General features: G+C 73.0%; 41 protein-coding genes and 1 pseudogene (2 of these 42 cut by a window edge). 23 read left to right on the forward strand and 19 right to left on the reverse strand.

Features of this window, described 5'->3' with window-relative positions; all coding sequences use genetic code 11:
• The 4 genes from CTZ28_RS31490 to CTZ28_RS31505 all read left to right on the forward strand — a co-directional run.
• A protein-coding gene (locus CTZ28_RS31490) for a glycoside hydrolase family 127 protein (protein WP_121893121.1) crosses the window boundary here: on the forward strand, positions 1 to 2288 show its 3' portion. Its footprint begins 289 nt before the window's first position; the window shows 2288 of its 2577 coding nt (coding positions 290-2577); its start codon lies off the left edge, out of view; it ends in the stop codon at positions 2286 to 2288.
• Positions 2289 to 2365: 77 nt separating this feature from the next.
• Positions 2366 to 5752, forward strand: coding sequence for a glycosyl hydrolase (locus CTZ28_RS31495; protein ID WP_121893122.1), 3387 nt, complete (start codon positions 2366 to 2368; stop codon positions 5750 to 5752).
• Between the two features lie 38 nt (positions 5753 to 5790).
• Positions 5791 to 9051 (forward strand): family 78 glycoside hydrolase catalytic domain, encoded by a 3261-nt coding sequence (locus CTZ28_RS31500; RefSeq protein ID WP_121893123.1) that lies wholly within the window; start codon positions 5791 to 5793, stop codon positions 9049 to 9051.
• A 164-nt stretch (positions 9052 to 9215) separates the two neighbouring features.
• Positions 9216 to 9401 (forward strand): hypothetical protein, encoded by a 186-nt coding sequence (locus CTZ28_RS31505; protein WP_121893124.1) that lies wholly within the window; start codon positions 9216 to 9218, stop codon positions 9399 to 9401.
• 103 nt (positions 9402 to 9504) lie between these two features.
• On the opposite strand, the gene CTZ28_RS31510 is transcribed toward CTZ28_RS31505, so the two are convergent.
• Positions 9505 to 10449, reverse strand: a complete 945-nt coding sequence (locus CTZ28_RS31510; RefSeq protein WP_121893125.1) for an aldo/keto reductase — start codon at positions 10447 to 10449, stop codon at positions 9505 to 9507.
• An 84-nt stretch (positions 10450 to 10533) separates the two neighbouring features.
• Between CTZ28_RS31510 and CTZ28_RS31515 the strand changes: the two genes are divergently transcribed.
• Together CTZ28_RS31515 and CTZ28_RS31520 are read left to right on the forward strand one after the other, a co-directional pair.
• Positions 10534 to 11160 carry a TetR/AcrR family transcriptional regulator gene (locus CTZ28_RS31515; RefSeq protein WP_121893126.1) on the forward strand — a complete coding sequence of 209 codons (627 nt, stop codon included), beginning with the start codon at positions 10534 to 10536 and terminating at the stop codon, positions 11158 to 11160.
• A 30-nt stretch (positions 11161 to 11190) separates the two neighbouring features.
• Entirely contained in the window at positions 11191 to 11409 is a 219-nt protein-coding gene (locus tag CTZ28_RS31520; RefSeq protein ID WP_398657123.1) for an SbtR family transcriptional regulator, read from the forward strand.
• 48 nt (positions 11410 to 11457) lie between these two features.
• Here CTZ28_RS31520 and CTZ28_RS31525 read toward each other — a convergent pair whose 3' ends face one another.
• Complete coding sequence (locus CTZ28_RS31525) at positions 11458 to 12972, reverse strand: AAA-type ATPase lid domain-containing protein (protein ID WP_121893184.1); 1515 nt, start codon at positions 12970 to 12972, stop codon at positions 11458 to 11460.
• Between the two features lie 196 nt (positions 12973 to 13168).
• Between CTZ28_RS31525 and CTZ28_RS31530 the strand changes: the two genes are divergently transcribed.
• Together CTZ28_RS31530 and CTZ28_RS31535 are read left to right on the forward strand one after the other, a co-directional pair.
• The gene (locus CTZ28_RS31530) at positions 13169 to 14167 is read left to right on the forward strand and encodes an amidohydrolase family protein (protein ID WP_121893127.1); all 999 of its coding nucleotides are present in this window, start codon (positions 13169 to 13171) and stop codon (positions 14165 to 14167) included.
• A gap of 1 nt (position 14168) precedes the next feature.
• Positions 14169 to 14912 carry an iron-sulfur cluster assembly protein gene (locus tag CTZ28_RS31535; protein WP_121893128.1) on the forward strand — a complete coding sequence of 248 codons (744 nt, stop codon included), beginning with the start codon at positions 14169 to 14171 and terminating at the stop codon, positions 14910 to 14912.
• Between the two features lie 503 nt (positions 14913 to 15415).
• Here the strand turns inward: CTZ28_RS31535 and CTZ28_RS31540 are convergent.
• Complete coding sequence (locus CTZ28_RS31540) at positions 15416 to 16204, reverse strand: HAD family hydrolase (protein ID WP_121893129.1); 789 nt, start codon at positions 16202 to 16204, stop codon at positions 15416 to 15418.
• A 538-nt stretch (positions 16205 to 16742) separates the two neighbouring features.
• Between CTZ28_RS31540 and CTZ28_RS31545 the strand changes: the two genes are divergently transcribed.
• The 3 genes from CTZ28_RS31545 to CTZ28_RS31555 all read left to right on the forward strand — a co-directional run bounded on the left by CTZ28_RS31545 (position 16743) and on the right by CTZ28_RS31555 (position 20157).
• A complete protein-coding gene (locus CTZ28_RS31545; protein WP_121893130.1) occupies positions 16743 to 17411 on the forward strand; it encodes a ScbR family autoregulator-binding transcription factor in 669 nt (222 codons plus the stop codon).
• A gap of 502 nt (positions 17412 to 17913) precedes the next feature.
• Positions 17914 to 19545 (forward strand): phosphodiester glycosidase family protein, encoded by a 1632-nt coding sequence (locus CTZ28_RS31550; RefSeq protein WP_121893131.1) that lies wholly within the window; start codon positions 17914 to 17916, stop codon positions 19543 to 19545.
• A 117-nt stretch (positions 19546 to 19662) separates the two neighbouring features.
• Complete coding sequence (locus tag CTZ28_RS31555; protein ID WP_121893132.1) at positions 19663 to 20157, forward strand: hypothetical protein; 495 nt, start codon at positions 19663 to 19665, stop codon at positions 20155 to 20157.
• Between the two features lie 21 nt (positions 20158 to 20178).
• On the opposite strand, the gene CTZ28_RS31560 is transcribed toward CTZ28_RS31555, so the two are convergent.
• Positions 20179 to 22074: a glycerophosphodiester phosphodiesterase gene (locus tag CTZ28_RS31560; protein ID WP_121893133.1), complete on the reverse strand. Its 1896-nt coding sequence runs from the start codon at positions 22072 to 22074 to the stop codon at positions 20179 to 20181.
• A 159-nt stretch (positions 22075 to 22233) separates the two neighbouring features.
• Here CTZ28_RS31560 and CTZ28_RS31565 point away from each other — a divergent pair, with 159 nt between their 5' ends.
• On the forward strand, positions 22234 to 22764 hold the full coding sequence (locus CTZ28_RS31565; RefSeq protein ID WP_259471913.1) for a DoxX family protein: 531 nt from the start codon (positions 22234 to 22236) through the stop codon (positions 22762 to 22764).
• A gap of 22 nt (positions 22765 to 22786) precedes the next feature.
• On the opposite strand, the gene CTZ28_RS31570 is transcribed toward CTZ28_RS31565, so the two are convergent.
• Together CTZ28_RS31570 and CTZ28_RS31575 are read right to left on the reverse strand one after the other, a co-directional pair.
• Positions 22787 to 24286: a N,N-dimethylformamidase beta subunit family domain-containing protein gene (locus CTZ28_RS31570; protein ID WP_259471914.1), complete on the reverse strand. Its 1500-nt coding sequence runs from the start codon at positions 24284 to 24286 to the stop codon at positions 22787 to 22789.
• Between the two features lie 339 nt (positions 24287 to 24625).
• Positions 24626 to 26500 (reverse strand): CocE/NonD family hydrolase, encoded by a 1875-nt coding sequence (locus CTZ28_RS31575; protein ID WP_121893135.1) that lies wholly within the window; start codon positions 26498 to 26500, stop codon positions 24626 to 24628.
• A gap of 356 nt (positions 26501 to 26856) precedes the next feature.
• Between CTZ28_RS31575 and CTZ28_RS31580 the strand changes: the two genes are divergently transcribed.
• Entirely contained in the window at positions 26857 to 27528 is a 672-nt protein-coding gene (locus CTZ28_RS31580; protein ID WP_121893136.1) for a ScbR family autoregulator-binding transcription factor, read from the forward strand.
• 166 nt (positions 27529 to 27694) lie between these two features.
• Here the strand turns inward: CTZ28_RS31580 and CTZ28_RS31585 are convergent, their stop codons facing one another.
• The 6 genes and pseudogenes from CTZ28_RS31585 to CTZ28_RS31610 form a co-directional block, all read right to left on the reverse strand.
• The gene (locus CTZ28_RS31585; protein WP_121893137.1) at positions 27695 to 29038 is read right to left on the reverse strand and encodes an MFS transporter; all 1344 of its coding nucleotides are present in this window, start codon (positions 29036 to 29038) and stop codon (positions 27695 to 27697) included.
• Positions 29039 to 29266: 228 nt separating this feature from the next.
• A pseudogene (locus tag CTZ28_RS31590) lies at positions 29267 to 29530 on the reverse strand (alpha/beta fold hydrolase); the annotation flags it as partial.
• A 56-nt stretch (positions 29531 to 29586) separates the two neighbouring features.
• Positions 29587 to 30873 (reverse strand): hypothetical protein, encoded by a 1287-nt coding sequence (locus CTZ28_RS31595; protein ID WP_259471907.1) that lies wholly within the window; start codon positions 30871 to 30873, stop codon positions 29587 to 29589.
• 85 nt (positions 30874 to 30958) lie between these two features.
• Complete coding sequence (locus tag CTZ28_RS31600; RefSeq protein ID WP_121893138.1) at positions 30959 to 31537, reverse strand: TetR/AcrR family transcriptional regulator; 579 nt, start codon at positions 31535 to 31537, stop codon at positions 30959 to 30961.
• A 67-nt stretch (positions 31538 to 31604) separates the two neighbouring features.
• On the reverse strand, positions 31605 to 32780 hold the full coding sequence (locus CTZ28_RS31605; protein ID WP_220795458.1) for an MFS transporter: 1176 nt from the start codon (positions 32778 to 32780) through the stop codon (positions 31605 to 31607).
• A 609-nt stretch (positions 32781 to 33389) separates the two neighbouring features.
• On the reverse strand, positions 33390 to 34361 hold the full coding sequence (locus tag CTZ28_RS31610; RefSeq protein ID WP_121893140.1) for an alpha/beta hydrolase: 972 nt from the start codon (positions 34359 to 34361) through the stop codon (positions 33390 to 33392).
• A 364-nt stretch (positions 34362 to 34725) separates the two neighbouring features.
• Here CTZ28_RS31610 and CTZ28_RS31615 point away from each other — a divergent pair, with 364 nt between their 5' ends.
• Together CTZ28_RS31615 and CTZ28_RS31620 are read left to right on the forward strand one after the other, a co-directional pair.
• Positions 34726 to 35661, forward strand: coding sequence for an NmrA family NAD(P)-binding protein (locus tag CTZ28_RS31615; protein WP_121893141.1), 936 nt, complete (start codon positions 34726 to 34728; stop codon positions 35659 to 35661).
• A gap of 392 nt (positions 35662 to 36053) precedes the next feature.
• A complete protein-coding gene (locus CTZ28_RS31620; protein WP_121893142.1) occupies positions 36054 to 36632 on the forward strand; it encodes a type 1 glutamine amidotransferase domain-containing protein in 579 nt (192 codons plus the stop codon).
• 40 nt (positions 36633 to 36672) lie between these two features.
• On the opposite strand, the gene CTZ28_RS31625 is transcribed toward CTZ28_RS31620, so the two are convergent.
• From CTZ28_RS31625 to CTZ28_RS31635, 3 genes are all read right to left on the reverse strand, one after another.
• Positions 36673 to 37749 carry a WxL protein peptidoglycan domain-containing protein gene (locus tag CTZ28_RS31625; protein WP_121893143.1) on the reverse strand — a complete coding sequence of 359 codons (1077 nt, stop codon included), beginning with the start codon at positions 37747 to 37749 and terminating at the stop codon, positions 36673 to 36675.
• A gap of 94 nt (positions 37750 to 37843) precedes the next feature.
• Positions 37844 to 39775 carry a fibronectin type III domain-containing protein gene (locus tag CTZ28_RS31630; protein ID WP_183154682.1) on the reverse strand — a complete coding sequence of 644 codons (1932 nt, stop codon included), beginning with the start codon at positions 39773 to 39775 and terminating at the stop codon, positions 37844 to 37846.
• Positions 39776 to 39959: 184 nt separating this feature from the next.
• Complete coding sequence (locus CTZ28_RS31635; protein WP_121893145.1) at positions 39960 to 41165, reverse strand: HupE/UreJ family protein; 1206 nt, start codon at positions 41163 to 41165, stop codon at positions 39960 to 39962.
• 173 nt (positions 41166 to 41338) lie between these two features.
• On the opposite strand from CTZ28_RS31635, the gene CTZ28_RS31640 reads away from it, so the two are divergent.
• Positions 41339 to 42007 carry a type 1 periplasmic-binding domain-containing protein gene (locus tag CTZ28_RS31640; protein WP_121893146.1) on the forward strand — a complete coding sequence of 223 codons (669 nt, stop codon included), beginning with the start codon at positions 41339 to 41341 and terminating at the stop codon, positions 42005 to 42007.
• Positions 42008 to 42661: 654 nt separating this feature from the next.
• On the opposite strand, the gene CTZ28_RS31645 is transcribed toward CTZ28_RS31640, so the two are convergent.
• Positions 42662 to 43441 (reverse strand): DeoR/GlpR family DNA-binding transcription regulator, encoded by a 780-nt coding sequence (locus CTZ28_RS31645; RefSeq protein ID WP_121893147.1) that lies wholly within the window; start codon positions 43439 to 43441, stop codon positions 42662 to 42664.
• Between the two features lie 349 nt (positions 43442 to 43790).
• On the opposite strand from CTZ28_RS31645, the gene CTZ28_RS31650 reads away from it, so the two are divergent.
• From CTZ28_RS31650 to CTZ28_RS31665, 4 genes are read left to right on the forward strand one after another with little or no spacing between them, the layout of a single operon-like run.
• Positions 43791 to 45317 (forward strand): APC family permease, encoded by a 1527-nt coding sequence (locus CTZ28_RS31650; protein WP_121893148.1) that lies wholly within the window; start codon positions 43791 to 43793, stop codon positions 45315 to 45317.
• Positions 45318 to 45328: 11 nt separating this feature from the next.
• Positions 45329 to 46762, forward strand: coding sequence for an FGGY family carbohydrate kinase (locus CTZ28_RS31655; protein ID WP_121893149.1), 1434 nt, complete (start codon positions 45329 to 45331; stop codon positions 46760 to 46762).
• The gene (locus tag CTZ28_RS31660; protein ID WP_121893150.1) at positions 46759 to 48195 is read left to right on the forward strand and encodes an NAD(P)/FAD-dependent oxidoreductase; all 1437 of its coding nucleotides are present in this window, start codon (positions 46759 to 46761) and stop codon (positions 48193 to 48195) included. The genes CTZ28_RS31655 and CTZ28_RS31660 overlap by 4 nt, the downstream gene beginning before the upstream one ends.
• Entirely contained in the window at positions 48192 to 49442 is a 1251-nt protein-coding gene (locus CTZ28_RS31665) for an NAD(P)/FAD-dependent oxidoreductase (RefSeq protein ID WP_183154683.1), read from the forward strand. The genes CTZ28_RS31660 and CTZ28_RS31665 overlap by 4 nt, the downstream gene beginning before the upstream one ends.
• A 217-nt stretch (positions 49443 to 49659) precedes the next feature.
• Here the strand turns inward: CTZ28_RS31665 and CTZ28_RS31670 are convergent, their stop codons facing one another.
• Positions 49660 to 50688 carry a helix-turn-helix transcriptional regulator gene (locus CTZ28_RS31670; protein ID WP_183154684.1) on the reverse strand — a complete coding sequence of 343 codons (1029 nt, stop codon included), beginning with the start codon at positions 50686 to 50688 and terminating at the stop codon, positions 49660 to 49662.
• Between the two features lie 108 nt (positions 50689 to 50796).
• Here CTZ28_RS31670 and CTZ28_RS31675 point away from each other — a divergent pair, with 108 nt between their 5' ends.
• On the forward strand, positions 50797 to 51366 hold the full coding sequence (locus tag CTZ28_RS31675; RefSeq protein WP_121893187.1) for a DinB family protein: 570 nt from the start codon (positions 50797 to 50799) through the stop codon (positions 51364 to 51366).
• A gap of 50 nt (positions 51367 to 51416) precedes the next feature.
• On the opposite strand, the gene CTZ28_RS31680 is transcribed toward CTZ28_RS31675, so the two are convergent.
• Entirely contained in the window at positions 51417 to 52376 is a 960-nt protein-coding gene (locus tag CTZ28_RS31680) for a GlxA family transcriptional regulator (RefSeq protein ID WP_121893152.1), read from the reverse strand.
• Positions 52377 to 52619: 243 nt separating this feature from the next.
• Between CTZ28_RS31680 and CTZ28_RS31685 the strand changes: the two genes are divergently transcribed.
• A complete protein-coding gene (locus CTZ28_RS31685) occupies positions 52620 to 55130 on the forward strand; it encodes an NB-ARC domain-containing protein (protein ID WP_147481223.1) in 2511 nt (836 codons plus the stop codon).
• 78 nt (positions 55131 to 55208) lie between these two features.
• Here CTZ28_RS31685 and CTZ28_RS31690 read toward each other — a convergent pair whose 3' ends face one another.
• Positions 55209 to 56834, reverse strand: coding sequence for a hypothetical protein (locus CTZ28_RS31690; protein WP_259471915.1), 1626 nt, complete (start codon positions 56832 to 56834; stop codon positions 55209 to 55211).
• A gap of 670 nt (positions 56835 to 57504) precedes the next feature.
• Here CTZ28_RS31690 and CTZ28_RS31700 point away from each other — a divergent pair.
• On the forward strand, positions 57505 to 57671 hold the beginning of the coding sequence (locus tag CTZ28_RS31700) for a WD40 repeat domain-containing serine/threonine protein kinase (protein ID WP_183154685.1). 3505 nt of this gene lie beyond the right edge of the window; the window shows 167 of its 3672 coding nt (coding positions 1-167); the start codon lies at positions 57505 to 57507; its stop codon lies beyond the right edge, outside the window.

Genomic DNA, 57671 nt, shown 5'->3' on the forward strand with positions numbered 1-57671 from the left:
TGGGGCTGCCGTCCGCGGCGGAGCCCTGCGGAGGGTGGGAGGCCCCGAACGTCCAACTGCGCGGTCACACCACCGGTCATCTGCTCAGCGCTCTGGCCCAGGCCCATGCCAACACCGGTGACCGGGCCTACGCGGACAAGGCCGACAGCCTGGTGTCCGCGCTGGCCGAGTGTCAGCAGGCCGCCGAGGCGGCCGGATTCCACCGCGGCTATCTCTCCGCCTTCCCCGAGTCGGTCCTCGACCAGCTGGAGGCGGGCGGCAAGCCCTGGGCGCCGTACTACACCCTGCACAAGATCATGGCCGGGCTGCTCGACCAGTACGAACTCGGTGGCAGCCGACAGGCGTTGACGGTCCTGCTGGAGATGGCGGCCTGGCTGGACGCACGTACCGCGCCGCTGTCCCACGAGCGGATGCAGACGGTGCTCAAGGTGGAGTTCGGCGGGATGAACGACATCCTCGACCGGCTCCACCTGGTCACCGGCGACCCGGCGCATCTGCGCACCGCGCGGCGCTTCGACCACGAGGAACTGTACGCACCACTGGCGGCCGGCCGTGACGAACTCGCCGGGCGGCACGCCAACACCGAGATCGCCAAGGTGGTCGGCGCGGTGCCGGCCTTCGAGACCACCGGGGACCGGCGCTACCTGGACATCGCCGACACCTTCTGGACGGTGGTCGTACGGGATCATTCGTACGCCATCGGCGGCAACTCCAACCAGGAACTCTTCGGCCCGCCCGGCGAGATCGTCAGCCGGCTGTCGGAGGTGACCTGCGAGAACTGCAACAGCTACAACATGCTCAAGCTGGGCCGGCAACTGTTCCTGCACCGGCCGTCGCGCGCCGCCTACATGGACCACTACGAGTGGACGCTCTACAACCAGTTGCTCGGCGAGCAGGACCCCGACTCCGAGCACGGCTTCGTGACCTACTACACCGGGCTGTGGGCCGGTGCACGGCGGCAGCCCAAGGGCGGGCTCGGCGCGGCCCCGGGGAGCTACAGCGGGGACTACGACAACTTCTCCTGCGACCACGGAACCGGCCTGGAGACACACACCAAGTTCGCCGACAGCATCTACTTCCGCTCCCGGGACACCCGCGACGCCGAGCTGTACGTCAATCTGTTCATCCCGTCCGAAGTGCGCTGGCCCGAAACAGGAGTGACACTCCGCCAGGATACCGGGTACCCGGACACGGACCGGGTCCGGCTCTCCGTCACCCGGGGAGCGGCCCGCTTCGCGCTGAAGATCCGCATCCCCGCCTGGGTCGCGGACACCGGCAGACCCGCCGAGCTGACGGTCAACCACCGGCGCGTCGACGCACCTGTGCGGCCGGGGACATACGCGACCGTCGAGCGGCACTGGCGCACCGGGGACAGCGTCGAACTCGTGCTGCCACGCACCCCCGTGTGGCGCCCGGCCCCCGACAACCCCCAGGTGAAGTCGGTGTCGTACGGGCCGCTCGTGCTGGCGGGCGAGTACGGCGACACCCCGCTGGCCGTCCCGCCCACCATCCGCCCGGACACGCTGCGCCGCGCGCCCGGCGACCCCACCGCGTTCACCGCCGTCGCCGACGGCCGGCCGGTGTCCCTGCGGGCGTTCCACAAGGTGCACCACCAGCGCTACAACGTGTACTGGTCGGTGACGCCGAGGCCGGGCCGCGAACGCGATGTCGCCCGGTACCCGTTCGACGAGGCGACGGGAGTCTCGGCCGCCGACCGGACCGGGGCGTTCGCCGACGCCCTGCTCGTCGGGGGCGCCTCCTGGATCCGGGACGGCGCCGCCGACGCCGTGGCGCTCGACGGGGTGAACGGCCATGTCGCCCTGCCGAAGGGCCTGCTCACGGGCCTGACGGAGCTGACGGTCAGCGTGCGCGTACGCGTCGACGCGCTCGCCGCCTCGGCCCGCGTCTTCGACTTCGGATTCCACAAGGAGACGTATCTGTTCCTCGCCGCGACCACCGGCGCCGGGCGCGCCCGCGGCGCGCTGAAGATCGCCGGCATGGCCGCGGAGGACGTCGTCGACGCGGCAGGACCCCTGCCCGTCGGCCGCTGGACCCATGTGGCCCTCACGCTCGGCGGCGGCACGGGTGTCCTCTATCTCGACGGCGCCGAGGCCGGCCGCAACCCGGCCATGGCCGCCGGCCCGCTGCTGCTCGGCGCGACCAGCCGCAACTTCCTCGGCCGTTCGCAGAACACCATCCACCCCTACCTCCGGGGTGCGGTGCGCGATCTCCGGCTGCACAACCGGGCCCTGACCGCCGCCGAGGTGGCCCGACTCGCCGCCGGCTGACCGGCCTTCAGCGCAGAAACCCGCCCATGCCACCGGCACGCGTCGCCGTGTCCGCCGTACCCCGCAGGAGTTCACGCATGTCCGAACACGACCTGTCCAGACGCCGTTTCGTCGTCGCCGCCTCCGCCGGCACCGTGCTCGCGACGGGGCTGCCCGGCCTTGCCCACGGCGCCGAGGCCGGCCGGCCCTGGGACGGCGACGGTCACCCCGGGGACGCGGCACGGCACTTCGCCGATCCCCCCAAGGACAGCCGGCCCACCGTCTACTGGTACTGGAACGGGCCCGTCACCCCCGACCTGGTCGACCGCCAACTCGCCGACCTGCGGTCCAAAGGCATGTACGAAGTCATCCTGTTCTCCTTCGACAACGCCGAGATGCAGCCCGCGTTCTTCACCGAGGAGTGGTTCGACATCGTCGGACACGTCCTGCGCACCGCGGAGCGCACCGGCATGCGGGTGTGGCTGTTCAACGACGACCACTTCCCGAGCGGCCGGGCCGGCGAGTACGTCGTCAAGGGCGGAACCGTCGGGTCCCGCACCTATGAGCCACGCCCCGAGCTGCGGTTGAAGGCACTGTGGCGGTCGACCACCGTGGTGACCGGACCCGCCCGCGTCGATCTGCGCCGCACCACGGGCGTGGGCGTGGACACGGGCCGCCTGGTCGCCGACGCCGCTCTCCTCGACGGCGCCACCGTGCTGCGCGACAGCGAGCGCTGGACCGACTACACGCTCACCGCGAACGGCAAGGCCGACCACACGGCCGCCGGGGTCGTGGTGCGGGCCGCGCAGGACGGCCTCGACGGCTACGCGGTCACCTTCGACCAGACCGGCGTCATCACCGTGCTCCGGCTCGCCCGCGACGCCGAGCCCGTCGAACTGCTCCGCAGCAGCAGGACCGACGGCTTCAACAAGACCAAGTTCCACACCCTCGCCGTCACCGTCCGCGGATCACGGCTGTCCGTCACCCTGGACGGCAAGGACAAGGGCGGTGTCGACGACGGCCGTTACCCCGCCGGAGGCGCGGGCGTGCGGGCGGTCGAGGACCAGCGGGGCCTGTGGGACACCTTCGCCGTCACGGCGGACGACGGCACCACGCTGTACACGTCGGCCTTCGACGACCCGGCCGCCGCCGGTGACTTCCCCGAGCGTGCCGCCCTCGCCACCCCGGCCGTCGCCGCCGCGGCCCGCCCCGCAGGAGCCACGGACGCCGCCGCGTCCGTCGACCTGACGGCACAGCTCGCCGACGGCCACACCTGGCAGGCACCCGCGGGCCGTTGGCAGCTCGACCTGTTCGGCGGGGTGCCCCTCGTCGACGACTCCCAGGGCTACAGCCGCAGTTACCTCGACCTGCTCGACGACGAACCCGTGGAGCTGTTCCTGGACATCGTGCCGGGCGAGTACCACCGCCGGTTCGGCCGCTACTTCGGCACCGTCGTCCCCGGCTTCTGGGACGACGAGCCGTTCTTCGGCTCTGCCGAGGCCCACTTCAAGCGGCTGCCGTGGTCACCCACCCTGGACCGGGCGCTCCGGGCCGTGGGCGTGGAACCCGGCACGGCCTACGCCAGCGCCTTCGACGACCTGGGCCGCTCGGGCCGGATCGCCCGAGGCCGCTACTGGGAGGCCGTCTCCAACCGGTTCGCCCAGTACTTCAGGAAGCAGGCGCAGTGGTACGAGCGGCGCGGCGTCGCCCTCATCACCAACCCGCTGTACGACGAGACGGCCCCCGCCAAGCGCATTCCGTCCACCGGCGATCTGCACAAGGTCAACCAGTGGGCGCATGTGCCCGGCGGCGACATCATCACCGCCGAGTACGTCGCCGGGCAGCCCACGATGATCCCGCGCAACCCGGCATCCGCCGCCCACCAGGGGGGCCGCGAACGGGCGTTGCTGGAGATGTTCGGCAACATGGGCTGGCAGGTCACACCCGGCTTCGTGCACGCGACCGTCGGGGCACAGGCCGCCCGTGGCATCAACCTGACGGTGCTGCACGCCCTGTGGACCGACGAGAAGCGGGTGTACTTCCCGCCGCCGTTCGGCCCGCGCGCCCCCTGGTGGTGGGCCATGCGCCCGCTCGCCGAGTGGATCGGCCGGGTCATGGAGGCCGGGCGTGGCACGTCCGGCGCGCGCACCGCCCTGCTGCAACCGCAGCGCGCCGCCGAGCAGTGGACCGGCACGGCCCGGCAGGGCGAGGTGGACGGCCCGCTCGCCGACGCCGCCTACGCGCTGGAGCGCGCCCAGGTCGACTTCGACCTGCTGCACGAGGGAGCCCTGGGCGGGGACCCGGAGCTGCGCCACCGGGCCGATGTCCGCGGCGGCCGGCTGGCCGTGGGCGCGGCGCGCTACGACCTCGTGGTCGTCCCGCGGTCCCCGACCCTGGACGCGGCCGGGGTGCGCGTGCTGCGGGAGTTCGTGCGCTCCGGCGGCACCGCCGTCGCCGTGGGCCCGTTCGACGCGGACGACGCGGACGGCAACGACCGCTCCCTCGCCCGCTCCCTGGCCGACCTGTTCGGCGACGCGCTGCCGGGCACCCGCGTCCTGGGCGCCGGGCGCGCGGTACGCGTGGCCGACGTCTCCGGTCTGCGTGCTGCAGCCCATGAGGCCGGGGCGGCGGCGGCCGTGCTCGACCCCGCGCGCGATGCGATCCGGGTGCTGCGTGTGCACCGCGGCACGGACACCGCGTTCCTCCTCAACAACGAGAGCGGTGACGCCGTCGAGACCGTGGCGACCCTCCCGGTGACCGGGGTGCCCGAGCTGTGGGACCCGGCGACGGGCGACACCGGGCCCGCGCCGGTGTACCGGAGCACCAAGCGCGGTCTGCGTGTGCCGCTCGGCTTCGAGCCGTACCAGACCCGGATCGTCGTGGTCCGCCGCACCGGCCCCACCCCGCCGCACCTGACGGAGGCCGCGCTTCCTGTGCTCGGCGTCGAGCCGGACGGCCGCACCCTGCGGGTGACCGCGGAGGCCGCCGCGCCCGGCGTCCACCTGCTCACCGGCACCGACGGCGGCCACACCTACCGGGGCACGGTCCGCGTCGACGACCCGCTCGCGCCGGTCACCCTCGACAACGACTGGACCCTCACCCTGGAGCGCGACGGCGCCACCCCCGTCACCGGCCCCCTCGGCAGCTGGACCGACGTCGACCGGCTGTTCTCCGGCAGCGGCACCTACAGCACGACCGTCGATGCCACGCCCGCCCTGCTCGCCGGGCGGCGGGTGCTGCTCGACCTCGGCGACGTACGCGACGTGGCGGCCGTGACCGTCAACGGCACGGAACTCGGTGCGCTGCTGTGGGCGCCCTTCGTCGTCGACGTCACCGGACTGCTCACCCCGGGACGCAACCGGCTCGACGTGCGTGTCGCCAACACGCTGTCCAACGAGCGCAACAAGCCGCTGCCGTCCGGGCTGCTCGGCCCCGTCACGCTGCGCTTCCGACGCCGCGTCACCGCCCGGCTCACCCGCGTCTGACCCGTCCTGGCCCCGACGCCTCCACCCGTAGGAGCACCATGCACAGATCCCGCTTCCCCGGCGGCCGCCGGCGCCGCGTCCCCCTGCTGGCCGCCGGGCTCACGGCCTTCGCGACCGTGCTGGCCGGTGCCGTCGGCGCCGACGCCACGACGACCGCCGGCGCCCTCGTGCCGACCCAGCTGCGCACCCAGCACCTCGACCGGGCCCTCGGCATCGACGACACCACCCCCTCGCTCAGCTGGCGGACCGCCGCCCGCGCCGCCGGCGTCCTCCAGTCCGGCTACCGGGTCCAGGCCGCCACCAGCCCGGAGCGGCTGCGCGCCGGCCGGCCCGACCTGTGGGACTCCGGCAAGGTCCGCTCGGCCACCCCGGAGACGACCTACGCCGGCCGGGCGGTCGGCTCCCGCACCCGCGTGTACTGGCGGGTCATGCTCTGGTCGCAGCACGGGGCCCGGGGGTCCGCCTGGAGCGCCCCCGCCGTCTTCGAGACCGGACTGACCCGGCAGTCCGACTGGAACGCGGACTGGATCACCCACCCCGACTGGCGGCTCGGCGAGCGCGCCGTGCAGCCGGTCGTCGTCAGCGTGCCGCGCACCACCGCCCGTTACCTGCGGCTGGACGTCACCCGGCTCGGCCTGCCGCTCGCGGAGGACTTCCCCGCCCGCACCTGGCGGGTGCAGCTCGGCGAGATCGACGTCCGCGACTCCGTCACCTCCACCACGGGCCTCGCCAAGGGCGCCGCGGTCACCGCGTCGGAGAGCAACACCGTCCGCAAGACCTGGGAACCCGCCCTCGCCGTAGACGGGTTGCCCAACAGCGCGCTGCAGACCGCGGCCGGGTACTCCAGCGCCGCGCACTCCGGACCCGACGCCGCCGACACCCCGGTCACCCTCACCCTGGACCTGAAGACGGCGAAGACGTTCGACCAGGTGGCGCTCTACCCGCGCGCCGACGTCCTGACCGACGACGGCCGCGTCCCCGGCTTCCCGGTCGACTACGCGCTCGCCGGCGCGGACCAGGCGTCCGGACCCTTCACCCCGCTCGCCCAGGTCACCGGCCAGCGCCCGCCCGAGCCCTATCTGCCCTCCGGACTGCCGCTGCTCGCCGACGACTTCACCTTGCCGCGCGCGGTGCGCAGCGCCCGCCTGTACATCGCCGGCCTCGGCATCTACGACGCCACGATCAACGGCGAACCGGTCGGCGACGCCGTCCTGGAACCCGCCAACACCGACTACGCCGAACGCGTCCAGTACGCCACCTACGACGTCACCGACCGGCTGCGGACCGGTGCCAACACCATCGGCGTGGCCCTCGGCAACGGCATGTCCAACGTCGTCAGCACCGCCGACCGCTACCGCAAGCTGTACGGCAACCTCAGCGACCCGAAGCTGATCGCCCGGCTCGACGTGACCCTGGCCGACGGCAGTGTCCGCACCGTCACCAGCGGCGACGACTGGCGTACCACGCTCGGGCCCACCACCTCGTCCAACTGGTACGGCGGCGAGGACTACGACGCGCGCCGGGAGATCCCGCACTGGGACGAGCCGCGCGGCGACCGGCACGACTGGCGCCGGGCCGTGACCGTGTCAGGGCCCGGCAGCACGGAGCGGCCGGCCCTGCTCAGCGCCCGGGAGACCGAGCCGATCCGGGTCATGGAGACCCTCACGGGCAAGGAGGTCGACGGCGCGGCCGGCAGCCGCGTCTTCGACCTCGGGCGCAACATCGCCGGCTGGCCGGAGATCACCGTCACCGCACCCGCCGGAACCGAGATCCGCGCCTACCCCGCCGAGAGCCTCAAGGCCGGACACGCCTTCCAGTCCATCAGCAACGTCGGCGCCCCGCTGTGGGACAGCTACACCGCACGCGGGTCCGGCGCCGAGACCTGGCATCCGCGGTTCAGCTACCACGGCTTCCGCTACCTGGAACTCAAGGGCGTCCCCGAGGGTGCCACGGTGCGCGTACGGGGCAAGGTCCTGCACACCGACAACACCTCCGCCGGCACCTTCACCACCTCCGATCCGCTCGTCAACGACATCCACGGACTGATCCGGGGAGCGATCGAAGGCAACATGATGAGCGTCCTCACGGACTGCCCGAGCCGGGAGAAGCTCGGCTGGCTGGAACAGGACCAGCTGGTCTTCCCCGCGCTCGCCGGGAACTACGACATGCAGGCCCACCTGCGCAAGATCGTCCGGGACATGGCCGACGCGCAGACCGCGGACGGGCTGGTGCCGAGCACCGTACCGGAGTACACGAACCTGCCCGGCGCCTACCGCAACGACGCCAACTGGGGCGGCGCCTTCGTCCTGGTGCCCTGGCAGCTGTACACCACCTACGGCGACCGGTCCACGCTGAGCACCTACTACCCGCGCATGCGGCAGTATGCCGCCTTCCTGGAGAACCAGGTCTCCGGCGGCATCCTGGACTACGGCCTCGGCGACTGGTTCACCCCCGACCGGACCTTCCCGCGCGCGGTGGCCGGCACCTACGGCTACTGGCGGGTCGTCGACACCCTCGGCCGGATCGCCGACGTCCTCGGCGACCGGGCCGCGGCCGCGGAGTACCGGGCGAAGGCCGACGCGAGCGCGAAGGCGCTCGCCGCCAAGTACTACGACACCGCCACCGGCAGCTTCGGGGGCGGCGGACAGGGCGCCGAGGCCCTGGCACTCGACATGGGCGCCTACCCGGCGGGGGAGCGGGACCGCCTGCTCGCCCACTTCACGACGTCCGTCGAGAACGCGGGACACCATCTGGTGCTCGGTGAGATCTCGCTGCCGGCCGCCTTCCGTGTGCTGTCCGCGGCGGGCCGGGACGACATCGTGCTGCGCATCGCCACACAGACGACGAGCCCCAGCTACGGCTACCAAGTCCGGGCCGGGAACACGACGTTGGGCGAATCCTGGGACGGCGGCCCCGGCCAGTCGCAGAACCACTTCATGCTCGGCGCCATCGACGGGTGGTTCATCGGCCGGGTCGCGGGCATCGCGCAGACGGCCGACTCGGTCGGGTACGCGAAGCTGCTCATCGACCCCGCCGTCGAGGGCGACATGACGTCCGCCTCCGGCTCGTACACCACCCCGTACGGTGTGGCACACACGGAGTGGCGGCGGGAATCCGGCCGCTTCCGGCTGACCGTGGACGTGCCCGCGGGCAGCACGGCGGAGGTCCATGTCCCGGCGGACGCGGGTCACGCCGAGGCCCCCGCCGGCGCACACCTGCTGCGCACCGAGGGCTCGGACGCGGTGTACGAGGTGGGCTCCGGCCACTGGACCTTCCGCTCGGCACTGAACCGGCCGTGACCTTCCCACCAGGGCCGGCGCCCGCACCTGCCGCGGCGCGGAGCACGGGTCGCCGAGCGCCGCGCGCGGACCTAGCGTGTGAGGCGTACGGACGCTCTCCCATGACCGGGAAGCCCGCTGGTCCCGTGGGCCGTGGCGGCGCCGGCCCCAGGAGGAGGAGAACCATGGCCAAGCGTGACGACATCAACATGGAGAAGACGGTCCAGGAGTGGGCGGACCGCCTCGTCAGCGAACAAGGCACGGCGATGGACAAGGACCACGCCCGCCAGTTCGTCCGCGGCGTCTACCGCTCGGCCCAGGACGACCTGCTCGACCGCAACGCACAGGCGGAGTACGAGCGGGAGGAGTGACGCCCGGGCCTCACGGGGGCGGTTCCAGGTGCTTTCCGGCACCCGGAACCGCCCCGCGCCGTGTCCCCGGCCGGTGTTCCGCGCGGGGCACGCCGGGGGCGGCTCAGTCGAGCGGAATCGGGGCCGACCGGGAGGGCACGGCGTCGAGGGCGGTGCGTGTCGCCTCGTCGAGTGCGACCGTGCCCGCCGCGATGTTCTCCTCCAGGTGGCCGGTGTCCGCGGTGCCGGGGATGAGGAGGACGTGCTCGGCGTGCCGCAGCAGCCAGGCCAGGCCGACCTGGGACGGAGTGCGGCCGAGGGACCGTGCCGCGGCGAGCACGGCCGGTTCCTCGGTCACCTTCGGCCTGCCCGGGAAGGCGCCGCCGAGCGGGAAGAACGGAACCCAGGCGATGCCCTCGGCGGCGCACAGCCGGAGCAGCTCCTCGTCGGCGCGGCTCACCAGGCTGTAGGCGTTCTGGACGCAGACGATGCCGGCCGGGAGGGCCCGGTGCAGCACGTCGTACGTGACGCCGCTCAGGCCGATCGCGCCGATCTTGCCCTCGTCGCGCAGCCCGGTCAGCACCGCGAGCTGGTCGTCCAGGTCGACCACCTGATCGCCCTCGGCCCGCAGCCCCGGGCCGGCGTCCAGGCGCCGCAGGTTCACGACCGGGACCCGGTCGACGCCGAGGGCGGTGAGGTTGGCCTCGACGCTCGCCCGCAGCTGCTCGGGCCGCTGTGCGGGGCGCAGCGGCAGGGGTCCGTCCGGATCGGGGTCGGCGCCGACCTTGCTCACGACGAGGACGTCGTCCTGCGGGCGGATCGCCTCGCGGATCAGGTCGTTGACGAATCCGTCGCCGTAGAACTGCGCGGTGTCGATGTGGTCGACGCCCAGTTCGACCGCGCGGCGCAGCAGCGCGACGCCGGCCTTGCGGTCGTCGTGCAGCCGCGACAGCTGCATGGCTCCGTAGCCGATACGGGACACGGTGCGGCCGGCCAGCGGGCCGGGGCCGCCTGGGCGCGGTGCGCCGGCGGCCGTGACGTCGGTGGAAGGGGTGTCGGCAGAGGTCATGGGAGAACCGTCCCCGTGAGATGATGGGAGAAGCGGAGGTTCCTCCGCTTGCCTGACCGTAACACAACCGGAGGTTCCTCCGCTTTGACTCCGCCGGATCAGGCGCCCACGGGCGCCCCAGCCGACCCGCCCGCTGGTCCCGACCGCCCGGTCCGCGCCGACGCGCGCCGCAACCGCGACAAGCTCGTCGCCGCCGCCAGGTCCGCCTTCGCGGCCAGTGACGACACCGTCGCGCTTGAGGCGATCGCACGTTCGGCCGACGTCGGCATCGGCACGCTCTACCGCCACTTCCCCACCCGTGAGGCCCTCGTCGAGGCCGTCTACGCCGCCGAACTCGACGACGTGGCCACGAGCGCGCCCGCCCTGCTCGACGCGTTCCCGCCCGAAGTCGCCCTGCGCGCCTGGATGGACCGCTACGCGGCGTTCGTCGCGACGAAGCGTGGCATGCTCGACACGCTCCGCGCGGGCTGGGCCTCGGGACGCATCGCGACCGCCACCACGCGGGAGCGCATCACCGCCGCGCTCGGCGCGATCCTCGCGGCCGGTGCGCGTGCGGGTTCCCTTCGGGCGGATGTGGCCCCGGAGGACGCGACCGTGATGGTGCTCGGTGTGTTCGTGGCCACGGCGGGTGACGATACGCCCGAGCGGACCGCCCGGCTGCTGGACCTCGTCGTCGACGCCCTGCGCCCGCGACCCGAGCCGGAGAGCTGACGGGGCCGGGCGGACTGGCCGCGGCGGCGGGTGTCGTGCGGACGTGGGCAAGGCTCCCGGCTGGGGGTGATCCTCGCGGCCGGTGCGCGTGCGGGTTCCCTTCGGGCGGATGTGGCTCCGGAGGACGCGACCGTGATGGTGCTCGGTGTGTTCGTGGCCACGGCGGGTGACGATACGCCCGAGCGGACCGCCCGGCTGCTGGACCTCGTCGTCGACGCCCTGCGCCCGCGACCCGAGCCGGAGAGCTGACGGGACCGGGCGTCGGTCGGGCTTCCCGGCGCGGGCTTCGGCAGCCGTTCACGAACCTGCGCGCGGTGCCCGGTCGGGGATCTGGATACCGTAGTGGGCGATCTTGCGGTACACGGTCGCGCGGCTCATGCCGAGCCGCTCCGCCGCCTGGGCCACGGTGATCGTGGGATCGGTCAGACAGCGCACTATCTCGTCCCGCTCCAGCCGCTCCAGGAGGCTGAGCCGGCGGCCCGGGTCGGCGAACACCTCGGCGGGCAGGTGCTGGACGTCGATGGTGTCCGTGCGGGACGCGGCCTCACGCACCGCGCGCCGCAACTGCCGTGCGTTCTCCGGCCACTGATGGTCCGTCAGGGCCCGGCCCGCGGCGGACGTGAACCCGATGGCCCGGCCGCGGTGGCGGCGCGCGAAGAGGTGCGCCAGCGGGAGGATGTCGTCCGGACGGAAACGCAGCGCCGGCACTTCCACCACGGCACCCACCAGGGACCGCACGGCTTCGGGGATCAGGTCGTACGCCTCGGCGGTGAGCACGAACGGCTGCGGCCGGGGCAGCGGTGTCGCGGCGGCCGGGCGACGAGCCGCCGCCAGCACCTCGGCGAGCCGGTCGGCCGCCCGTGCCGGGAGCGAGTCCACCGCCTCCAGCACCACACAGGTGTCGTCCTTGGCCAGCTCCGGAGCCCACAGGCTCAGCCACGGCTCGACGTCGGCGTCGCTCGGCGGCCGGACGCCGAGCAGCCGCTCCCGGGGCAGTGCCGCCCGCCGCGCGAGGCAGGCCAGCGCGGTCTTGCCCGCCCCCGGCTCGCCCACGACGGCGACCACGTCACCCGCGACCATGGCGGCCTCGGCCCGGTCGACCGCCTGCGTCCAGCACACCGACAGCGGCTCCGCCGCCTCCTGCTCCGCCGGGCCCGCGGACTGCACCCGGAACACCTCGCCGCGCGGCACGGAACGCTCCGGGCGCCCGCCTCCGCGCCCCCGGGCCTGCATGAGCGCCGCCGTGTTGCCCGCCGCGGCCTGCGCCAGCGCCAGCAGCAGCGCCGACGAGGCGTCGGACCAGGTGGTCAGATTGACGCTGCCTGCCACGTCACCCGTGGCCGGATCCAGTACCGGCACGGCGGCACAGGTGAATCCGCGCAGATCGGAGCAGTAGTGCTCGTCGGCCCGCACGAGGGAGGGCGCCCGGTCGGCCAGCGCGAGCCCGAGCCCGTTGGTGCCCACGTTCTGCTCGGCGTAGTAGAAACCGGGGGCCAGATGGACACGGTCCAGGGCACGGTCGAACGAGAGGTCGTCCGACATCCGGCACAGCACCAGCCCGTCACCGCCGGTGATCATCAGGCTCACCGGTTCGTCGGCCAGGGTCGCCCGCAGCCCCCGCAGCACCTCACGGCCGCACTCGAACAGCAGCGACTCCGTGTCGACGGAACCCGTGAACACGGGCTGTACATGGTCGGCCGCCACACCGTAGCGCCGGCTGCGCTGCCAGGACGCGCGCAACCGCGGAGCCAGGGCGTCGGTCCCGCCGTCGTCTCCCGGCGGGCCGGCGTGGAGGATCCGCGGCCCGCTCATCGCGCCGTCCACCGAAACTCGTCCATGGGAACCTCCACAGGCCGCGGCATTGCGTCTGCCCGATCAGCCTAGATCCGCCGGCCCGGAAGGGCACAGGACCGGGTGTCTCAAAGTGAGACACGCACCGTCTCCCCGCGCCGCGCCGCGCTGCCTAGCGTCCAGAACAGACCCGCCGGCACGGACATGGAGGCCGCACATGTATGCCAAGGACGGCGAAACCTACTTCATCGTGGACGCACACATAGCGCTCTGGGACGCCCGCCCGGAGAACCGGCTCAACATCCACGGCAAGCAGTTCATCGACTGCTTCTACGACTACCACCGCAACCTCAGCCCGGACTCCGAGCTGTGGTCGTACGAGGAGTTCCTGTACTACGGCGGCGAACGCCTGATGAAGGACCTGTTCACCGACGGCCACGTCGACCACGCCATCTTCCAGCCCGCCCGGCTCGGCGCCTTCTACCGCAACGGCTTCGGACAGACGGAGGAGGCGTTCGCCCTCGCCTCCCGGCACCCCGGCAAACTCACCTACAACCACTGCTGGGACCCCCGTTTCGCCGAGGACGGACTCGCCCGGCTGCGCCGCGACGCCGAACGTTTCCAGCTGAAGGGCGCCAAGCTGTACACCGCCGAGTGGTTCGGCGACTCCCGCGGCTACCGGCTCGACGACCCCTGGTCCTACCGCTGTCTGGAGGCCGCCCAGGAACTGGGCATCAGAAACATCCACATCCACAAGGGCCCCACCATCCGACCGCTGGACCGCGACGCGTTCGACGTGGCCGACGTCGACAAGGCGGCCACGGACTTCCCCGAACTGAACTTCGTCGTCGAGCACTGCGGGCTGCCCCGCCTCGAGGACTTCTGCTGGATCGCCACCCAGGAGCCGAACGTGCACGCCGGGCTGGCCGTCGCGATGCCGTTCATCCACTCCCGGCCCCGCTACTTCGCCCAGATCATCGGCGAGTTGCTGTACTGGCTGGACGAGAACCGCATCCAGTTCTCCAGCGACTACGCGCTCTGGACGCCCCGCTGGCTGGTGGAGCGGTTCGTCGACTTCCAGATCCCCGCGGACATGACCGAGTACCCGCCGCTCACCGTGGCGCAGAAGAAGAAGATCCTCGGCCTGAACGCCGCTGCCATGTACGACATCCCGGTGCCCGCCCAGTGCGCACTCGCCGAACCGGCGGGGGTGTGAGATGACACCCGACACCCTGGAACACCGGGCGCACCGGGCCCTGGACCGGGTCGTCGACCCGGAACTCGACGAGCCCGTCACCGACCTCGGCTTCGTCCGGTCGCTGACCGTGGACGGCGCGGGGCGGCTGACCCTCCACCTCCGGCTGCCCACCTCCTTCTGCGCGCCCAACTTCGCCTACCTCATGGCCTCCGACGCCAAGGACGCCCTGACCGCGCTGCCCGGTGTCACGGCGGTCACGGTGCTCCTCGACGACCACCACGACTCCGAGACCATCAACCGCGGTCTGGCCGCGGACGCCGGCTACCGCGTCACCTTCGGGCCCGAGGCCGAACAGGACCTGGCGGACCTGCGCCGCACCTTCCGGCGCAAGGCACACGCCGCGGCGATGGAACGGGCCCTGACCCGGCTGCTGCGCGCCCGCCCCGGCCTGTCCGAACAGGCGCTGTACGACATCGTGCTCGGCGACCTGCCCGACGACGACGTCACCCGCGCCCTGCTGCGCCGGCGCGCGGCGACCGGGCTCGGTGTCGCCCCCACCGACGCCGTCCTCGTGGACGACGCCGGACGCCGCCCGGCACCCGCGGACATCCCGCTGCGCCTGCGCCGCGCCCGGTCCACCCGGATCTCCATCGACGGCAACGCCCACTTCTGCCGCGGACTGCTGCGCACCCGCTACCCGGACGCGACGGCCGACCGGACACCCGGCGCCCGGGACGCCACCCGCCGCCGGCACGTCTCGTGAAGGCAGTACAGGTCGGCGGTGCCGTGGATCGAGGGGGAGACACCCGGGCTCGCCCACACGTACCAGGCGGTCAGGCCGACGCCGACTGCTCAGGGACGTAGTCCTCCGGTGGTGGCTCGGGAGGCTCAGGAGGCGGAGGGAAGAGCAGGTCCTCCAGTGCCTGCATCGCGAACATGAGAAGCAGCAGTGCTACAGGGACGAGCAGGGCTAGCAGGATCACGTGGCCTCCCAGAGGAGTAGTGATCAGGCCGGTGGCGTGTGCATGGATTCAGCCTGCGCCCGGACGGGTGACCGCGCACATCAGCGCGGCGGAACCCTAAGCCGTTCGGGTGAATGCCGGCTGTCCGGGTTCGTCCTCCGGTGCGTCGGGCGACCCTGACGCCCTTGGGACGGCGGGTCCGTCACCCGGATGCGCGGGCTAGCGCCGACGTACTCCGCCGACGACCGGAACACACGCCATGCCGCTCGGTGATCGCCGCGCCGGCCCGGCCGGCCGGGCGGTCTCAGCCGTGCTGCTCGTGTCCCCGCTGCTCGCCGATGCGGTCCGCCGGCCCGGCGGGGCGCGGTACCCGGTCCCGGACCCATGACTTCAGCAGCGGGGAGTGCAGGGCCGGCACCCACAGGTCGGCCCGCCCGGCGTGTGCCTGGGCCGGCTGCGGTCCCACCCCGAGCACCCGGAGCCCGGCCCGCCACGCGGACTCGACCCCCGTCAGGGAGTCCTCGACCGCCAGCGCGCGGTGCGGCCGGGCGCCGCACAGCCGTGCCGCCGTCGCGTACACGTCGGGCCAGGGCTTGGGCCGTACGACCCCTGGCGTGACCGCCGCCGGATCCGCGCCGGGCGCGTCGGGAGGCATCCCGGAGGGTACGACGATGTGCCGGAAGTGCCGGCGCAGTCTCGCTCGGGAGAGGCTTTCCTCCACGACCTCCAGGGGGCAGTTGCTGGCCACCGCGAGCGGCAGCCGGCCGGACAGCGACCGTACGAACTCGGCGGCCCCCGGCATGGTCACGGGATCGTCGGCGACGAGTTCCATGAAGTGTTCCAGCAGCGCCGTCGTCAGATCGCCGGTCAGCTCGGGCTTGTGCGCCTCCTCGGCCATCAGCCGGCCGCAGTCGATGTAGTGCACGCCCTTGGCCCGCTCCGCGAACCCGGGCGCGGGCCTCAGGCCGAAGGCGCGTAAGGCCCTGGTCCGGGCCTCCTGCCAGTGCCGTTCGGTGTCCATCAGGGTGCCGTCGCAGTCGAAGACGACGGCGTCGGGGGACCAGTCGAGTAGGGGAGATGCCTGGGTGGTCACAGTGGCTCCTGCGGGAGGGGCGGCCCTGCTCGTGGCGGACCGCGGTTCGGGCGAGTGCTGCGGTTCCCCGTGCCGGACGCGCGCCGACCGCGTGCGTCCGTCGGTGTCGTCGTACGGACGGAACAGCCCGGACTCATGTCATTCCGTCGCAAAGGGGAAACATCGCGGTCGCTACGCTATTTTCGGTTCGGAGCCCGAGGCAATCACTACTTCGAGTGCTCGACAATTGCCGCAGTCAGGGTGTAAGTGTGATCGAATGCGTGGTGCTCGGTCGCCGTTCCGCTGGTCCGTCAACCCTGCATATATGCGGCCGAGTTGAGGCATATGCGGGAGGCAAGGCGCAAGGGGCGTGACCGGGTGGCGAAAAGTCGTGCCGCCGCCAGGAACCGCGCCGGACCGGGCCCGGAATCACCCGTAAGTATTCAGCTTCGAAAGAATTGAGCAATTACCGCGCACGATAGGCATGAATTGCCCCCGGCGTGCGCGGGCGCACTACATTCTCCATCATCACGGGAATGTTGAGCGAAAGTGGACAGCATTGCAGGAACGGGCCAGGGCAACCCGCAGATCACTCCTGGAGGCAGCGGCCTGCCTCTTCGCCGAACAGGGATACACCGGTACCAGCGTCAACGACATAAGTGCCAGGTCCGGTCGGACCAGCGGCTCCGTCTATTTCCACTACGCCAGCAAGGAGGGGATCGCCCTCGCCGTCGTCCGGGACCGGTTCGCCACCTGGCCGGGGCTCGCCGCGCGGTACACGGACCGCGCCGTACCGCCCCTCGAACGCCTCGTCACCCTCAGCTATGAGATCGCCCGGGCCCTGGCCGAGGACCCGCTCACGCGCGCGGGCGCACGCCTGTGGGCCGAGCGTGACACCATCGACGCCCCGCTGCCCGACCCCTTCGCCCTGTGGACCGCCGCCGCCACGCGCCTCCTCGCCCAGGCCCGGTCCGCCGGCCAGCTCGCGCAGCACGTACGCCCCGCCGCCACCGCACGCACCCTGGTCCGGGCCTTCTTCGGCCTCTGCACCCTCACCGAGGCCCTGGAGGGCCCGCACACCGTCACCGACCGCCTCACCGACTGGTGGCATCTGACCCTGCTCTCCCTCCAGGGGGACGCGGATCCGACGGGAGTGGTCGGCAAGGCACGCGCGGAGGCGGCACGGAAGCCGCCGGCTCCGCCGGATGTGCCGGAGCCGATGGAGTGAGGCCCCGGAAGCCGCCGGTCCGGCCGTCGGCCGTACCCGCCGGTGCGGCAGTGCCCGGTCACCCGCTGCCCGTGCCGGCGCGTGGCCGGCGGGCCTGCCTGCTCGATTCGCCGCCGGGCGGCTCCGGCCTGCCGCTGGGCGCAGTGCGCGGGGAGCCCCGCACGGCGGCCGAGACCTTCCTCTGCCCGGGTGATGGGGCGACGGCAGCCCGCCCGGCCGCGGCAGACGAGGATCGGTCAGGTCGTGGTGGTCACCGGCTGATTCATGTCGACGTCGTCGACCATCCGCCGCACGAACTGACGGCTGAGCGCCCGGGCTCGCCCCCGTGGGGGCACCGTCATGGCCCTCGGCCGCGCGGCGGTGATCGGGTGCGGATGTCACCGAGGGTTCCCCGGTAAGTTCCTGGCGCTTGACGCCACCGTCCCCGCACGGAACTGGGATGTGGCCGAGCGCGGCGCCGGCTTGACGTGCGGCACCGCAGGCGCCGTACGTCAGGAGAAGCATGTCTGTCACAGCCGAGACGCCGAGACGCGCAACGCGTCGCGGAAAGCAGGGAGTCGGACGAGGCATCGCGCTCGGGACCGCGCTGGCCCTGATCGCCCTCGTCCCGCCGGCCGCCGCGAGCGCGCGGGCCGCCGCCCCGGCCACCAGCACGATCGCCTGGACCACGCAGAACGTGGCTCCCGGCGTCCAGGTCCGCACCGGGGTGCTGCACAACCCCGACGCCGCCGGCGTCTGGACGGTCACCGTCCAGGCACCGGCCGTCAACCGCCTCACCGGCGCCGCCACTTGGGCACCTCTCGGCGACCGCGACTGGGCCGACGCCACCGCCGGACGGCTGCGGGCCGCCGGATTCGAACCGCGGCTCGAGCGCGTGGAGTGGGACCGGTACGCCGACACCCCGCGCGGCACGATGGGCTGGCAGGTCAGGATCGGCCGGTACGCCACCCAGGCCGAGGCCGGCACGCTCAACTCGACGGTGTCGGCGGCCGGTTTCCGTACGTCCGTCGAGTGGACGGGCTACGACGGACGGCAGAGCGCCGACGCGGAACGCATCCACGTCGCCGTCGTCGACCCGGCCCGGCTGCGGGGCACGATCGAGGTCAGCGACGGCGGTGACGTCGCCGACCGCGAGAAGACCTCCACGGTGGCCGCCCGGCTCGGCTCCCTGGTCGGCGTCAACGGCGGATTCTTCATCACCTCCGACGCGGACGGCGTCCAGGGCACGATGGCCGGCCTGTCCGCGGTGGACGGCCGACTGGAGTCGATGGCCGTCGGCTCCCGCGCGGCACTGATCCTCGGCGACGGCGGACGGCGCCCGCGCGTCGCGGACCTGTCCACCACCGTCACCGTGCGTGCCGGCGCCGCCGACCACGCGGTGCAGGGCATCAACCGGGTCCCGGGCAAGCTGCGCAACTGCGGCCGTCCCGGTGCCGTGCCCACCGAGCTGCCCCGGCACGACACCACCTGCACGCTCGCGAACGACCTGGTGAAGTTCACCCCGTCCTTCCACGCGCCCCTGCCCACCGGCGCGGGCGTCCAGGTGGTCCTGGACAAGCGCGGTGTCGTCGTCTCCCGTGGCGACCGGGGCGGCGCCGTGCCCGCGGAAGGCTCCGTCCTGCAGGGCACCGGGCAGGCGGCGGCCTGGCTGACCGAGCACGCCGACGCCGGCCGGCGGCTGACGCTGCGCGAGGTCGTCAGGGACGCCTCGGGGCGCCAGGTCAGGCTCGGCCCCGACGACAGCATCGTCAGCGCGGCGCCCACCCTGGTCGAGGACGGCCGCGTGCACATCGACGCCGCCACCGAGGGCACCCTGGACCCGCTGGACCTCTCCTTCGGGTTCGCCTGGTCCAATGTGCGCCAGCCCCGCACCCTGGCCGGCGTCGACCGTCGCGGACGGCTCCTGCTGGTGACCGTGGACGGCCGTCAGCCCGGCGTCAGCGAGGGCTTCACGCTCGCCGAGGCCGCCGACTTCATGCGTTCCCTCGGCGCCGTACAGGCCCTCAACCTCGACGGCGGCGGCTCCACGGCGATGGCGGTCGACGGCGCCCTCGTGAACACCACGTCCGACGCGAGCGGCGAGCGCGCCGTCGGTGACACGATCCAGGTCCTGCCGCGCACCGGCAGGGGCTGATCCCGACCGACCCGGGGCGGCACTCCGCCGGCGGCTGCGACTGAGCCGGGCCGGCGGGGTGCCGCCCCGCCGTTCTGCCGGCGGAGCCTGTCGGAGGCATGTGCTTGGATGCCCGGCATGGACGACTCACCCAGCATGTGGATCACCGCCGTTCCACCGTTCGGCCCGGAGGGGACCGGCGTGCTCCTCTCCGTCGACGTGGCGTCCGAGGACCCCGGCGAGCGCATGGTCTCCGTGCTCCTGAACCGGGGGCACGAGGGCGAGGAGGGCGTCTTCTACCTGCTGCCGTTCGATCTGTCGGCCCGCTACGTACGCAGCGGCGACCGGCTGTCGGTCAGTGTCCGGGCCTCCCGGCAGGTGCTCGCCGCCGATCTGGCCGACCGCACCGACACCCTGCACGAGCAACTCGCCGGCCTCGCCACGGACCCGGCGGACGACGACCGGGTCACCTTGCTGCGCCGGGCGCTCGTCACCGACTTCGTACCCCCCGAACGGGACGGCGTGAAACAGCCGGTGCTCCTCGTCGACCACGCCGGCCCGGCCACCCTCGCGGAACTGTTCGCCCGGTTCCACGAGGGCGAGGCCGGCTTCGCGGTCCTGTACGCCGACTGACGGCGGCCGGCCGGTGCCGTGTTACGCCGCGGCCAGGGCGGACGCCTCGGCCGCGATCAGGGCGGCGCGGTCGCCGGACAGCCCCGACCGGCCGGCGTGCCGCTCGGCCCACTTGGCGAGCTGCTTGTAGTCGGCGCGGCCGAGCATGCCGGTCAGCTTGGCGACGACCTGGTCCTTGGCGCCCGAGGTCAGGATCAGATGGGCCAGACCGGTCCGGGACGCCTCGACGGTGAAGACCGACGTGGCCGTGGTGGTGCCGCCGGGACCGGTGGCCTCGGCGCGCAGGGTGTGCTCACCGGCGGCGAGCCCGGCGAGGCCGAGGGGCTTGCCGGCGGTGACGGGGCCGCCGTCCAGGGTGAGGGTGACCTTGTCGGCACCGGTGGCCTGCACCGCGGCGACCGGGGCCTGTGCGCGGTCGAGCCGGGCGGCGGCCGCCGGGGAGGTGATGCTCACGGCCGGCGCGTCCGGGGTCTCGTTCTGCCGCTGCAGCCAGGCGGCGTTCCAGCCGGACAGCTCGGCCGGACGGTTGGTGATGATGCCGTCCACTCCGGCGGCCTCCAGCGCGCGCCAGCGGGCCGCGCTGTCCACCGTCCAGACGTTCACCGCGACCCCCGCCGCGTGCAGGTCCTGCACCACGCCGAGCCGCTTGGACAGGCCGCCGTCCGACGGGTTGTAGGCCGAGAGGTGCAGCTCCTTGGCGATGGCCACCGGGTCGGCGTCCAGGGCGTCCCGCAGCAGACCCAGCGGCAGCTCGGGAGCCAGCTCGTAGGTGTACCGCAACGCACTGACCTCGAAGCTCTGCACGAACACCCGGTCGGTCATGCCATGGTCACGGATGGTCTTGACGATCGTGGCGACCTCGTCCCGGGTGTGGGCGCCCTTGATCTCCAGCAACATGGCGCCGCCGCGGCTCTTCAGATCCTCCAACTGGGCGGCCAGCGTGGGAATGCGCGTGCCCTTGTAGACGGGCGCGAACCACGAACCGGCGTCCAGCGCGTCCAGTTGAGCGGACGTCAGGCTCCGGATGAGGCCGATGCCGTCGGTGGTCCGGTCCACCGTGCCGTCGTGCAGGACGTACGGGACGCCGTCCTTGCTCGGCTGGACGTCGTTCTCGATGTACTCGGCTCCGCCGCGCCGGGCGATCTCGTCCGAGACCAGGGTGTTCTCCGGGGCGGCCGAGGAGGCGCCGCGGTGCGCGATCACGGTCAGCGGGGAACCCGCGGGACGGAGGTGGCTCTCGGCCGGCAGCTCGGTCACCTTCAGGTCGTCGAAGGACACGGTCGCGCCGTTGACGACCAGAGCCTCCACGCCGCGCGCCGAGCGGGCGAGCTTGGTGGTCCGCATGGCCTCGGTGCCGTTGAAGTACCAGCGCGCCTTGGCGCCGTGCACCTCGACGGCCATCCGTACGTCGCGACCGGTGCCGGCGGCCGACGGCGCGGCGGCGGTGTCGGTGACGTTCCAGGTGTTGGCGGTGGTGCGCTGGGCGAACTCCAGGCCGTTGGTGGCGGTCGTGCCGCTGCGCATGGTGGCGATCTGCCAGGGCACGGCGCCGTCGGCGGGGACGTCCAGGCCCATCGCGGTCCAGCGGGCCGAGTCGTTCACGGACTCGAACCGCGCGGTCACCTCGATCCGGAAGTCGGTGAGGTGTTCGCCGAACGTGATGCGGCTCTGCTGGCCGGAGTTGGCCGAAGTGCCGTACAGCCGGCCGTTCTTGACCTGCCAGGAACCCTCCACGGCGGTGAACCCCGCGGGCAGGGCGGTGCCGGAGAAGTCCTCGGCCAGCACCGTCCGGTTCTCCGGGGTGGTGGCTTCGGACGCGGTCGGGTCGGCGCCGGCCGGGGTGACGACGACCCCGAGGACGAGGGCGGCGGAGCTGAGCAGGGCCGCCGAGAAGGTGGTGAGCGATCTGTTCGACATGAGCGGAAGGTAAGATTTCTTGCTCAACTCTTACTGAAATACAGCGGAACTCTGTCCAGCGGCAAGGGGATCACGAGGCACGCCACCGCCGTACGTGCCGAGGTGCGGGGGTGCCGGTGGTGCGGGACCATGAGAACGGTGAAGCGCAGTACCGAACTCATGCCGGATTCCGCGCGATCGGTGGCGCGGCGCCGTACGGCGCCCTGGCTGTGCGCCGACGACTGGGGACGGCTGCTGATCAGACTGACCTTCGGCGTGCTGTTGGTCGGCCACGGCTGCCAGAAACTCTTCGGGCTGTTCGGCGGGCCGGGCCTGACGGCCACCGGCACGTACTTCGACGGCCTCGGCTACCGCCCCGGCAAGGTCTTCGCCCTGATCGGCGGGCTCTCCGAGTTCTTCGGCGGCCTCGGCCTGGCCGCCGGGCTGTTCACCCCGCTCGCGGCCGCCGCCCTCGTCGGCGTGATGATCAACGCCATGGTGACCGTCAGCGGTGCCCATGGCCTGTGGGACCAGAACGGCGGGATCGAGTACGGCATCTGCGTCGCCGTCGTCGCCGTGGCCATCGCCGCCCTCGGCCCGGGACGGCTGGCCCTCGACCGGTTCTTCCCCTGGCGGGACGGCGGCTGGCCCGAAGCGGCCGTCGCCCTCGGCCTCGGTGGCATCGGGGCCGCGGTCGCGCTGAGTCTCTGAGCCGTCCCGTCGCGTTGCCGGCTCACGCGGTGGTGCTCCGGTACACGTCGTCGGTGTTCGGGCGTGGCGCGGGCCGATGCCGTGCCGCCGGGCCCTGGGCGAAGCCACGGAGGAGGTTCTCCGTGGTGCGGGTGACGAAGTCGCGGGTGCGGGTGTCCATGCCGTGGTCGCGGCCGCCGTCCGGGGTGCCCGCCATGAGCCCTTCCACCCAGCGCATGGTGCCGGTGGCGAAGACGCCCGCACCGCCGGCGGCCGTGTAGTAGGCGGAGTCGCTGTGGCTGGGGCGGCCGTTGCACACGAGCGGGGAGTGTGCCGTGATCTCCAGTGGCGCGGGCACCGACGGGTCGGGCGTGACCCGGTCGTACTCGACGCCGACGAGGTGCGCGAACCCGTCGCCTGCGCGTACGCCGGTGCCCTCGTACAGCCAGTGGTCGGCGGTGTGCACGACGTACGGCGCGTCGGTGGGGTAGCCCTCGTACAGCACTCCGGTCAGGGACGACTCGGGGTCGGGCGCCGGGGCCAGCCGGAAGTCGGTCGTCGCCAGGGCGGGGTGGGTCGCGTAGTACGGGTCGCTGCGGACCGCGGACTTGTAGCAGACCACGGTGCGGTCGGCCGCGGTGTCACCCTGTTCGAGGCGGACGCGCCGGAAGCAGGTGTTGGCGCCGAGGAAGGCGATATTGGTGCCGGAGTCGCGGGCCCGGGTGAGGTGGTCGCGCTGTTGCGGGGTCCAGTACTCGTCGTGGCCGAGGGCGACCACCGTCGTCGCGCCGCGCAGGACCCCCGGGTCGCGGTGCACGTCGGTGCCGGTGGTGTAGGCGAGCGGGATGCCGAGCCGTTCGGCCAGGACCACCGCCGCGCGCTCGTACACGAGGAACTTCTCCGCGCCGTCGCCGTCGTAGGGGCGGTCGAAGCTGACGACCAGGGAGCGGGTGGCGTACGCGCCGGAGGAGCCGTTGTAGAGGCTGTAGCCGCCCCACCGGTTGTAGGCCTGCCAGGTGGCGGGGGCGTGCATGAGGACGGTACGGCCGGTCGCGCGGGTGGAGCGGACGATCAGCGGGAGGTAGCGCTGGTGGCCGGTGTCCGCGTCCAGCCGCAGCAGGTACGCGCCTTCCGGCCAGCCGGACGTGTCACAGGTGAGGGTGCGGGGCCAGTCGGCGCGCACGGTGCGGGTGTCGGGCAGGAAACGGGGTGCGGGGCGAGCACGGCCCGGCACCCGCCCGGACGACCAGACGAGCCGGGCCTGGGCGCCGCCGTACCAGCCGATCCGGAAGGCCGAGACGCGGAAGGACGCGGCGGTCGTCGACACATGCAGTGCGCACTCCTCGCCGGGTGTCACGCTGGACCGGTCCGCGTAGCCGACGATGGCGTCGGCGGGGCCGCGCGACCGGATGCGCCACTCGGGTGTTCCGGGGCGGTCCCGCTCCGCTTCGGCCCGGTGCGCGGCGGGCGTGGGGCGCGGCGCGGGAGCGGACCGGGTGCACGCGGCGGCCGTCACCGAGGAGAGCCCGAGCCCCGCGCACATACCGAGGAAGCGCCGGCGGTCCGGTCCGGCCGCGGGAGGTGTCCGCTCGTCCGCGCCGTGTCTGTCGGAGTTCACATCTCCTCCCGCCGGTCGGCTCGCGTTCCCGCTCCATGGGGCCAGGCTGACACGGGATGCGCGCTCGCGCGCCCCGTCGCGGCACCGGAGACACGGCCGGACCGGTCGGGCAGCGCGGCACACACCGCTGACGGCGGCCCGGTCACGGACGTTCGTCGGTACGGTGCCCGGGTACGGGCGGGCGCCGGGGGAGGACTGAGCGGCCGGTGCCTGCCGCCGGGGCTTCCGGGCGTCCCGGAACGGCGGCCGGCACCGGCCGGGGGGTCAGCGGTGGCTGCCGGAGGGCACCGTGAACGTCGGGCGTCCCGCGGGCAGTTCCACCGTGTACTGGCGCAGATAGGTGTCCAGGAACGGGGAACGGCCGCCGCCGGTGGCGACGTCGTCGGCCGGATCGTCCAGGGCCAGCCTCAGCCGCGCGCCCTTGACCGAGATCGTCTCGCCCGAGGGTGTGTCACGCCAGGAGCCGGTCCGGATGGAGCCGATCTCCACGGCCAGGACATGCCCGGCCGCGAGGGTCCAGTCGGTCGCCTTGAGGTCGACGGTCAGCCGGCCCGAGTCCAGCAGGGAGACCTGCTCGTCGAACATGACGGCGGTGCCGTCCGGGGCGACGTCGTACAGCTTGAGCATGATGTTGCCCGCGCCCTTGGCGGTCAGCGATACCTGTGGGGTGCCGGTGACGCGTACGGCCTTGCGGACCGGCTCGGACCACACGAAGAAGCTCGATGTGACCGCACCGGACTCCTGGAGCTTCGCCGCGGTGTCGGTCAGGGCCCTCGGAGCGGCCGGCTCGATCGTGGGCGCGTTCTCCATGTCCCAGTCGCCCGACGGCTGAGCGAGCGCGTTCGCCGTCGGACCGCCGGCCGCGGCCAGCGCCGCGCGGGCGGAGGCGCCGCCGTCGTCCACGTACGAGCCGCCGCCGAGCGGCAGGGTGGCGGACCGCTCCACGACCGGCCAGGTCCGCTGGCTGCGCCAGGCGCCGGTGGAGTCCTCGACGGAGTAGGCCGGGTAGCGCACCTTCGGCTTGATGCCCTTGAGGTACTGGTCGTAGAAGGACAGCGTCTCGTCGTACCAGCCCTCGCGGCCCATCGCCAGGCGCCCGTCGCCGGTGCGGTCGCCGCCGCGCACATGGTCCCACTGGCCGAGCCAACCGCGCTCGGGGCCCACGTGGTTGTCGAGGTACTCCTGCATCTCCTCGGGCTTGGTGTTGTTCTCGATGAAGCCCTGGGTGACGAAGAGCGGGGTGTCGGAACCCCTGGCCATCCTCGCCAGATCACGGGACGTCCAGTGCTCGTCCCGCTGGTCGGCGATCCGGTACCCGGCCGAGTTCTGCGTCAGGCACTCCGGGTGGGCGTCCTCCCACCGAGCGTTGGCCCGGTAGCGGGCGTCGTCGTCCGCCAACGGGGCGATCGTGGCGATGGAGTTGTAGGCGTTCGCGGTGCCGGTCACGTTCGGGCGGGGCACGCCGTTGGAGTAGATGTACTGGTACATGTCCCACACGGGTTCCTGGGCGACGACGGCCTTGAGCGCCTTCTGGTCCAGGTTGTTGCCGATGAGGCCCGTGACGGCGTCGTAGGACTTGCCGTACATGCCGACCGCGCCGGTGGACCACGGCTGGCGCGCGGCCCAGTCGACCGCCGCCCTGACGTCGGCCTGTTCGCCGGGTCCTGCCCAGTCGAGGCAGCCGGTGGAGCCGCCGAAGCCGCGCAGGTCCACCATGACGAAGGCATAGCCGCGGGCGAACAGATCGGTCCCCTCGACGAAGTCCTGGAAGCGGGAGGAGGGACCGGCGTGTGTCCAGCCCTCGGGGCCGGTCTGCCCGGAGTGCCCGAAGTACGGGCCGATCGACAGGATCACGGGTACCTTCGCGCCCTTGCGCAGCCCCTCGGGCAGCAGGACGTCGGCGTGCAGTTCGGTGCCGGAGCGGTCCGAGGACGGGAAGTAGTGCTGCGTCCAGGCCGAGCCCTCCGGGACGCGGTCGTTCTCCGCGTGGGTGACGGGGTCGGTGGCGGTGGCCACTGCCGTCCGGGCCTGCGCCGTGGCATCGGGCGCCGCGCCGGCGGGGTGGGTGAGCGCGCCGGTCAACGCCAGGGTGGTGACGAGGGTGGAGGCGGCCCAGGCGGCCGCGCGACGTCTCTTCACATGCTCCTCCGGAGTGCTGGGCTACGGGATGGTGCAGGTGGTGCCGGTCGAGCGGCGCCCGCCGGCCCGCCGGGCCGGAGGCGATGGCCGGGAAGCCTATGATCATCACAGGAACGCGTCAACGCCCCTGTGTGTCCGCTGTGTTACCGCTTCGGCGGCGGACGGGCGGCCTGTTCGGCGCGCGCTCCCTGGCCCGCCGCGAGAGCACGTGCCGGCCCTCAGCGGCGGTGGTTTCACCGATGACTGACGGGCCGTCAGCGCCACCGGGTCCGGTCCGGATCAAGTCCGGGGCGGGGACAGCGGATTGGGGTAGGGTGCATCACATTCGGTTTGGTTCTTGCCCGAGGAGGGGTTCCGTGGCACGGCAAGAGCGTGCGGTACGGACCCGTCGTGCTGTTGTCGAGGCCGCGGCCTCGGTCTTCGCCGAGCGCGGCTACGCGGCGGCGACCATCGCGGAGATCCTGGAACGGGCCGGGGTGACGAAGGGGGCCCTGTACTTCCACTTCGACTCCAAGGAGGCCCTGGCCCGTGGAGTGATCGAGGAGCAGACCACCCGCGACCACCGCGTGCCACGCGAACCGAAGCTGCAGGAGTGGGTGGACACCGGGATGTCGCTGGCCCACCAGATTCCCCGGGACGTCATCCTGCAGGCGGGCATCCGCCTCTCCGGCGACCTACAGGGACGCGCCCTGTTCGGCAGCGCCTGGCCGGCCTGGATCGAGCGGTCGACCGCGCTGCTGGCCGAGGCCCGGGAACGGGGCGAGGTGCTGCCGCACGTCGAGCCCGCGCAGACCGCCGAGTGCTTCTTCGGGGCCTGGCTGGGCACGCAGGCGTTCTCCGAGGCGAGCTCCCGGTGGAGCGATCTGAGCGAGCGGGTCTGCGTCCTCTACGCCCATATGCTGCCGGCCATCGCCACACCCGCGGCACTGGTCAGGCTGGACACCGGGCCCGACCGCGGCGCCCGCGTCGTACGCGAGGCCGAGGCCGAACGCGCCCGCCGGGCCGCCCCGGTGACCGCCGAGGTCTGACGCCCCGCCCCCCGCACCCGCCGTGGGCGACGCCGTAGGGCATACCGCACGTGCCGTTTCTTGTCCGGGGCCGGAGGCCGGCGTTCCGGTGCCTGAGCCGTGTGCCGACCGGGGCACCGGCAGCACCACCGCGCCGCGGACGACCGGGCCGGGAGGAAGCGGTGCGTCACCGCGGCCGCGCCTCGGCCGCGCCCGGCGTCCCGGGTGTGTCCGTGCGGTCCGGTGCCAGGGGCGGGAGCGTCGTTCCGGTCGCCGCCGGTGTGCGGCCCGTCGTCAGGGTGCGGATCTGGCGGCTGCACAGGGCCGCCGCCGTGACGACGGTGACCAGGACGGCACCGGCCAGGAGCGTGCTGCCGGTGCCCAGGCGGTGGGCCAGTGGGCCGGCGGCCATCTCGCCCAGCGGGAGGGCCACGAAGGAGCCCAGCGCGTCGTAGGCGTACACCCGGGCCAGCCGGTCGTGCGGGATGTTCTCCTGCAACGAGACGTCCCAGGCCACCCCGAACTGCTCCATGGCCAGTCCGCTGGCGAACATCGCGATGCCCAGCAGCAGGGCGTGCGGTGCCTGGGCCAGGACCACCAGCGGCACCGCCTCCACCGCCGTCAGCGCCACGCCGAGCAGCAGCGCGTGGCGGACCCGGGAGCGGGCGGCGAGGACCCCGCCGACCAGGGCCCCGGCCATCTGGGCGGCCAGCACCGTGCCCCACAGCCCGCGGCCGAAGGTGTCGTCGGCGATGCCCGGGCCGAGCACCTGCACACCGCCCGCGATCACCGCGTTGACCACCATGAACTGCAGGACGACGAGCCACACCCAGCGGCGGGCGGTGAACTCCCGCCAGCCCTCCCGGAGTTCGCGCAGCGGACGGACCCGCTCGCCGGGCGCGGCCCGCCCGGTCGCCCCGGGCACCGTCACGCCCAGGAAGCACACCGCCGCGCCGCTGAACGCCACCGCGTTGCCGGCCAGGCCCCAGCCGGGACCGAAGACCGCCGCCACGATGCCGGCCAGCGACGCGCCCGCGATGGCGCCCAGGTTGGTGCCCATCCGCATCACGGCGTTGGCCGGGCGGATCAGCGTGGACGGCACGGTCTGCGGGGTCAGCGCCGCGGACGCCGGCAACGACATGGCGGCCAGGGCGCCGTTGAGGACACTGAGCAGGATGAGCAGCGGGATCGACGTCGCCTCCAGCAGCACGCTCGCGGCGATGGCCGCCTGCACCGCTGCCGCGGCCAGCGCCGAGCCCTGGAGCACCAGGGCGCGCCGCACCCGGTCCGCGACCACCCCGCCGACCAGCAGCAGCGCCACGTTGGCGAGCGAGCGCGCGCCGACCACCAGGCCCAGATCGGTCGTCGAGCCGGTGGTGTCGAGCACGGCGAAGGCGAGGGCGACCGGGGCCATCGCGTTGGCGAAGTACACCAGCAGCCGGCCGGCCGCCAGGCGGCGGAAGGGCCGGTGCGCCAACGGCGCCCACGGACCCCCTCGCGCCCGCCCGTCCCGTTCCCCCGCGTCCGCCATGCCGCCGGCCGTTCCCTTCCCTGGCGCCCCCACCGGGGGAGCGTACCGTCGATGCGGCGACGGGCGGACCGGGCCCCGGTGGGCCCTCGCCGCACGGCTGCCTCCGTGCGACGAGGAGGGGCAGCACCACGTCGGCCGGGTCGTGGCCCGCCCCGGTGTACGCCGAGGCGCTCCTCTACGGGTTCGGCTTCGAGGACCACACCGCGCTCACCCGGGAGAACGTCGCGAGTGGGCCGTCAGCGCGGCGATGTCGGCGCTCATCGTCGCGGAGTCGCATTCGTCCGCGGGCCGGGCGGAATCGCCGAGGCCGCGCAGGTCCGGGACGACGACGGTGTGCTGCGGTGTCAGCCTCGGGAGGAGGTGGCGCCAGTGGCAGCCGGTCTTGGGCAGGCCGTGCAGGAGCACGACCGCCGGCCCGGGGTGGTGCAGGTGTGTGCCGTTGACCGTGGCACGGCCCGTGCGGACGGGTTCTCCACGGTGGTCGAACATCATTGCCTTGCTGGTCCTTCCAGGTGTGCGACGGCGGGAGTCGTCGGGGCCGGGGGTGGTCACCGGGTGGTCGGCGGGTCGGCCGGACGGCCCGTGTCGTCCTGGACGCGCGCTTCGATGAACAGGCCGTCCGGCCGGTCCGGGGCCTGGCCGGGGGAGCGCAGTACGACGTGGTCCGGGTAGAGCCGGCCGAGCAGGGCCAGTACGACGAGGTCGTCCTGGCCGGTGGCGTCCACGGTGAGGCCGCCGCCCCGGGCCGACACCAGCCCGGGCGCCCGCAGGACGGCCCACGCGTCCACGGTGCCGTCGGCGGCGGGGGCTTCCGCGGCGGTTGTCCTGCGCTGGGCGAAGCGGTGGCCGCGCAGGGCCTGGCCGAGGTCGACGCGGGCGGTGGTGCCGTCGTGGGTCACCTCGATACGGGCGGTACGGGTTCCGTCGACGGCCGGGCCGGTGACGACACGGGCGGTGAGCGGCCCCGGTGCCGCGGTGGCGGGCGGCAGCTGTTCGGCCGGTGTGCGGGGCGCGGCGTAGTAGTCCCGCAGTTCGGCGACGTACGCGGCGGTGCCTGCGGCGGCGGGATCGGGGCGCCAGGTCAGCAGGTGGCCCGGGGCGGTGCGGGGCGGTCCGGCCACGACGGCGGGCAGGACGGTGCCGCCGTCGGTGTCGAACCCGTAGCCGGCGGGGCCCGGGGCGCCGGTGACGACGTGGCGGGCGAAGTCCACGATGCTGCTGTGCCGGATCCGGCGGACGAGAAGTTCGGTGAGGAAGCGGTCGCGGGCCTGCTCGGTGTGGCGCAGCCCGGCCGGAGTGACCAGGAGCGGCACCTCGCGCCAGTCGGCGAACGGCAGCAGGGCGTCGCGCAGCAGGACGATCTGGTGCAGCCACTCGTTGTAGAGCTGCATCGCCACCGTGTCGCCGGCCTGGTCCAGGAGCAGCCGGGCCGCGGGGTGGGTGAGCAGATGGCCGTAGCAGTGGCTGCGGACGACGAGGGGACCCGCGGGCGGGGGCGTGCGACGGGTGCGCAGCCGGTCGAGGGCCTCGGCCGTCCAGGAGGCCAGCTCGCCGCCGATGGACTCGGCCTGCGCGCCCAGTTCACGGGCCGCGGAGGCACTCTCGGGGCCGATGGCCAGCGGCAGGGAGGTCTCCCGGGTGCCGAGGCCGAGCGTCGCGTGGATCTGGGCACGCAGCACGTCGAAGTCGGGGTGCCGGAGGGCGTCGACGGTGCCTTGCAGCAGCGGTTCGACGCCGGTGAAGAACGTACGGGCGGTCATGCTGCCGGTCGCCGGGAAGGTGTTCCACCGGCTGCCGCCGAGAGCGGGTGCGGCCGGGGGCTGTGCGGGGAGCATGGGTCCTCCGAATTTTCTGGATCACTCGTTACAGATTGTGGGCAGGAAAAAGCCGGCTGCGGGGTCGGCCGCGGACCGGGAGAGGTCAGTCGAGGACCGTCAGCGCGACGTCCACGAGGGGTTCGAGGGCGCGGATGTCCGGGGTGATCTTCGAGGAGACCAGCAGGCCGTTGAGGAAGGTGACGAGGAAGGCGGCCAGGGTGTACGGGTCGTGCCGCGGCGCGAGTTCGCCCCGCTCGGCCGCCGTGCGCAGCGCGTCGGTGAGCGCTTCCTGACTGGCGCTGAGGACGTCACGCACGAGGCGGCCGGTCGCCCGGTCGTCCGGCAGACGTTCGCAGGCGGCGTTCACCAGCAGGCAGCCCCGGCCGCCGTGGTCGACGGCGATCCGGATCCGTTCGACGAGCATCGTGCGGATCGCCGACCGGGTGTCGGCCCCCTCGTCGAGGCTGCGCAGGGCGGCCGCCGCGAGTGTGGCCCGGTAGTGCTCGAGCGCGGCCCGGTACAGGCCGTCCTTGTCGCCGAACGCGGCATACAGGGACCCCTGTCCGATGCCCAGATGGGCTGTCAGGTCGCGCACCGAGGTCGCCTCGTAACCGCGCGTCCAGAACAGTTCCATCGCGCGGCTCACCACCGCCTCGGTGTCGAATTCCCGGGTCCGTGCCATGTGCTCACCCTAACTTATCTGGATCGCTCGCTCAAGAAAGCCTCGTGATCACGGGCATACGGGCGCTTCAGACGGTCTCCGGCGCGCTTTCGGCGGTGGTGCGGCGCTCGGTGAGCCAGTACAGGAGCGCCAGCAGCGGCAGGGCCGCGCCGAGGGCGCTCACCGCGCCCCAGCCGCCGGCGTGGTAGGCGACGGAGCCGAGCTGGGAGCCGAGGGCGCCGCCGAGGAAGAACGTGGCGATGAACGCCGAGTTCAGGCGGGCCCGGGCGTGCGGGTCGAGCTGGTAGACGGTGTGCTGGCCGAGGATCAGGCTGGTCTGCACGGCCATGTCCACGAGGACGGCGGCCAGGGCGATGAACACGATGCTGTGCTGACCGAACCCCGCGATGGCGAAGGCCGCCGCGGCGACGGCGAACGAGCCGACGGTCACGGGCCGGACAAGACCGCGGTCCGCCCAGCGCCCGGCGAGCGGCGCGATGGCCGCCCCGGCCGCTCCGACCAGCGCGAAGATGCCGATGCCGACGGCCGAGTAGTGGAACCGCGGTCCGGTCAGGAGGTAGGAGACGGTGGTCCAGAAGGCGCTGAAGGAGCCGAACATCGCCGCCTGGTACAGGCCGCGGCGCAGCAGCGCCGGATGGGTGCGCACCAGCGCGGCGGTGGAGCGCAGCACATGGTGGTACGGCACGGAGATGGTGGGCGCCTGCTGCGGCAGGGTCACCCGCAGGGCCACCGCCAGCACCGCCATCAGGGCCGCGGAGCCGAGGTAGACGACGCGCCAGCCGGCCACGTCGGAGACCAGGCTGCTCAGCGTCCGGGACAGCAGGATGCCGGTGAGCAGGCCGCTCATCACCCGGCCCACGATCCGGCCGCGCGCATGGTCGGGGGCCAGGCTCGCGGCGAACGGCACCAGTATCTGGGCGACGACGGACGTGGCACCGCTGACCAGGGAGGCGACCAGCAGCATGGGGAACCCGGTCGCGAGGCCCGCCGCCAGCAGGGCGACGGTGGTCACCGCGAGCAGCACGGTGACCAGGGTGCGCTTCTCCAGCCGGTCGCCGAGCGGGACCAGGAAGAGCATGCCGATGACGTAGCCGATCTGGGTGAGCGTGATCAGCAGGCCGGCGGTGGACTCGCTGACCTGGAACACGTCGCGCAGCTCCGAGAGCAGGGGCTGGGCGTAGTACAGGTTGGCGACGGTCATGCCGGTGGCGACGGCCAGCAGGGCGACCAGCCGGCCCGGCACGCCAAGGGAGGCGGAGGCGGTGGCGGTGCGGCGCTGCGTGGTCAGATCGGGAGACGGGGACACGGTGCCTTCTTCGCGGGGACGGGCCGGGGCCCGGCATGGATCTGGTGGTGCGGCAGCTTCGTCGATGCCCTCGGCGTTCCCAGCGCTCGGCGCCCCTCATTGCTTCCCTGCTGTCGGCGATGAATCCGGATGACGGTCATCTCATCCAGAGATGGCCTGCTGCCGGCCGTCCGATGGAAGGTGTCGACGGCGGCGGATCGAGGGGTGCGTCGCCGCTCTGCGCGGCCGGTGCCCGCGAGCAGCCAGTCGTGCGCGGACCCGGGCGTCGGCTCCGGCTGCCGGCCCCGTCCAGCGCGTCGCCGGGGTGCGGTGGCCGGCCCCGGCGCAGCTGCACGGGCCGGTCGTCGGGGCGTGCAGCCGGGCGAAGGCCGGCGTCTGCTCCGGGGCGGGGCCGGCACCGCCGCCTCCAGGAACGCCGCCACCGCCGGGGCCGGCTGCACGGCCGAGGAGTCGCGTGCGGCCGGGCGGCGGGCGGCGGGCGGTGCGCTCGATGCCGGTCCGGCTGACGGCCTGAGCCGTCCGCCACGCCTCCTCGTCCGCTCGCGGTCAGTGGCCGTGCAGGGCCTTGTGCAGGGCTCGTACGGCCAGATGGCGGGCGACGCGCGCGGCATGGGTGTCGCGCAGGCTGTCCAGCATCATGAAGTCGTGCACCATGCCGGCCACGCGGACCGCGGTGACGTCCACCCCCGCCTCGCGCAGCCTGTTGGCGTACTCCTCGCCCTCGTCCCGCAGGATGTCCGCCTCGCCGGTGATGACGAGCGTGGTGGGCAGGCCCCTGAGCTGATCGAGGCCCGCCCGGAGCGGCGCGGCGTGCGGCTCGGTCCGCTGGGCGGGCTTGGCGTACTGGTCCCAGAACCAGATCATGCTGTCGCGGGTGAGGTGGTAGCCCTCCGCGAACTGCCCGTAGGACGGCGTGTCGAAGCCGGCGTCGGTGACGGGGTACAGCAGGACCTGCGCCTTGAGGCCGAGGCCGCCGCGCTCCTTGTCCATCAGCGCGAACACGGCCGCCATGCAGCCGCCTGCCGAGTCCCCGGCCACGGCCACCCGGCCCGGGTCGAGGTCGTGCTCGGCCCCGTGCTCGGCGAGCCATCGGCCGACCGCGTAGTTCTGCTCGACCTGGGTGGGGTACTTCGCCTCGGGGGCGCGGTCGTAGACCGGGAAGACGCCCGCGGCATCCGCCCCGACGCTGAGTTCGCGGAAGAGCCGGTCGTGCGTCTGGTCGTCGCCGAGCACCCACCCGGCGCCGTGGATGAAGAAGACCACGGGCAGTGTGCCGGTGGCCTCCCGGGGCCGGATGATCCTGGTGCGCACCCGCCCCCACTTCCCGGCGTCGACGGTCACCCACTCCTCGTCGACCTCCGGCCGCCGTACACCCTCGCCGCCCTGCAGCCCGTTCAGGATGTCGCGCCCCTTCTCCGGCGGCACCTCGTGGATGCGGGGGTGCGCGTCGGCGGCCTCCGCCAGCTTCCTCGCGGCGGGTTCGAGGTACGGCGTGACGGGCGGGGTGATGGCGGACATGATTCCTCCGGTTCGGGCGGCCCCGGCGGGTACGGGTGCGGACCGCGCCCGTCGCCCCGAGCGCGCTGGATCCACTCAAGGCGCACCCGCCCCACGCGGCAACCGGGCACCGCTGCCGGCCGCGCCCGCCCTGGGCGGCGTGTCCGCCATCCGGGCGAGAGCTCCGAGGAGCGCACAGCGGGGGCATCAGACCGGTGCCTCCAGGCGGGGGCGAGGGCGGGCTCCGCCGGCGGCCGCGGTCCCGTGCGGGGGAACGTCACCGAAGGCGCCACGAGGGACCGGTCCGCCCTAGATTGGGAGCCGATGCCCCACTGTCGCTCGGCGCCCTGACCCGAAGGTCCCGGGGCCGGAAGGAGACCGGCCCATGGCTGCCGACCGTCTGGTTCTCATCGCCCACGCCGGTGACGTGGGCCGCAGGGCACTCGGGCAACTGCGCGCCCTGGATGTGCCGGTGCGTGCGCTGGTCCGCCATGACGACGAGCGTGCGGCCGGGCTGCGCGCGCTCGGCGCGGAGGTGGTCATCGGCGATCTGACCCGGCCCGAGAGCGTCGCGCCGGCGCTGGAGGGGGTCGGGCGGATGTACTTCGCCATGCCGGTGTCCCCGGACCACCTGCTGGCGGCGACCGTGGTGGCCACGGTGGCGCGTGAGTACGGCGGCCTTGACGGCCTGGTCGGCATGTCGCAGATGACGGTGTCGCAGATGACCGCCACCAGCGTCGGCGAGTCGCGGCAGCAGCGGCTGCACTGGCTGGCGGAGCAGGTGCTGAACTGGTCGGGCCTGCCGGTGGTGCACATCAGACCGACCGCGTTCCTCGACAATCCGCTGTTCACGACGCTGGCGGCGCGGTCGATCCGGGCGCGCGGCACGATCGAGCTGCCCTTCGGCACCGGGCGCACGTCACCGGTCGCCGCGGCCGACGTGGCCCGGGTGGTCGCGACCGTGCTGCGCGACCCGGCCCCGCACGTCGGGCACGTCTACGAGCTGACCGGGCCGCGCACGCTCGACATGACGCAGATCGCCGAGGAGTTCTCCCGGGCGCTGGGCCGCCCGGTCTCCTATGTGGACGTTCCGCTCGACCGGTGGCGGGCCGAGGTGCTGGCGCGGGCGGGCCTGCCGGCGCACACCGAGCAGCACATCGCCACCATGGCCCGGCTGCACCGGGAGAACCGCTACGACCGCGCGTCCGACGACGTCGCGCGCGTCACCGGCGTACCCGCCGAGACCGTGGAGGCGTTCGTGTCCGCCCGCAAGGACTTCTACCTGGGCCCGGGTCCCGCCGACCCGAACGGCCGGCCGTAGCACGGCGCCGCGGGATTCCCGGCAACCGGAACACAACAGGTCCCGTCCCCCGATGTCCGGGGGACGGGACCTGATCCGAGCGCCGGGCAGGCCTTGCACCTGCATTTCCCCGCAGGAAGCGGGACGTCTTTCCTTGGACCACCAACGCACCACGGGCGAAGCGGTGTTGACCGCCGCGCTCAAGATCGACCATACCCCACCCGCGCACCGGCGGACCACTCCGGCCGGACCGCTTGACACGTTCCCCGGACCGCTTGACACGTTTCTGTCGCTGTTGTGCATGTTTCTCGTGTGGCGGGATACCCGGAAAGGGCCCGATGTGCCGAGCGACAGCCGCGGCGGCGTGACTCCCTGCCTTCCGGGCCGCCGTGGCGTTCTGCAAGGAGCCGAACATGACCGACGAACTCCGCGGCCACAAGGTCGCCTTCCTCGCCACCGACGGGGTCGAGCGGGTCGAACTCGAACAGCCCCGCGGCGCCCTGCACGGCGTCGGGGCCGACACCGAACTACTCTCCCTCCACGACGGCGAGATCAGCGCACGTCAGATGGACATCGATCCCGCGGGCACGTTCACGGTCGACCGGAAGGTCGCCGACGCCTCCGTCGGCGACTACGACGCACTGGTCCTCCCGGGCGGCACCATGAACCCCGACCAGCTGCGCATGGACCCGGCCGCCGTGGCCTTCGTCAAGGCGTTCATGGAGAGCGGCAAACCGATCGCCACCATCTGCCACGGTCCCTGGACCCTCGCCGAGGCGAACGTGCTGCGCGGCCGGCGCGTCACCTCCTGGCCCAGCATCCGCACCGACCTGCGCAACGCCGGCGCCGAGGTCCTCGACGAGGAGGTCGTCGTCGACGGGCGGCTCATCTCCAGCCGTAGCCCCAGGGACCTGCCCGCGTTCTGCAACACGGTCATCGACGAATTCGCCAAGGCGATGCGGCCGGCCTGGGACCCGACGGTGGAACGCTGACGCCCCTCCGTGCCGTCGCCGCCGCCCCCACCGCGCCGGCTCAGGGGGTGGAGGTCTCCTGCTCGCGCAGCGCCTGCTCGACGGCGTCCCGCACCCGGGCGTCCTCGCGCTGCTTGCGCTTGGCGCGGGCGCGGCGCGCGAGCACCAGCCAGGTGGTGACGGCCGCGGCGAGCACGAGGACGATCAGCAGCAGCGTCCAGGGCACGGCCCAGCCGCCCGCGGTGGCCTCGACCTGCTTGAGCGGGCTGGTGGAGCCCGACGCGTCGGTGAGCAGCGGCGTGAGGGTCGCGGTCGCGGTCAGCCGGAACGCGGGCGCCACGTCGTGCACGGGCACCGACACCTTCCAGCTCTCGCCGGGCAGCAGCTCGGGCGGCGCGGCGATCGCGCCCGCGTCGGCGCGCAGCCAGCCGAACGGCCCGGACAGCGAGGCCGTCTGACGGGCCGACAGAATGGCGTTGCCGGTGTTGTGGATCGTGTAGCTGACGGTGGCGTCGCCCTTGGCGAACGGGTTGAGGGTGCCGTCGTAGCGCACCTGGAGGTTCTCGATCTCCAGGCGCGGCTTGAGTTCGCCGCTGACGCGCAGCTTGACCCGGATGCCCAGGCGGCGGTCCACATTGATGCCCGCGGCGTCGTCGGGCTGCTTCAGGGAGGTCAGGATGCCGCCCACGTAGTCGCCGGGGGTGGCGTTGTCGGGGACGGTGACGCTGAAGGGGACCCGGACGGTCCTGCCGGGCCGGACCACGACGCTGTCGCGGCCGGCGTGCACCCAGGCGCCGACGCCGACGGACTTCTTGTCCCTGGTGAGCAGGTCGAGCTGGCCCGCGTCGGTGGTGAAGCCGTCGGCGGCGTAGACGGTCAGGGTGAGCGGGTCCTTGCCGCGGTTGGCGACGACCATGGCGTCGTCGATCCGGCCGCCCGGGTTGACCCCGTAGCCGAAGCTGGACCGGTCGGAGCCGTAGCTGTTCGGGGCCGTGCGGACGGTCCAGGTGACGTCGCCGACGGCGGCCTGGGCGGGGACGGCGAGCGGCCCGGCGAACACGAGGGCCGCGAGCAGGGCCAGGACGGCGGTACGGAGGGCGGCGACGGTGGTCTTCCGGCGCGGGGTGGGCGCGTGCATCTGGGGTCCTCGGGCGGTCTGGGCGGGTCCGGTCGGGCGGGGGATGGGGGCGGGCACCGGACGGTGCTCGCCCCCACGGGTGGAACGGGTCCGGTCAGCTGCTCAGCGCAGTGATCGTGAGGGTGGCGCGGTAGGTGCCCTTGTTGACGCTGCCCGGGATCTTCAGGTCCAGGTCGGCGCCCAGCTTGGCCTTGCCCTTGGCGTGGCCCTGCTCGGCCGAGGCCAGGCCGCGCGAGACGGACAGACCCTGGCCGTTGTCGTCGTAGCCGGAGGCCACCGATCCGCTGGCCTTGGCGCCGGCGCCGTCCTGGAGCACGTTCGGCGTCCAGCCGAGGTAGGCGCCGGAGAACGACTTGTCGGCGTCCTTGAAGTCGGTCACGTTCGCCGAGATCGACCACGGGGCGAGCGAGCGGCGGCTGTCCGACACGAGGATCGGGTTGATCTTGCCGTTCGCCTGGAAGTACTCGCCGTCGTGTTCCTTCGCGGTGCCGAGATCCACCAGGCCGTTGTAGCCGTCGATGGTCCAGCCGAACTCGCCCGGAGCCGCCTCGGGCACGTCGACCTGAAGGTCCTGCCCGTTGCCGTGGTACGGGTGCACGGTGACCTTGTCGACGACCGAGCCCACCGGCTTGCCCTCGGGGGTGTTGGTGCAGTTGACCTGCCCCAGCTCCACCGCGGCGTTGGGCGCCTGGCAGGTGCCGCTGCGCAGGTTCTCGACGACGAGCTTGTCGTTGCGCACGCCGACCTTGACGTAGCTGCGGACGTGCTCCTGGTTCTGGGTCGAGTTGTACCAGTAGCTGTCCGGGTTCAGCGGGTCGGCGCCGTTGCCGGCACCGCTGGTGGCGCTGCTGTCCGGCTTGGTGATGTCGTAGTACTTCGAGCCGGACGCCGAGTTCGACGTCACGTACAGGACACCGCCGGGGCCGGGGTAGACGTCAGCGGCACCGGGCTGCTCGTCCGGGTTCTCCTTCTGACCGTTCTTGATCAGGTAGCTACGGGAGTAGCTGTGGTCGTGACCCTGGAGCACCAGGTCCACACCGAGCTTGGAGAACGTTGTCGGGAAGTCGGTGCGGCGCACCTTGTTGTCGTTGTCCTTGGCGTGCGCGGCCGGCGAGTAGATCGCGTGGTGGTAGACGAGTACCTTCCACTTGGCCTCGGAGCCGTGCTTGTTGATGACGTCGGTGACGTAGTTGATGTGCGCCGCGTCGCCGCCGCCGCCCTGGGAGGTGGCGTAGCTGTTGCTGTTCAGGTCGATGAACAGCGTGTCCTTGTAGATGAACCAGTAGTCACCGCCGGACGTGTTGGACGTCGGGTTCCCGTTGGAGTAGTACGGGGCCGAGCGGTCGGTGTTCGGCGTGTACAGGTGCTGCTCGTAGGCCTTGCCGCCGACGTCGTGGTTGCCGATGGTGGCCGCCCACGGGTACTGGCGCAGCTTGTCGGGCGCGAGGAAGGCGTTCCACTGGGACTCGGTGTTGGCGGTCTCCACCTGGTCGCCGCCCGACACGAGCAGTTCGGCGTCCGGGTTGGCGCCCAGCGACACGTCCAGGGTGTCCTGCCAGCCGGCCTGGTCCTTCGCGATGTTGCCGGACGAGCCGATCTGCGGGTCGCCGTAGAACAGGAAGTCGTAGTTGCCCTCGAAGTCCTGCGTCTTGAACGAGTACGTCGCCGACCAGTTGCCGTCGCCGCCGACCCGGTAGGAGTACGCCGTGTGCTCCTTCAGACCGGTGATCGTCGCGTGGCGGTTGTAGCCGCCGCTGGTGGCGATGTTCGCGCCGCCGGTGGCGTCGAAGACGGCGGCGTCGGCCGGGAACTCGCCGTTCGCGAGCTGCGCGGTCGGGACGAGCTGCACCTTCTGGGCGGTGTCGTCAGCCGAGTACCAGGTCACGGTGCGCTGCGACTCGTTGGCGCCCACACCGAGGATGATGCCGCTGAGCGTGGTGGACTCGGCGGCACTGGCGGGGGACGCCAGGCCGTTGCCGAAGGCCACGGCCACACCCAGGAATGCCGCTGCGGTCCCGGTGGCCACGCGGCGCCGCGCAGGCCCCGAAGCCTGCGTGGAGGGTCTCAATCTCTTCAATTTCGTTCCTTTGGTGCACGGAGTGCATGAATGGACGCAAAGAAGGTCTCTCCATTGGGTAAACCAGCCCTAAATGCGATCTTGGAAATTGTTGAACTTCCCGAAGACCCGAGGCTCTTCGGCCAAGGTCGGCTCAGCCGCCGAACACCCGCTGGACGAACCACACCAGGCCCAGCACGGCCACCCCCGCCGAGACCGCACCGGTCAGCCAGAGCCCGGCCACCGGTGCCCGGCCGCGCACCACGGCCAGCAGCGGGAACACCACGGCGATGATCGCCAACTGCACCGCTTCGATGCCGACGTTGAACACCAGCAGGGACCACAGCAGGGTCCATGACCACGCCTCGTGGATGCCGAGCGCGCCCGCGAAACCGAGGCCGTGTACGAGACCGAAACAGAACACGACGGCGAGCCGGATCCAGCCCGCGCGGTCCAGCCCCAGGCGCCCGAGCCCGACGGCCTCGACCTCGGCGGCGCGGCCCCGGCTCCGCCACATCCGCCACAGGTACCAGCCGGCCACCACGGCGATGGACAGTGCGATGACCGGCTCCACGATCCGACTCGGCACATCGACCGCGCCGAGCGCGGCGAGCAGGAACGTCACCGAGTGCGCCAGGGTGAAGCTGGTGGCGGCCAGTACGATCTCGCGCAGCCGCCGTGACCCGGCGATCAGCGCCAGCAGGAACAGGATGTGGTCGATGCCGCCCAGCAGATGTTCCGCCCCGAGGCGGAAGAACTCCCAGAACCGTTCGTACCAGGACTGGCCGAGCGAGAAGGAGGGATGCGCGGCGTCGAGCGCGGCGCTGCCCGAACGCCCGTCGAGGTCGTATGTGATGATCGTCTTGGTGTCGCGGACGTAGCCCTCACTGTCGGGGAACAACCCGCTGCGCACCACGGGATCGCCGTCCGCGGGGCAGGCCCAGTCGAGCGTCAGACGGGCGTACGGCACCCCTTCCTGCCGGCTCATCGTGAACGCGCCCTGCCGGGATGGGGTGCAGGTCCGGCTGCCCGAGCCGACCGAGAAACGTCGGGTGACATAGCCGACCGCCGACCGGGTGTGCGCGTTCAGCGCCGCGGCCTGCCCCTCGGTGTCACCGGCGTCGAACGCGGCGGTTCCCGCCTGGAAGAGGGGATCGTCCCGCTCGGCGTCGGCGGCGGAGACGACGAGGAGGTCGTACTCGAGCTCCAGCGTCGTCCGGATACGGCCCTCGTCGCCGGCGCCGATCCGGACGTACACGGTGGAGGTGAACCCGTGGGCGAGCGCGGGCTGTACGGCGCTCAGCAGGGCGATCACCGCCGCGATGACCCCGATGACGGCGCGGCGGGCGTGTCGTGACATGTGGCTCCTTCAGGTTGCCCGTGCACGCTCCACTTCATGGGTGAACTTGTCCCGCCCTGGTGGCGAATCATGGAAGAACAACCTTTCGACAAGCCCATTTCGGACAGGTCCGGCGGGTGTCGGCATATGAGGATGTGGAGGCACCAGCAGCCACCACCTGGAGGACGATCGCCTTGCGCACCCCGTTCAGAGCCGCCGCCCTGGCCGCGGCCGTCGCCCTGGCCGCCGGATGCAGCTCCGGCGACGACTGGTCACGGCCGCACGCGAGCCCGACCGCCGTCGGCACGCTCGGTGCGGGGTTCACCGATCCGTCCGCCCCGCCCACCCCCGAGGCGACCGTCACCCCGCGGCCCGGCTCCTGGAACGGCGTGCACCCGCCGAAGGGCTACCGCGTGGTCCTGGTCACCGCGGGAGACGACCGCCCGACCAGGACCCTGGTGGCAGCGGTGAAGGGCTGGGCCGAGACCGAGCACGTCGACCTCCGGACGGTGGTCGCCGAGCATCCGGCCGACCTGCTGCCGAGCGTCACCAAGTCCCTCGAGATGGGCCCGGATCTCGTCGTCAGCGCCGGAAACGACCTGATCGACCCGCTCGCCACCGTCACCCCCCACCACCTCTCGCAGCAGTTCCTCGTCGTGGGCGCCGAACTGGCCGAACCCACCCACAACGTCACCTCGGTCGACTGGTCCGGTGCCTCCTTCCGCGGCGAGGGCCTCGGGATGTCCTCGACCTACGACCCCGCCTCCTTCACCGAGGCACGCTGCGCCGCCGCGATCAGGGCGGGCGCCGCGGCGGTCCTGAACGACCTCACCGGCATCGTCGTCTGGCTCGACAACCACTGAACGCTCCGCTGGGAGCGCGTCAGGCGTGCGGGACGCGGGCCCGGTTCAGCGCGAAGCGCTCGGCGTGCCGGACCTGGTGAGGGACGCGAGCGGCAGCGCCGACGCCCGGATTCCGCAGGTACGGCCGGCCCGTCGACGTTTGCAGCGCGGCGCCCCTCTCGTAGGCGGCGCACAGGTGTGCCTCGCGGCCCGGGTGATCCGCCGACGCCGTCGCGTCGCGCGGCGACGGGGCGAGTGCCCCGGCCGAGGACAGCCGACCGAACGCGCTACCTACCGCTTGCGGTAACGGGCGTACCGGCGCTCCGGCAGCAGGCGCGGCGCATCGGGTCCCGCGGCAGCCGGACGGCCACCGCCCCCGAGCCGATCCCGTCACCGGCCCCGCACAGCACTCGCTGCCGCCGCGCGTCGGCAGATGCCGGCAGAACTGCTCCGGATGCCCGGTCGGCGTGTGCCGCAGCGAGGCAACGGCGCCGCCGGTGGTCGCGGCAGAGTCCCGCCACGCGTCGACAACCGATGCCACCGGCGGATGGATCACGAAGGGCCCCGACTGGAGTTCTTCTCGACGGCCGAGGGCCGCAGCCGGCACGGCCCCGGAATCCGTCGCACCCCTCCGGGACCGCGTGGGCGTGTCGCCGGTGGCGGTCGTGGGGTTCGTCAGGTGGTGGGTGATGTTTTTGCCACGATGACCGTGGTGTCGGCCCGGGTCAGGGCGGTGCGTAGTTCCGCCGGGCACGGCTCGTCGGTGATGAGGGTGTCGAAGCCGCTCAGTTCGCACACGCGGTGCGCGGCGGTGCGGCCGAACTTGCTCGCGTCGGCCAGCACATAGCGGTGCGAGGCGTTGCCCAGCATGGCCCGCTTGGTGGCGACTTCGTCGAGGTGGAAGTCGGTGAGCCCGTAGGGGGCGATGCCACCGGATCCCACGAACACGGCGTCCGCGCGCAGATTGCCGAAGAACTCCACGGCCTGGGCGTTGGAGCAGGCGAGGTCGCCTGGGCGCAGTCGGCCGCCGCTGACCAGGACCTCCACCCGGGGTCGGGTGCTGACCTCCGCGGCCACCAGCAGGGACGGCGTGGCGATGACGCCCGCATGATCGGCGGGCAGGGCGCGGGCCACTTCCAGCGCGGTGGTGCCGACGTCGATCACGACGATCTGGTCCGGCTCGATGAGCGCCGCCGCCGCCCGGCCGATGGCCTCCTTCTCGGCGGCCAGGGTCCCGCTGCGCTCGCTGAAGGACGCCTCCTCGCCGACGGGGGCCTGCGGGCTGGTCGCGCCGCCGTGCACCCGGGCGAGTTCGCCCCGCCGCTCCAGCAGCGCGAGGTCCCTGCGGACCGTTTCGTGAGAGACGCCCAGCAACGTGGTCAGATCGTCGGTGGTGACGAACTTGAGCCGGGCGATCTCGGCGACGATTCTGCGGTGGCGCTCGGCGGCGAGCACACCCCACCTCCCTGAGTGACCGTTTCTGTGGATCTGTGACTGCATTCTACGGGCCCGGCCCATGGCCCCGTCTCCCACGTCCAGAGGGTCACCTCGGATGTCCTCGCGGTTACCCGGATCCCAACCCTTGACGCCGTACGGGCAAAGGTCCACACTTCCAGTACCTTACGGTCAATAACCCACAGGATCGGTCACCGTCGCGCGCGCCGTCGCGGCCCGCCGCACCCGGCAGGCAGGCCCCCAGCAGACCCCGCACCCGGGGCCCGCCCGCAAGCCGACCGTGTTCGGTTCACCACGTCCACTGGCTCTCGCATCCACCGCGGGGCACTCTTGAGCAGGGAAACGAGTCATGGCAGACACAGACACAGGTCCCGAGGGACCGAGAGCAGACGGCCCGGGCGCCGGTGAGCGCGCACAGCACATGGCACGAGAACTCGGCTGGTACGCCTCCTTCTCCGTGGCCTTCGGCTTCGTCTCCATCGCCACCGGCATCTTCACCACGTACGGCTCGGTGCTCGCCACCTCCGGCCCGCGGGGCATCTGGGCCTGGCCGATCTCCGTGATCGGCCAGCTGTCCATCGCCCTCGTCTTCGGCGCCCTCGCGGCCCGCATCCCGATCAGCGGCTACTCGTACCAGTGGGTGTCGCGCATCGTGGGCCCGGTCTGGGGCTGGATCATGGGCTGGATCTCGTTCGCCTTCCTGGGCGTGGTCCTGATCGCCGTGGACTACACGATCGCCTCCACCATCCTCCCGGAGCTGTTCCGCTACGTCGGCACCACACAGAACGCCTGGGTCATCACGGCCGGTGTGGTCCTGCTCCAGTCCGTCCTGGTCGCCGCCTCCACGCGCACCACCCACCGGGTCAACAACACCGCCGTGACCGTGCAGCTCGTCGGCATGATCGCCCTGACCGTGCTGCTGTTCGCGGTGGGCGCCTTCACCGGCAAGCTGGACTTCGCCCACCTCTTCGACACCGGGAACGTCCCGGAGAGCGGCTACTACGCGCTGGGCGGCGCCACCCACGCCGGGCCCTTCGCCCTCGCCTTCCTGCTGGGCGCGTTCACCATCGTCGGATTCGAATCGGCCGCCAACCTGGCCGAGGAGACCAAGAACCCGGCCCGCGTCATCCCCAAGGCGATGGTCCAGGCCGTGCTCTCGCTGGGCGTGCTGGGCTTCCTGTTCCTCGTCGCGGTCACCGCCGCGGCCGGCCGGATCGACGGGGTCGGCGCCTCGGCGACGCCGGTGGCCACCGTGATCACCGCCGTACTGGGCTCGGTCGTCGGCAAGATCCTGCTGGTCCTGGTCGTCGTCTCGATCTTCTCCTGCGGCCTGGTGATCACCCTGAGCGGCACCCGCCTGGTGTACGCCATGTCACGCGACGAGCGCTTCCCCGGCTGGCAGCTGCTCAAGCGGATCGACCGGCGCACGGCCACCCCGCTGAACGCCTCCGTGTTCATGATGCTGATCGCGCAGATCATCCTCGCGGTCTTCTCCCGCTCCACCGACGCGCTGTTCCAGCTGTTCTCCGCCGGCACCCTGCTGCCCGCCCTCATCTACGCCGGCACCGTCGCCATGTACGCGGCCAAGCGGCGCTCGCTGCCCGCCTCCCAGGGGTTCTCCCTGGGCCGCTGGGAGATCCCGGTCCTCGTCGTCGCCGCCGTCTGGCTGGTGTACGAGCTGCTGATCTTCCGCGACGCCTCCTTCCGCGCCCCCTGGACCTATGTACTGGTCCTGTTCGCGATCGGCGCCGTCTACGTCGCCGGGCTGCTCGTGCGGCGCGGACGCGACGGCCTCACCATGCCCGACATGGCCGACGTCGACCGGGCACTCGACACCGCCGACACCGGGCCGAAGCCCGCCGACGCCACGGCCTGAGGGGGCGCACGATGACCGCGATCCTCGCCATCGACCAGGGCACCTCCGGTACGAAGGCCATCGTCGTCGACGACGAGGAGGGCACCGTCGCCATCGCCGAGGAGACCATCCGCCCCCGCTATCTGCCGGGCGGCGGCGTCGAACAGGACCCGCAGGAACTCCTCGACTCCGTCCTCGACGCCGGCCGCCGTGCGGTGCAGGAGGCCGGCCGCCCGATCGACTGCGTCGCCCTGGCCAACCAGGGCGAGACGGTCCTCGCCTGGGACCCGGCCACCGGAGCACCCCTGACCCAGGCGATCGTGTGGCAGGACCGGCGCGCCGAAGGCATCTGCGCCGAACTCGCCGACCACGCCACGGACCTCGCCCGGCGCACCGGCCTCGTCCTCGACCCGTACTTCTCCGCACCCAAGATGGCCTGGCTGCGCCGCAACCTCACCCGCGACGGGGTGGTGACGACCACCGACACCTGGCTGGTGCACCGGCTCACCGGCGAGTTCGTCACCGACGCGACCACCGCGAGCCGCTCGCTCCTCCTCGACCTGGACAGCGCCGCCTGGGACCCGGGGCTCGCCGACCTGTTCGGGCTCGGCGCCGAGCGGCTGCCGCGGATCGCCGCCTGCGACGAGATCGTCGGCACCACCCGCGCGTTCGGCCCACGGATTCCGGTGGCCGGACTGGTCGTGGACCAGCAGGCCGCCCTGGTCGCGGAGGGCTGCCTGGAACCGGGCACCGCCAAGTGCACCTACGGCACCGGCGCGTTCCTGCTCGCCAACACCGGGCTCAACCCCGTGCGTTCCAGCGCCGGTCTGACCACGTCGGTGGCCTGGCAGGCGGCCGGACAGACCCCGTACTGCGTGGACGGCCAGGTCTACACCGTCGCCTCCGCGGTGCGCTGGCTGCAGGACCTCGGCCTCCTCGGGGCCGCCACCGACCTGGACGCGCTGGTCGCGGCCGACGCGGAAGGCGTGCTGTGCGTGCCCGCCTTCGCCGGCCTCGCCGCACCCTGGTGGGCGCCACAGGCCACCGCGTCCTTCACCGGCATGACCCTGGCCACCCGCCGCGAACACCTCGTCCTGGCCGTGCTCCAGGGCATCGCCGCGCAGGTCGCCGCGCTGGGCGCGCTGGTCGCGGGCGACCTGGGCCGGCCCCTGACCCGGCTGCGCGCGGACGGCGGACTGACCCACTCGGCCGCCCTGATGCAGGCCCAGGCCGACATCGCCCAGATCCCCGTCGACATCTACCCGTACGCCCATGCCACCCCGCTGGGCGCGGCGGCCCTGGCCCGCTGCGCCCTCGACCCCGCGCTCACCCTCAAAGATGCCGTCGGCGACTGGCGGCCGACCACCGTCCACGAACCCCGCTGGTCCGCCGACCGGGCCGAGGAGTTCCGCACCACATGGGCGCAGGCCGCAACGGCCCGCGCCGCCAAGGGAGATCACTCATGACCGCCACCCCCCACCGTCCCCACGACGGCGTCTTCGACGTCGCGGTGATCGGCGGAGGCATCGTCGGCGCGGCGATCGCACGCGAACTGTCCGGCTGCGACGTCTCCGTCGCACTGCTCGAAGCCCGCGACGACGTGGGCGACGGAACGAGCAAGGCCAACACCGCGATCCTGCACACCGGTTTCGACGCGAAACCCGGCACACTCGAATCCCGCCTGGTGGCCCGCGGCTACCAGCTGCTGAGCGCCTACGCCAAGGCCACCGGCATCCCCGTCGAGCACACCGGAGCCGTCCTGGTGGCCTGGAACGACGAGGAACTCGCCGCGCTGCCCGCGCTGAAGGAGAAGGCCGAGGCCAACGGCTACGCGCACGGCCGCATCATCGACGCCGACGAGATCTACCGTGTCCTTCCCGACCTCGGCGAGGGCGCGCTCGGCGGACTGACCGTCCCCGACGAATCCATCATCTGCACCTGGACCACCAATCTCGCCCTGGCCACCGACGCCCGGCAACGCGGCACCACGATCCTGCTCGACCACGCCGTGACCGGAGTCGACCAGGACGACGAGACGACCGTCCTGCACACACCGGCCGGCGAGGTGCGGACCCGCTGGGTCGTCAACGCCGCCGGGCTGGGCGCCGACCACATCGACCGGCTCCTCGGCCACGACCGCTTCACCGTCACCCCCCGCCGCGGCGAGCTGTTCGTCTTCGACAAGCTCACCCGCCCCATGGTCGACAAGATCGTCCTGCCGGTGCCGACCTCCCGCGGCAAGGGCGTCCTGATCTCCCCGACCATCTACGGCAATGTGATGCTCGGCCCGACCGCCGAAGACCTCACCGACCGCACCGACACCGCCACCTCCGAGGACGGCTTCGACTTCCTGCTCAGCAAGGGCGAACGCCTCATGCCGCGACTGCTGGCCGAAGAGGTCACCGCCAGCTACGCGGGCCTGCGCGCCGCGATCGACCACCCCGACTACCTCATCGAGGCCACACCCGAGCAGCGGTACCTCCTCGTCGGCGGCATCCGCTCCACCGGTCTGACCGCCGGCATCGCCATCGCCGAACACGCCCGCACCCTCCTCGAAGCGGCCGGGCTGACCCTGCGCACCCGGAGCGACCTGCCCGACCCCCCGCGGATGCCGAACCTCGGCGAGGCATCCCCGCGCCCCTACCAGGACGCCGACCTCATCGCCCGCGACCCCGCGTACGGCACCGTCGTCTGCTTCTGCGAACGCGTCACCGAAGGCGAGATCCGCGACGCCTGCCACGCCACCCTGCCCGCCCGCAGCCTGGAGGGGCTGCGCCGGCGCACCCGCGCCATGAACGGCCGCTGCCAGGGGTTCTTCTGCGGCGCGGCCGTCGCCGCACTGCACGCACAGCACCAGACCCACGACGGCTGCGCCAGCCAGCACAAGGACCACCGATGACCGAGCCGCACCTGATCACACCCGACGTCCTCGTCATCGGCGGCGGACCCGCCGGACTGACCGCCGCGACCGAACTCGCCGACCGGGCCGCAGGACATGTCCTCGTCGTCGACCGGGAACCGGCCGCAGGCGGCATCCCCCGGCACAGCGACCACACCGGCTACGGGCTGCGCGACCTGCACCGCGTCCTGACCGGCCCCGCCTACGCCCGCCACCTCGTCCGGCAGGCGACCCGGGCCGGCGCCGAGATCCGCACCCGCACCATGGTCACCGGCTGGGCCGACGACCACACCGTCGACGTCACCAGCCCCGAAGGCCGCTACCGGATCCGCCCGCGGTCCATCGTGCTGGCCACCGGCGCCCGGGAACGCCCGCGCACCGCACGCCGCATCCCCGGCGACCGCCCGCACGGCGTCTACACCACCGGCCAACTGCAGAACCTCGTCCACCTCCACCACCGGCCCGTCGGCGAACGGGCCGTCATCGTCGGCGGGGAACTGGTCAGCTGGTCCGCGGTCGTCACCCTGCGCGAAGCGGGCTGCACCCCCGCCCTGATGATCAGCCAGTACCCGAAGGCGGAGTCCTACGCCGCCTTCAACGCGGCCGGCCGCACCCTGCTGCGGGTCCCCGTCGCCACCCGCAGCCGTGTCACCCGCATCATCGGCAAGGGCCGCTGCCAGGCCGTCGAGCTGGAACACCTCGACACCGGCCGACGGCGCACCGTCGCCTGCGACACCGTCGTCTTCACCGGCGACTGGATCCCCGACCACGAACTCGCCCGCGCGGCCGGCATCGCCCTCGACGCGGGCACCCTCGGCCCGCTCACCGACACCGCCCTGCGCACCAGCCGTCCCGGCGTGTTCGCCGCCGGCAACCTGCTGCACCCCGTCGACACCGCCGATGTCGCCGCCCTCGACGGCCGGCACGTCGCCCAGCAGGTCATCGGGCATCTGCACGGCATGCCCCGCCCGGCCGACGGGGTCCGGCTGGTCGCCGACGCCCCGTTCCGCTGGGTCGCCCCCCAGATCCTCCGACCCGGCGACCCGGCGCCCGCACGGGGCCGACTGCTGCTGTGGACCGACGAATTCGTCCGCTTCCCGCAGGTGACCGTCCGTCAGGACGGGCGGGTCCTCGCCCGCCGCACCCTCACCTGGCCGGCCGCCCCCGGCCGCGTCTTCCGCGTACCCTCCGGCCTGCTCACCGGCGTGTCGCCCACCGGCGGCCCGGTCCGCATCGGGCTCCGCTGAGCGCTCAGCCGGAAGGGCCGTGACGCGCCGTCGGCCGGCTGCGGCGGCATCGTGACCGGTCGCGTCTCAGGTGCGCGGACGTCGCTCGACCCGCTCAGGGGGAAGCGGGCCGCGCCAGGGGAGTGGAGCCACAGGTGGCGGCGGGGCCCGGCGGGCCCCGCCGCCGTCGCCGTTCGCCGATCCGGCACCGCGACGGTCGGCGGTACGGGTGTGGCGGTCACCGGTCCGGGGGCGGCGCGTCCGGACCGGCGGGCGGATCGGCCGCGGCGTCGGCGTAGCGGCGTGCCAGGAGCGCGAAGGCGTCCCGCAGTTCGGGCGGGCCGACGACCCGGACGTCGGCGTCGAACCTGCCGACGGCGGCGGCCAGCCCGGGCCACGACCACGCGCCCAGGAGGAGCCGGCAGCGGTCCGGGCCCAGTTCCTCGACTATGCCGTCGCGGCTGTATGTGGACACCACGGAGGCGGGCAGGTCGAGGATCACCTCGCCGTGGCACGGCCGGCCGCCGGCGCCGTCGGAGCCCTGGAACCGGCCGGCGACGAACGCGGCCACATCGCCTCCGGGCAGTTCGCGCGGGCTGAACCGGGGCCCGGTGGGGGTACGCGGGGCCAGCCGGTCGACGCGGAAGGTGCGCCAGTCGTCCCGGTCCAGGTCCCAGGCGACGAGATACCAGCGGCCACCCCAGGTGACCAGGTGATACGGCTCCGCCCTGCGCGGCGGCGGCACGGCGTGCCCGGTCTCGGAGGCCGTGGGCCCGGAGACCGGTGAGTAGTCGAAGCGCAGCACCTCGCGGTCCCGGACGGCGGTACTGAGCGCCACCAGCACCTGCGGGTCGACCTGCGGGTTCGGCCGGGCGCCCACCCGCTCGACGGCGGTGACCTCCATGGCGTCGACCCGATGGCGCAACCGGGCCGGCATCACCTGCCGGACGGTCTGCAGCGCCCGCGCCGCCGCCTCCTCGATCCCGGCACCGGTCGTGGCGGCGGTGCGCAGCGCGACGGCCAGGGCCACGGCCTGGTCGTCGTCGAACAGCAGCGGCGGCAGCCGGCTGCCCGCCCCGAGCCGGTAGCCCCCGTCGGGCCCCTTGCTGGCCACGATCGGGTAGCCGAGCTCCCGCAGGCGGTCGACGTCGCGGCGCACGGTGCGCGCGCTGACCGCCAACCGCTCGGCCAGCAGCTGCCCCGGCCAGTCCCGGCGGGCCTGAAGCAGCGAGAGCAGGGACAGCAACCGTGCCGAGGTCTTCTGCATGACACCCATCCTGCCGGGAGAAGCGGCCACAACCTGTCCGCTTCCGCTGCGACTGTGGTGGGCGTCGGACAACGAGAACGACCAGAAGGACCGATCACCGTGAACGCCATGAGCACCACCCCCACGACGCCCGGCCGCGAGCGGACCGACCTGCTCACCGCACTCGCCGCCGCGCGCTCCGCCCTGACCGGGACGGCACGCGGGCTCACCGACGAACAGGCCGGCGAGCGGCCGACGGTCAGCGACCTGTGCCTGGGCGGGCTGATCAAGCACGTCACCTCCGTCGAGGAGGCATGGCTGCGCTTCGTCCTCGACGGCCCTTCGGCGATGCGCTTCGACCTGCCCGACGGTGTCACCTGGGCCGACCTCGCGGCCGGCACCGCCCGGGAGGTCCCGCAGTGGGCCATCGACCGGCAGGGCGAGTTCCGGATGCAGCCCGGCGAGACCCTGGCCGGGATCATCGAGCGCTACGAGCGGGTCGCCGCCCGCAGCGAGGAGATCATCGTGACCGTCCCCGACCTGTCGGCGGCACATCCGCTGCCGGAGGCCCCCTGGAACGAGCCGGGAGCGTCGTGGAGCGTGCGCCGGGTGCTGACCCACGTCATCGCCGAGACCGCGCAGCACGCCGGGCACGCGGACATCCTGCGCGAGGCGCTGGACGGTCAGAAGTCGAGCTGACCACCGGCCCCCCGCACACCGGCCCACCGCCGCGGCCCGGTCCACGGGACCTACGGCTCCCCGCGTGTGGTGGCGAAGTGTCTGCGGTAGTGGGTCGGGGTGGTGCCCAGGTGGCGGGCGAAGACGCGGCGGAGGGTCTCGTCGGTGCCGAGTCCGCTGTGCCGTGCGGCCGAGGTGACGCTGTGCCCTTCGAGGAGCAGCTGCTGGGCGCGGTCCAGGCGGACCCGCTCGACCCAGCGCGCGGGTGTGGTGCCCAGTTCGGCGCGGAACAGCCGGGCCAGGTGCCGAGGGCTGATGGCGGCGGATGCGGCCATGGCGGGCAGGCTGTGGTCGGCGGCCGGATCGGCGAGCACGGACGCGATCAATGTGCGCAGCAGGTCACTGTGGGCGGGCGGGGTGGTCAGGGCCGTGGAGAACTGTGACTGCCCGCCGGGCCGCTGCATGAACACCACCAGTTCGCGCGCGATGTCCCGCGCCGCGTCGGCGCCGTGGTCGTCCTCCACCAGGGCGAGGGCGAGATCGATGCCCGCGCTGATGCCCGCGGAGGTGACATAGCGCCCGTCGCGGATGTGGATGGCGTCCGGCTCGACCCGTACACGGGGATAGCGGAGAGCGAGCGCGGCCGCGTGCCGCCAGTGTGTCGTCGCGCGGCGGCCGTCGAGCAGACCCAGTTCCGCCAGGACGAAGGCGCCGGTGCACACGGAGGCGACGCGGGGCGCCCGCGCGGTGAGGATGCGGGCCGCGGCCAGCAGCCCGTCCTCGATCGGCTGCGCGGCCAGCCGGTCGCCGCCGGCCACCACGACCGTGTCGACCGCGCCCGCGTCGGCCGCCCGGACCGTGCCGGTCAGCGCCGGCCCCGCGGAGGTGGTGACCGTCCCGCCGCGCGGGGAGACCAGCACCAGCTCATAGCGGGGAGCGAGCCGACCCGCCTGATGGAGCACCTCCGAGGGGCCGCTGACATCAAGCATGGTCACCCCCTCGAAGACCAGGAAGCCAACCCGATGCGACATGTCCGAATCCGTGGTTTCCCCGGCAGTAGTGACCTGGCCCAGCCTACGCCGTCGACGAACCCCAAAGGCAGATCACCGATCCGGCCGGACGACCGGCCCGCACCACCGGGCCGCCGTCAGCCGTCAGCCGTCAGCCGTCCGGCCGTGCCGCTTTGTGCGTGCCGGGCTGTCCAACCGCGCAAGATCTCTTTACGGTGGATGCCTGACGGGCCCGTTGAGGCGCCGCACGATGAAGGGGGAGTGGTGGAAGCCGAGTTGGCGGCGCTCGCGGCATCGGGGGCGACGACTCTGGTCGGGTTGATGGTGTCGGAGTCGTGGGAGCAGGCGAAGACGCGGCTGGCCCGCCTCCTCGGCCGGCGCGGTGCGACCGGCTCCACCGAGGAGGAACTGCGGCGGGCCGAGCAGACGCTGGCGACCGCGCGCTCCACCCACGACGACGAAGCCGAGAGCCGGCTGCGCGGCGCATGGCAGACGCGCATCCTCGACATTCTCACCACCGATCCCGACCGCGGCGAGGAACTGCTGCGACTGCTGTCGGAACTGGCGCCGCCCGGCACCCCCACCATGGTCAGCTCGATCTCCGGCGGCACCCATCACGGTCCCGTCTTCCAGGGCTCCGCCATCTACGGCGGCGTCACCTTCCACGTCCGGACCCCCGCCGAGCGCGACCTGCGGATCAAACCCGACCAAGTGCCCGCGGTGACCGCCCGGTTCATCAACCGCTCCGCCGAACTCGCCCGGCTGGACGAGGCGTTGGGCGCCACCGGCGACGGGCCGCGGCAGCCCGTGACGCTCGGCGTGGTGCACGGCCTGTCCGGCATCGGCAAGTCCGCGCTGGCCCGCTGGTGGGCGCACAAGGAACACGCACGCTTCCCCGACGGCCAGCTCTATGTGGACTTCGCACCCCTGAAGGGCGATGCGGCGACTCCGGACGCGGCGGGCGGAGACGTCTCCGAGGCCATGGCCATGGTGCTGCGCGGACTGCACGTCGCCGACGAGTTCATGCCCGCATCGCTGGCCGAACGGACCAACCTGCTGCGCTCCCGCTCCGCGGGGCAACGGCTGCTCGTGGTGCTGGACGGGGTCGACCAGCCCGCGCAGGTCCGCCCGTTCATCCCCAAGGGGCCGGGCAGCGCGGTGCTGGTCACCAGCCACCGCCGCCTGGGCGAACTCGCCCTGGACGGTGCCCGGCTGATCGATGTGCGTCCGCTCGACACCGACGGCGGACGGGCGCTCCTGGCGGACCTGTGCGGCCAGCACACTGTCGACAGCGAGCGGGCGGCCGCCGCCCGCCTGGTCCAGCTGTGTTCCGGACTGCCGGTGGCCCTGCGGATCGTCGCCGCCCGCCTGTCGAGCGACGACGGCATGACCCTGGCATCGCTGGCCGCGGAACTGGACGACGAGACCGGCCGGCTCGCCGGGCTGTCCCTGGAGGGTGAGGAGCTGTCCATGTCCGCGGCACTCGGGCCGTCTTACCGGCTGCTGGCACCGGAGGCGGCGCGGCTGTACCGGCTGCTGGGCCTGCTGCCGGCCGGCCCCGTCGACGCCGCGGTCGCCGCGGCCGCCGCCGGCACCGATCTCGCGGGCGCGCAGCGGCTGCTGCGCGTGCTCGCCACCGCCCATCTGGTGGAGACCACGCCCGACGGCCGCCACCGCATGCCCGACCTGGTCCGCCTGCACGCCCGCGAGCAGGCCGCGGAGCGGGAGACCGCCGAAGAGCACACGGCGGTGACACGACGGGTGGCCACCCACTACCTGGCCCTGACCGCATTCGCCGACCGCGCCGTGAAACGCAACCGGCTGCGCATCGCCCCGCTGTCGCCGCTGCTGGACCAGGCCGTCGACCCGTTCACCGCGCCCGGCGGACCCGATCCCCTGGAGTGGCTGGACGCCGAACGCACCATGATCCTTGCGGTGCTGCGCGAGGCCGCCCGGAACGGGCTGCACGACCTCGTGTGGCCGCTGGCCGAGGCCTTCACCGTGCTGTTCCTGCACCGCCGTTACCTCGGCGCATGGAAGGAATCACTGGAACTGGGCGTCGCCGCGGCCGGGGCCGCCGGGGCATCGGCCGGCACGGCGGCGCAGGTCGAACAGGCCGCGGCCGCCGAGGCCCGGCTGCGCAGCCTGCTGTCCCGGCCGTTGATGGACCTCGGCGAGTACGCCGCGGCCCACACCGAACTGGAAACCGCCGTCGCCCGTGCCGACGTGACCGGCAACCTCGTCCTGCGGGCCTCGGTCCAGGAGTTCCTCGGCCGGTACCTGGACGTGGCCGAACCGGACCGGGCGGTCGAGGCCTACCAGCGCTCCCTGAGCCTCAACAGCCGCGCCGGGGAACCCCGCGGCGCCGCCATCGCCGCCTTCTTCCTCGGCTGCGCCCAGGACGCCCGAGGCGACCACGCGCAGGCCCTGGCGACCCTGCTCCGGGCCCGTGCGGACCTGCTGTCCGGCGGCGAACCCGATCCGCGGATGGCTGCCCGGGTGACGGCCGCCATCGGTACGGTCCACGCCCACCTGGGGGACACCGAAGCGGCCGTCGCCGCACTGAGCGAGGCGGCCGGCGAACTGCGCCGACAGCAGGCCGGCCACTACGAGGCCCAGGCCCTCACCCGGCTCGCCGACCTCGTCCAGCCCACCGGCCGCACCGCCGAAGTGCGCCGTTGGCTCACTCGCGCCCTCGCCGTCCACACCGCCAACGGCAGCCCCGAGGCGCAGGAGCTGCAACGGAGGCTGAACGCCCTGGACACCGAGACCTGAACCGGCCGAGGACGGCGGGCCGAGACTCGCGACCGGGCCGTGACCGGGGGAGGGAACCGGGGGTGTCACGGGCCCGGTTCACCCGGCGGGAACCGGTCGGAGCCGCAGCGCGACGTCCTCCTCCCGCCCCCGGTCGCCGACGCGCATCGTCACCACCGCGCCGTCCACGTCCACGCCACCCCGTAGACAGGTGTAGACGACCGCGGCCGGCAGGCCGGCATCCACGGGCGGTCCCGTCACCACGGCCTCCACCATCCGGCCGTCCCGCAGCCCGACCAGAACACCGCCGCCGCGCACGGCCGCGGCTGTCATCAGGCACCCCGGCCACCGTGCGAGCGTCCGCCTGATCCAGCGCACCGCCTCCACCGCGCGGTCAGCGGGGTGCCGGCGGAGCACCACCGAGGCGCTCTCCGTCAGCCGGCTGTCCCGCTCGTCGTCCGCGCACGCCAGATGCGCGAAGCGCACCGGCGTCTCGGTGGCCGCCGCGGGGGTGCCCAGCACGGCCGGGAAGCGGCACACCCCGACCACCGGCTCCCCGTCATCGGCCGCCAACGCCGTGGTCACCAGCCAGGACGTGACCTCCGCACCCGGAGGATCGGCCACCGGCACCGACCGCACCGACGGAGCAGCCGCGTCCGGTTCCGGGAGCCGCAGCAGGTGATAGACGACCCTGCGCAGCCTGGTCAGGGCCTGCCCGCGCGCGGCGAAGGCCCGCTCCGCCACCGCCGCGTACCGGAGAGAGGAGTGGGAGCGCACCGCATCCTCGATCTGGCCGCGAAGATCGCCCGCCGGGTCGAGGCGGGGCGCGCGGGCCGCCAGATCCGCGACGGCGGTCCCCGCCACCGAGTCCCGGCCGAAGGCGCCGAGCAGCACCGGCGCACCCGCCGCGGCCCCGTACAGGGTGACCGACCCGTGGTCACCGATCACCACGTCGGCCGCGACCAGGGCGGACCGCCAGGCATGCACCGGGGGCACCAGTACCAGGCCCCCGGGCACGGCGTTCCCCAGCACGGTGCGCAGCTGCCAGGCGCCGTGTGCGGCCCACACATTGGGGTGGACCACCGCAGCGACCCGGTACTCGTCCCAGGGCAGCTCCGCCAGCAGGCGAGCGGGCAGCTCCGGGTGCCTGCCCAGCAGCGAGGTGGGCCCCCACGTCGAACTGACCAGCACCAGCCGGTGCTGTGCCGTGAGCCCCATGGCCGTCCGGTACGCCGTGCGCCGCGGCCGGCTGACCAGCAACTCGTCCAGGCACGGATCACCCACGAGCACGGTGTGCCCGGCGGTCTTGGGGTGTGCGGCGAGCAACTGCTGCTCCTGGGCCGGGTGCGACACGGCCAGCCAGGCGCGTCCCGCCTCCAGCAGCGCGTCGGGCACGACACCGGACAGCCGCTCCCCGGTACTGCGGGAATCCGGCACCTGTTTCTGGAAGCCCACGCCGTGCGGCAGTACCAGCACCGGGCAGTCGCCCTCCGGCACCTCGATGTTCTCGCTCGCCGTCAGAATGAGGTCGGGGGAGATCTCCGCAAGCTGCTCCCACGGCATGACCCGGCACCCGGCCTGGTGGAGAAGGTCGAGTACGCCGGCGTTGAAGGCCGAGGTGGGGTCGTGGGCGAACACCACGGTCACGCGCCCGTCGCCGTCCAGTACGGCGGGCAGCGACTCCAGGATCCGTACGGTCGAGGTGACGGTGCGTGCGGCCACCACCAGCGTCCGTTCGCTCCGGAAGGTGCTCCACCGGGACGCGTCATGCCCGACCGGCACGCGCAGGGGTGAACTACCGAACACCGCAGTCACCCCGGGCAGCCATGCCGCTCGGCGCTCGCGGCGCGCGGCGGTGCGGGCTCAGCGCATCTCAACGTGGGTGGCAACCCTTCCCCTGGCGGCAGGCACGCGACCGGAACACAGACACAGGTACAGGGACACGGTAACGAATCACCCCGAGGCACACGATCGATCGCGGGCCCGCCGTGGCGTCAGCCGACCGGTGAACACCTCGGCCGACGAGCCGGCGCCGGTGGAGCAGGGCCGGTCGGCGAGGCCTTCCGGGCAGGTGGTCGCCTCTCTCGCGCACGCCCTGCAGCTGACCACCACCGAGCGTGACCACCTCTACCGCATGGCCGGGCTGCTCCCGCCGAACGACGGTCCGATCCCCGATCGCGTCCCGCCCGGCGTCCAGCGGGTAGACGATCGCGCATCCCACGGTCGGGGCGGTGGAGGTGGACTGCGACGTCCTGACCGACGGCGACTCCGAGTTCAAGATCGTGATCCTGACGGCGCCCCGGCCGCGGGCGCTTCCTGGCGCGCTGCGTGAGGAAGCGGCGGTCGCGGCGCGCCGCGGTTGTCAATCCGCCTCAGGACACGCATGGTTGGCCGCATGGCGATGGGGAGCTGGCGGCGCGGGGACGTCGTCCTGGGCCTGTACGAGGTGCTCGATGTCAGCGACGGCGGCGGGATGGGACTCGTGTACCGCGTCCGGCACCGCGACTGGAACACGGATCTCGCCGTCAAGGTGCCGCGCCCCGAACTCGTGGCCGGCGCCGC

The sequence above is a fragment of the Streptomyces shenzhenensis genome (assembly GCF_003688995.1).
Classification (GTDB): domain Bacteria; phylum Actinomycetota; class Actinomycetes; order Streptomycetales; family Streptomycetaceae; genus Streptomyces; species Streptomyces shenzhenensis_A.

Coding starts and splice junctions, on each gene's coding strand:
- CTZ28_RS31495 (WP_121893122.1), top strand. CDS start 2,366: ATGTCCGAACACGACCTGTCCAGACGCCGTTTCGTCGTCGCCGCCTCC.
- CTZ28_RS31500 (WP_121893123.1), top strand. CDS start 5,791: ATGCACAGATCCCGCTTCCCCGGCGGCCGCCGGCGCCGCGTCCCCCTG.
- CTZ28_RS31505 (WP_121893124.1), top strand. CDS start 9,216: ATGGCCAAGCGTGACGACATCAACATGGAGAAGACGGTCCAGGAGTGG.
- CTZ28_RS31510 (WP_121893125.1), bottom strand. CDS start 10,449: ATGACCTCTGCCGACACCCCTTCCACCGACGTCACGGCCGCCGGCGCA.
- CTZ28_RS31525 (WP_121893184.1), bottom strand. CDS start 12,972: ATGAGCGGGCCGCGGATCCTCCACGCCGGCCCGCCGGGAGACGACGGC.
- CTZ28_RS31530 (WP_121893127.1), top strand. CDS start 13,169: ATGTATGCCAAGGACGGCGAAACCTACTTCATCGTGGACGCACACATA.
- CTZ28_RS31535 (WP_121893128.1), top strand. CDS start 14,169: ATGACACCCGACACCCTGGAACACCGGGCGCACCGGGCCCTGGACCGG.
- CTZ28_RS31550 (WP_121893131.1), top strand. CDS start 17,914: ATGTCTGTCACAGCCGAGACGCCGAGACGCGCAACGCGTCGCGGAAAG.
- CTZ28_RS31555 (WP_121893132.1), top strand. CDS start 19,663: ATGGACGACTCACCCAGCATGTGGATCACCGCCGTTCCACCGTTCGGC.
- CTZ28_RS31560 (WP_121893133.1), bottom strand. CDS start 22,074: ATGTCGAACAGATCGCTCACCACCTTCTCGGCGGCCCTGCTCAGCTCC.
- CTZ28_RS31565 (WP_259471913.1), top strand. CDS start 22,234: ATGCCGGATTCCGCGCGATCGGTGGCGCGGCGCCGTACGGCGCCCTGG.
- CTZ28_RS31570 (WP_259471914.1), bottom strand. CDS start 24,286: ATGTGCGCGGGGCTCGGGCTCTCCTCGGTGACGGCCGCCGCGTGCACC.
- CTZ28_RS31585 (WP_121893137.1), bottom strand. CDS start 29,038: ATGGCGGACGCGGGGGAACGGGACGGGCGGGCGCGAGGGGGTCCGTGG.
- CTZ28_RS31595 (WP_259471907.1), bottom strand. CDS start 30,873: ATGCTCCCCGCACAGCCCCCGGCCGCACCCGCTCTCGGCGGCAGCCGG.
- CTZ28_RS31600 (WP_121893138.1), bottom strand. CDS start 31,537: ATGGCACGGACCCGGGAATTCGACACCGAGGCGGTGGTGAGCCGCGCG.
- CTZ28_RS31610 (WP_121893140.1), bottom strand. CDS start 34,361: ATGTCCGCCATCACCCCGCCCGTCACGCCGTACCTCGAACCCGCCGCG.
- CTZ28_RS31615 (WP_121893141.1), top strand. CDS start 34,726: ATGGCTGCCGACCGTCTGGTTCTCATCGCCCACGCCGGTGACGTGGGC.
- CTZ28_RS31620 (WP_121893142.1), top strand. CDS start 36,054: ATGACCGACGAACTCCGCGGCCACAAGGTCGCCTTCCTCGCCACCGAC.
- CTZ28_RS31625 (WP_121893143.1), bottom strand. CDS start 37,749: ATGCACGCGCCCACCCCGCGCCGGAAGACCACCGTCGCCGCCCTCCGT.
- CTZ28_RS31635 (WP_121893145.1), bottom strand. CDS start 41,165: ATGTCACGACACGCCCGCCGCGCCGTCATCGGGGTCATCGCGGCGGTG.
- CTZ28_RS31650 (WP_121893148.1), top strand. CDS start 43,791: ATGGCAGACACAGACACAGGTCCCGAGGGACCGAGAGCAGACGGCCCG.
- CTZ28_RS31655 (WP_121893149.1), top strand. CDS start 45,329: ATGACCGCGATCCTCGCCATCGACCAGGGCACCTCCGGTACGAAGGCC.
- CTZ28_RS31660 (WP_121893150.1), top strand. CDS start 46,759: ATGACCGCCACCCCCCACCGTCCCCACGACGGCGTCTTCGACGTCGCG.
- CTZ28_RS31665 (WP_183154683.1), top strand. CDS start 48,192: ATGACCGAGCCGCACCTGATCACACCCGACGTCCTCGTCATCGGCGGC.
- CTZ28_RS31670 (WP_183154684.1), bottom strand. CDS start 50,688: ATGCAGAAGACCTCGGCACGGTTGCTGTCCCTGCTCTCGCTGCTTCAG.
- CTZ28_RS31675 (WP_121893187.1), top strand. CDS start 50,797: ATGAGCACCACCCCCACGACGCCCGGCCGCGAGCGGACCGACCTGCTC.
- CTZ28_RS31680 (WP_121893152.1), bottom strand. CDS start 52,376: ATGTCGCATCGGGTTGGCTTCCTGGTCTTCGAGGGGGTGACCATGCTT.